Origin of the sequence: Loktanella agnita, from assembly GCF_046640325.1 — a bacterium.
In the GTDB taxonomy this organism is placed as follows: domain Bacteria; phylum Pseudomonadota; class Alphaproteobacteria; order Rhodobacterales; family Rhodobacteraceae; genus Yoonia; species Yoonia agnita.
Genome location: NZ_JBJMBF010000016.1, coordinates 1 through 56,431, shown reverse-complemented (window position 1 = coordinate 56,431; position 56,431 = coordinate 1). Strand labels below are relative to the sequence as shown.

The 56,431-nt window shown below is 57.6% G+C and carries 56 protein-coding genes and 1 pseudogene (1 of these 57 cut by a window edge); 35 read left to right on the top strand and 22 right to left on the bottom strand.

Annotated elements, in window-relative coordinates; all coding sequences use genetic code 11:
• The 3 genes from uppS to pyrH all read right to left on the bottom strand — a co-directional run.
• Positions 1 to 517 carry the 5' portion of a polyprenyl diphosphate synthase gene (gene uppS / locus ACJ5NV_RS16515; protein ID WP_411645460.1) on the bottom strand. The gene continues 209 nt to the left of window position 1, outside the view, so the window shows 517 of its 726 coding nt (coding positions 1–517); the start codon lies at positions 515 to 517; the stop codon falls past the left edge of the window.
• A 31-nt stretch (positions 518 to 548) separates the two neighbouring features.
• A complete protein-coding gene (gene frr, locus ACJ5NV_RS16510) occupies positions 549 to 1,112 on the bottom strand; it encodes a ribosome recycling factor (RefSeq protein WP_411645459.1) in 564 nt (187 codons plus the stop codon).
• A 132-nt stretch (positions 1,113 to 1,244) separates the two neighbouring features.
• Complete coding sequence (pyrH, locus tag ACJ5NV_RS16505; RefSeq protein ID WP_411645458.1) at positions 1,245 to 1,991, bottom strand: UMP kinase; 747 nt, start codon at positions 1,989 to 1,991, stop codon at positions 1,245 to 1,247.
• 104 nt (positions 1,992 to 2,095) lie between these two features.
• Here pyrH and miaA point away from each other — a divergent pair, with 104 nt between their 5' ends.
• From miaA to ACJ5NV_RS16470, 7 genes are all read left to right on the top strand, one after another.
• Positions 2,096 to 2,983 carry a tRNA (adenosine(37)-N6)-dimethylallyltransferase MiaA gene (gene miaA, locus ACJ5NV_RS16500; RefSeq protein WP_411645456.1) on the top strand — a complete coding sequence of 296 codons (888 nt, stop codon included), beginning with the start codon at positions 2,096 to 2,098 and terminating at the stop codon, positions 2,981 to 2,983.
• Positions 2,902 to 3,867, top strand: a complete 966-nt coding sequence (locus ACJ5NV_RS16495) for an AraC family transcriptional regulator (RefSeq protein WP_411645455.1) — start codon at positions 2,902 to 2,904, stop codon at positions 3,865 to 3,867. The genes miaA and ACJ5NV_RS16495 overlap by 82 nt, the downstream gene beginning before the upstream one ends.
• Positions 3,868 to 4,074: 207 nt before the next feature.
• Positions 4,075 to 5,730, top strand: a complete 1,656-nt coding sequence (locus ACJ5NV_RS16490; RefSeq protein WP_411645453.1) for an ABC transporter substrate-binding protein — start codon at positions 4,075 to 4,077, stop codon at positions 5,728 to 5,730.
• Between the two features lie 225 nt (positions 5,731 to 5,955).
• A complete protein-coding gene (locus tag ACJ5NV_RS16485; protein WP_411645451.1) occupies positions 5,956 to 7,002 on the top strand; it encodes an ABC transporter permease in 1,047 nt (348 codons plus the stop codon).
• 11 nt (positions 7,003 to 7,013) lie between these two features.
• Entirely contained in the window at positions 7,014 to 8,459 is a 1,446-nt protein-coding gene (locus ACJ5NV_RS16480; protein ID WP_411645450.1) for an ABC transporter permease, read from the top strand.
• A 210-nt stretch (positions 8,460 to 8,669) separates the two neighbouring features.
• Positions 8,670 to 10,742: a dipeptide ABC transporter ATP-binding protein gene (locus ACJ5NV_RS16475; protein ID WP_411645449.1), complete on the top strand. Its 2,073-nt coding sequence runs from the start codon at positions 8,670 to 8,672 to the stop codon at positions 10,740 to 10,742.
• A 52-nt stretch (positions 10,743 to 10,794) separates the two neighbouring features.
• Complete coding sequence (locus ACJ5NV_RS16470; protein ID WP_411645448.1) at positions 10,795 to 11,625, top strand: DUF1206 domain-containing protein; 831 nt, start codon at positions 10,795 to 10,797, stop codon at positions 11,623 to 11,625.
• Between the two features lie 3 nt (positions 11,626 to 11,628).
• Here ACJ5NV_RS16470 and ACJ5NV_RS16465 read toward each other — a convergent pair whose 3' ends face one another.
• Positions 11,629 to 12,210 carry a lytic transglycosylase domain-containing protein gene (locus tag ACJ5NV_RS16465; RefSeq protein WP_411645447.1) on the bottom strand — a complete coding sequence of 194 codons (582 nt, stop codon included), beginning with the start codon at positions 12,208 to 12,210 and terminating at the stop codon, positions 11,629 to 11,631.
• Between the two features lie 148 nt (positions 12,211 to 12,358).
• On the opposite strand from ACJ5NV_RS16465, the gene ACJ5NV_RS16460 reads away from it, so the two are divergent.
• Both ACJ5NV_RS16460 and ACJ5NV_RS16455 read left to right on the top strand, forming a co-directional pair.
• Complete coding sequence (locus ACJ5NV_RS16460) at positions 12,359 to 12,877, top strand: single-stranded DNA-binding protein (protein WP_411645445.1); 519 nt, start codon at positions 12,359 to 12,361, stop codon at positions 12,875 to 12,877.
• A 5-nt stretch (positions 12,878 to 12,882) separates the two neighbouring features.
• A complete protein-coding gene (locus ACJ5NV_RS16455) occupies positions 12,883 to 13,194 on the top strand; it encodes a hypothetical protein (protein ID WP_411645443.1) in 312 nt (103 codons plus the stop codon).
• Positions 13,195 to 13,271: 77 nt separating this feature from the next.
• Here ACJ5NV_RS16455 and aroB read toward each other — a convergent pair whose 3' ends face one another.
• Positions 13,272 to 14,396 carry a 3-dehydroquinate synthase gene (aroB, locus tag ACJ5NV_RS16450; protein WP_411645441.1) on the bottom strand — a complete coding sequence of 375 codons (1,125 nt, stop codon included), beginning with the start codon at positions 14,394 to 14,396 and terminating at the stop codon, positions 13,272 to 13,274.
• Positions 14,397 to 14,954, bottom strand: coding sequence for a shikimate kinase (locus ACJ5NV_RS16445; RefSeq protein ID WP_411645439.1), 558 nt, complete (start codon positions 14,952 to 14,954; stop codon positions 14,397 to 14,399).
• Between the two features lie 150 nt (positions 14,955 to 15,104).
• On the opposite strand from ACJ5NV_RS16445, the gene ACJ5NV_RS16440 reads away from it, so the two are divergent.
• The 5 genes from ACJ5NV_RS16440 (at position 15,105) to ggt (ending at position 20,916) form a co-directional block, all read left to right on the top strand.
• Positions 15,105 to 15,257, top strand: coding sequence for a hypothetical protein (locus tag ACJ5NV_RS16440; protein ID WP_411645438.1), 153 nt, complete (start codon positions 15,105 to 15,107; stop codon positions 15,255 to 15,257).
• A gap of 22 nt (positions 15,258 to 15,279) precedes the next feature.
• Complete coding sequence (locus tag ACJ5NV_RS16435) at positions 15,280 to 16,761, top strand: hypothetical protein (RefSeq protein WP_411645437.1); 1,482 nt, start codon at positions 15,280 to 15,282, stop codon at positions 16,759 to 16,761.
• A 17-nt stretch (positions 16,762 to 16,778) separates the two neighbouring features.
• Complete coding sequence (locus ACJ5NV_RS16430; RefSeq protein ID WP_411645529.1) at positions 16,779 to 17,699, top strand: site-specific tyrosine recombinase XerD; 921 nt, start codon at positions 16,779 to 16,781, stop codon at positions 17,697 to 17,699.
• A 50-nt stretch (positions 17,700 to 17,749) separates the two neighbouring features.
• A complete protein-coding gene (locus tag ACJ5NV_RS16425; RefSeq protein ID WP_411645435.1) occupies positions 17,750 to 19,045 on the top strand; it encodes an HlyC/CorC family transporter in 1,296 nt (431 codons plus the stop codon).
• Positions 19,046 to 19,110: 65 nt separating this feature from the next.
• Complete coding sequence (gene ggt / locus ACJ5NV_RS16420) at positions 19,111 to 20,916, top strand: gamma-glutamyltransferase (protein ID WP_411645434.1); 1,806 nt, start codon at positions 19,111 to 19,113, stop codon at positions 20,914 to 20,916.
• A gap of 62 nt (positions 20,917 to 20,978) precedes the next feature.
• Here ggt and ACJ5NV_RS16415 read toward each other — a convergent pair whose 3' ends face one another.
• Positions 20,979 to 22,511 carry a helicase HerA-like domain-containing protein gene (locus ACJ5NV_RS16415; protein ID WP_411645433.1) on the bottom strand — a complete coding sequence of 511 codons (1,533 nt, stop codon included), beginning with the start codon at positions 22,509 to 22,511 and terminating at the stop codon, positions 20,979 to 20,981.
• 407 nt (positions 22,512 to 22,918) lie between these two features.
• On the opposite strand from ACJ5NV_RS16415, the gene ACJ5NV_RS16410 reads away from it, so the two are divergent.
• Positions 22,919 to 23,554, top strand: a complete 636-nt coding sequence (locus ACJ5NV_RS16410) for an invasion associated locus B family protein (RefSeq protein ID WP_411645431.1) — start codon at positions 22,919 to 22,921, stop codon at positions 23,552 to 23,554.
• A gap of 34 nt (positions 23,555 to 23,588) precedes the next feature.
• Here ACJ5NV_RS16410 and ACJ5NV_RS16405 read toward each other — a convergent pair whose 3' ends face one another.
• From ACJ5NV_RS16405 to ACJ5NV_RS16390, 4 genes are all read right to left on the bottom strand, one after another.
• On the bottom strand, positions 23,589 to 24,797 hold the full coding sequence (locus tag ACJ5NV_RS16405) for a beta-ketoacyl-[acyl-carrier-protein] synthase family protein (protein ID WP_411645430.1): 1,209 nt from the start codon (positions 24,795 to 24,797) through the stop codon (positions 23,589 to 23,591).
• Positions 24,798 to 25,058 carry an acyl carrier protein gene (locus ACJ5NV_RS16400; protein ID WP_411645428.1) on the bottom strand — a complete coding sequence of 87 codons (261 nt, stop codon included), beginning with the start codon at positions 25,056 to 25,058 and terminating at the stop codon, positions 24,798 to 24,800. It abuts the gene before it with no gap.
• Positions 25,059 to 25,124: 66 nt separating this feature from the next.
• On the bottom strand, positions 25,125 to 26,186 hold the full coding sequence (locus ACJ5NV_RS16395; protein WP_411645426.1) for a UDP-3-O-(3-hydroxymyristoyl)glucosamine N-acyltransferase: 1,062 nt from the start codon (positions 26,184 to 26,186) through the stop codon (positions 25,125 to 25,127).
• A 30-nt stretch (positions 26,187 to 26,216) separates the two neighbouring features.
• The gene (locus ACJ5NV_RS16390) at positions 26,217 to 27,824 is read right to left on the bottom strand and encodes a L,D-transpeptidase family protein (protein ID WP_411645424.1); all 1,608 of its coding nucleotides are present in this window, start codon (positions 27,822 to 27,824) and stop codon (positions 26,217 to 26,219) included.
• A gap of 332 nt (positions 27,825 to 28,156) precedes the next feature.
• Between ACJ5NV_RS16390 and ACJ5NV_RS16385 the strand changes: the two genes are divergently transcribed.
• The 7 genes from ACJ5NV_RS16385 (at position 28,157) to ACJ5NV_RS16355 (ending at position 34,909) form a co-directional block, all read left to right on the top strand.
• Positions 28,157 to 28,726: a YcbK family protein gene (locus ACJ5NV_RS16385; protein WP_411645422.1), complete on the top strand. Its 570-nt coding sequence runs from the start codon at positions 28,157 to 28,159 to the stop codon at positions 28,724 to 28,726.
• 254 nt (positions 28,727 to 28,980) lie between these two features.
• Positions 28,981 to 31,851 (top strand): monovalent cation/H+ antiporter subunit A, encoded by a 2,871-nt coding sequence (locus ACJ5NV_RS16380; RefSeq protein ID WP_411645420.1) that lies wholly within the window; start codon positions 28,981 to 28,983, stop codon positions 31,849 to 31,851.
• Position 31,852: 1 nt separating this feature from the next.
• Positions 31,853 to 32,218, top strand: coding sequence for a Na+/H+ antiporter subunit C (locus ACJ5NV_RS16375; protein WP_411645418.1), 366 nt, complete (start codon positions 31,853 to 31,855; stop codon positions 32,216 to 32,218).
• Positions 32,215 to 33,753, top strand: coding sequence for a monovalent cation/H+ antiporter subunit D (locus ACJ5NV_RS16370; protein ID WP_411645417.1), 1,539 nt, complete (start codon positions 32,215 to 32,217; stop codon positions 33,751 to 33,753). Before ACJ5NV_RS16375 ends, ACJ5NV_RS16370 begins: the two co-directional genes overlap by 4 nt.
• A gap of 3 nt (positions 33,754 to 33,756) precedes the next feature.
• A complete protein-coding gene (locus tag ACJ5NV_RS16365; protein WP_411645415.1) occupies positions 33,757 to 34,248 on the top strand; it encodes a Na+/H+ antiporter subunit E in 492 nt (163 codons plus the stop codon).
• Positions 34,245 to 34,514 (top strand): K+/H+ antiporter subunit F, encoded by a 270-nt coding sequence (locus ACJ5NV_RS16360; RefSeq protein ID WP_411645413.1) that lies wholly within the window; start codon positions 34,245 to 34,247, stop codon positions 34,512 to 34,514. Before ACJ5NV_RS16365 ends, ACJ5NV_RS16360 begins: the two co-directional genes overlap by 4 nt.
• 8 nt (positions 34,515 to 34,522) lie before the next feature.
• Entirely contained in the window at positions 34,523 to 34,909 is a 387-nt protein-coding gene (locus ACJ5NV_RS16355; RefSeq protein ID WP_411645412.1) for a Na+/H+ antiporter subunit G, read from the top strand.
• 26 nt (positions 34,910 to 34,935) lie between these two features.
• Here the strand turns inward: ACJ5NV_RS16355 and ACJ5NV_RS16350 are convergent, their stop codons facing one another.
• The 3 genes from ACJ5NV_RS16350 to ACJ5NV_RS16340 all read right to left on the bottom strand — a co-directional run bounded on the left by ACJ5NV_RS16350 (position 34,936) and on the right by ACJ5NV_RS16340 (position 39,034).
• Positions 34,936 to 35,370 (bottom strand): universal stress protein, encoded by a 435-nt coding sequence (locus tag ACJ5NV_RS16350; protein WP_411645410.1) that lies wholly within the window; start codon positions 35,368 to 35,370, stop codon positions 34,936 to 34,938.
• Positions 35,367 to 37,976: a TRAP transporter permease gene (locus ACJ5NV_RS16345; RefSeq protein WP_411645408.1), complete on the bottom strand. Its 2,610-nt coding sequence runs from the start codon at positions 37,974 to 37,976 to the stop codon at positions 35,367 to 35,369. The genes ACJ5NV_RS16350 and ACJ5NV_RS16345 overlap by 4 nt, the downstream gene beginning before the upstream one ends.
• An 89-nt stretch (positions 37,977 to 38,065) precedes the next feature.
• Positions 38,066 to 39,034 (bottom strand): TAXI family TRAP transporter solute-binding subunit, encoded by a 969-nt coding sequence (locus ACJ5NV_RS16340; RefSeq protein ID WP_411645407.1) that lies wholly within the window; start codon positions 39,032 to 39,034, stop codon positions 38,066 to 38,068.
• A 446-nt stretch (positions 39,035 to 39,480) separates the two neighbouring features.
• Between ACJ5NV_RS16340 and ACJ5NV_RS16335 the strand changes: the two are divergent.
• Positions 39,481 to 39,780, top strand: a pseudogene (locus ACJ5NV_RS16335) (flavin reductase family protein); the annotation flags it as partial.
• 211 nt (positions 39,781 to 39,991) lie between these two features.
• Here the strand turns inward: ACJ5NV_RS16335 and speB are convergent.
• Positions 39,992 to 40,960, bottom strand: a complete 969-nt coding sequence (gene speB, locus ACJ5NV_RS16330) for an agmatinase (RefSeq protein WP_411645406.1) — start codon at positions 40,958 to 40,960, stop codon at positions 39,992 to 39,994.
• Positions 40,961 to 40,981: 21 nt separating this feature from the next.
• The gene (locus tag ACJ5NV_RS16325) at positions 40,982 to 42,139 is read right to left on the bottom strand and encodes a M20 aminoacylase family protein (RefSeq protein ID WP_411645404.1); all 1,158 of its coding nucleotides are present in this window, start codon (positions 42,137 to 42,139) and stop codon (positions 40,982 to 40,984) included.
• Positions 42,140 to 42,375: 236 nt separating this feature from the next.
• Here ACJ5NV_RS16325 and ACJ5NV_RS16320 point away from each other — a divergent pair, with 236 nt between their 5' ends.
• The 9 genes from ACJ5NV_RS16320 to ACJ5NV_RS16280 all read left to right on the top strand — a co-directional run bounded on the left by ACJ5NV_RS16320 (position 42,376) and on the right by ACJ5NV_RS16280 (position 49,480).
• Positions 42,376 to 42,942, top strand: a complete 567-nt coding sequence (locus ACJ5NV_RS16320) for an outer membrane protein (RefSeq protein ID WP_411645402.1) — start codon at positions 42,376 to 42,378, stop codon at positions 42,940 to 42,942.
• 139 nt (positions 42,943 to 43,081) lie between these two features.
• Entirely contained in the window at positions 43,082 to 43,645 is a 564-nt protein-coding gene (locus ACJ5NV_RS16315) for an outer membrane protein (RefSeq protein ID WP_411645401.1), read from the top strand.
• 148 nt (positions 43,646 to 43,793) lie between these two features.
• On the top strand, positions 43,794 to 44,351 hold the full coding sequence (locus tag ACJ5NV_RS16310; RefSeq protein WP_411645399.1) for an outer membrane protein: 558 nt from the start codon (positions 43,794 to 43,796) through the stop codon (positions 44,349 to 44,351).
• 148 nt (positions 44,352 to 44,499) lie between these two features.
• Positions 44,500 to 45,066 carry an outer membrane protein gene (locus tag ACJ5NV_RS16305; protein ID WP_411645397.1) on the top strand — a complete coding sequence of 189 codons (567 nt, stop codon included), beginning with the start codon at positions 44,500 to 44,502 and terminating at the stop codon, positions 45,064 to 45,066.
• A gap of 82 nt (positions 45,067 to 45,148) precedes the next feature.
• Positions 45,149 to 45,961: a nucleoside triphosphate pyrophosphohydrolase gene (mazG, locus tag ACJ5NV_RS16300; protein WP_411645396.1), complete on the top strand. Its 813-nt coding sequence runs from the start codon at positions 45,149 to 45,151 to the stop codon at positions 45,959 to 45,961.
• Between the two features lie 88 nt (positions 45,962 to 46,049).
• Positions 46,050 to 46,718, top strand: a complete 669-nt coding sequence (locus tag ACJ5NV_RS16295) for an RNA polymerase sigma factor (protein WP_411645395.1) — start codon at positions 46,050 to 46,052, stop codon at positions 46,716 to 46,718.
• The gene (locus tag ACJ5NV_RS16290) at positions 46,715 to 47,509 is read left to right on the top strand and encodes an anti-sigma factor family protein (protein WP_411645394.1); all 795 of its coding nucleotides are present in this window, start codon (positions 46,715 to 46,717) and stop codon (positions 47,507 to 47,509) included. The genes ACJ5NV_RS16295 and ACJ5NV_RS16290 overlap by 4 nt, the downstream gene beginning before the upstream one ends.
• Before the next feature lie 197 nt (positions 47,510 to 47,706).
• Positions 47,707 to 48,693: a hypothetical protein gene (locus ACJ5NV_RS16285; protein ID WP_411645393.1), complete on the top strand. Its 987-nt coding sequence runs from the start codon at positions 47,707 to 47,709 to the stop codon at positions 48,691 to 48,693.
• Positions 48,694 to 48,751: 58 nt separating this feature from the next.
• A complete protein-coding gene (locus tag ACJ5NV_RS16280) occupies positions 48,752 to 49,480 on the top strand; it encodes an SDR family NAD(P)-dependent oxidoreductase (RefSeq protein WP_411645392.1) in 729 nt (242 codons plus the stop codon).
• A 48-nt stretch (positions 49,481 to 49,528) separates the two neighbouring features.
• Here ACJ5NV_RS16280 and ACJ5NV_RS16275 read toward each other — a convergent pair whose 3' ends face one another.
• From ACJ5NV_RS16275 to ACJ5NV_RS16265, 3 genes are all read right to left on the bottom strand, one after another.
• A complete protein-coding gene (locus ACJ5NV_RS16275) occupies positions 49,529 to 49,957 on the bottom strand; it encodes a glyoxalase superfamily protein (protein WP_411645391.1) in 429 nt (142 codons plus the stop codon).
• A complete protein-coding gene (locus tag ACJ5NV_RS16270) occupies positions 49,954 to 51,345 on the bottom strand; it encodes an MATE family efflux transporter (protein ID WP_411645390.1) in 1,392 nt (463 codons plus the stop codon). Before ACJ5NV_RS16270 ends, ACJ5NV_RS16275 begins: the two co-directional genes overlap by 4 nt.
• A 197-nt stretch (positions 51,346 to 51,542) precedes the next feature.
• Complete coding sequence (locus ACJ5NV_RS16265) at positions 51,543 to 52,022, bottom strand: TetR/AcrR family transcriptional regulator (protein ID WP_411645388.1); 480 nt, start codon at positions 52,020 to 52,022, stop codon at positions 51,543 to 51,545.
• Positions 52,023 to 52,359: 337 nt separating this feature from the next.
• On the opposite strand from ACJ5NV_RS16265, the gene ACJ5NV_RS16260 reads away from it, so the two are divergent.
• Positions 52,360 to 52,737, top strand: a complete 378-nt coding sequence (locus ACJ5NV_RS16260; RefSeq protein ID WP_411645527.1) for an avidin/streptavidin family protein — start codon at positions 52,360 to 52,362, stop codon at positions 52,735 to 52,737.
• Positions 52,738 to 52,761: 24 nt separating this feature from the next.
• Here the strand turns inward: ACJ5NV_RS16260 and ACJ5NV_RS16255 are convergent, their stop codons facing one another.
• Together ACJ5NV_RS16255 and ACJ5NV_RS16250 are read right to left on the bottom strand one after the other, a co-directional pair.
• Entirely contained in the window at positions 52,762 to 54,570 is a 1,809-nt protein-coding gene (locus ACJ5NV_RS16255) for an ABC-F family ATP-binding cassette domain-containing protein (RefSeq protein WP_411645387.1), read from the bottom strand.
• A 31-nt stretch (positions 54,571 to 54,601) separates the two neighbouring features.
• Positions 54,602 to 55,324: a GNAT family N-acetyltransferase gene (locus ACJ5NV_RS16250; protein WP_411645385.1), complete on the bottom strand. Its 723-nt coding sequence runs from the start codon at positions 55,322 to 55,324 to the stop codon at positions 54,602 to 54,604.
• A 72-nt stretch (positions 55,325 to 55,396) separates the two neighbouring features.
• On the opposite strand from ACJ5NV_RS16250, the gene msrB reads away from it, so the two are divergent.
• Positions 55,397 to 55,789, top strand: a complete 393-nt coding sequence (gene msrB / locus ACJ5NV_RS16245; protein ID WP_411645383.1) for a peptide-methionine (R)-S-oxide reductase MsrB — start codon at positions 55,397 to 55,399, stop codon at positions 55,787 to 55,789.
• Between the two features lie 70 nt (positions 55,790 to 55,859).
• Entirely contained in the window at positions 55,860 to 56,294 is a 435-nt protein-coding gene (locus ACJ5NV_RS16240; RefSeq protein WP_411645381.1) for a hypothetical protein, read from the top strand.
• On the opposite strand, the gene ACJ5NV_RS16235 is transcribed toward ACJ5NV_RS16240, so the two are convergent.
• On the bottom strand, positions 56,291 to 56,431 hold a 141-nt coding region (locus ACJ5NV_RS16235; protein ID WP_411645526.1), incomplete at its 5' end, for an IS3 family transposase. The two genes, ACJ5NV_RS16240 and ACJ5NV_RS16235, sit on opposite strands and share 4 nt — an antisense overlap.

Sequence of the window (56,431 nt, the reverse complement as noted above, 5' to 3'; positions counted from 1 at the left end):
AACGGGACAGGGTTTCAGCATCCACCGCATCATGGGTCAGGCGGCCTTGCTCAATTTCATAGGCAAGGCGCTTGGCTGCGCGGGTCACCTCATCCCGGCCCCCGTAATTCAGCGCGACGGTTAGATTGACGCGGGTATTATCGGCGGTCAGCAGTTCCAACTCATCCATCAGAGACACCAGCTTTTCATCCAGCCGGATCCGGTCGCCGATGAACCGCACGCACACGCCGCTTTCAAACAGCTCGCGCGCCTCGCGTTCCAGATACTTGCGAAACAGGGTCATCAACCCGGCAACTTCGGTCTGGGTGCGTTTCCAGTTTTCGGTCGAGAACGCAAAGATCGTCAGGTATTTCACGCCCAGATCAGGACAGGCTGCCACGATTTCACGCACCCGACGGGCACCGGCATGGTGGCCAAAAAGACGCGGACGCCCCCGTTGCTGGGCCCAACGGCCATTGCCATCCATGATGATCGCAACATGGCCGGGTCCGTTTCTGGGGTCTGCATCCTTGGGCATCAGGGCCACCTTTTCATCGCAAGCTGAGAATTCAGACCTGCATGATTTCCGCTTGTTTGGTTTCAAGCGTATCATCAACAAGTTTAATAAATTTATCCGTCAGCTCTTGCACCTCGGCTTCCCAGAATTTCTGGTCATCCTCAGACATGCCATCAGCCTTGGCCTTTTTGATCTGATCCATCCCGTCACGGCGCAGATTACGGACCGAAACACGCGCGCTTTCGGCATAATGGCCAGCAACCTTGGTCAGCTCACGGCGGCGTTCCTCGTTCAATTCGGGGATCGGCAACATAATGATCGTGCCGTTCAACTGTGGATTGATCCCCAGCCCGCTTTCGCGGATCGCTTTTTCGACCTTACCGACAAGACCTTTGTCCCAGACATTGATCGTCACCATGCGGGGTTCGGGAACGTTGACCGTACCCACTTGGTTGATCGGCGTCATAGAGCCATAAGCATCCACCATCACCGGCTCCAGCATAGAACCAGAGGCCCGGCCGGTCCGCAATGACGCGAGTTCAACGCGCAAATTGGCAATCGCCCCATCCATCCGGCGGGACAGATCGTCAGTATCAAGTTCAAAATCGTCGGACATCTTCTGCTCTTCCTTGCGGGCATCGCCCAGCTTTTCATCGTTCTATGTCATTGCGCTCCGGTTGTATAGCGTGGGGTTAACCAACATTCGTGCAGTTTTTCAGCACGCGCCAAAGACCGGACATGCGTTTGATCAGCCATGCACCAGCGTTGATCGGCCCTCGCCCGCCAATATCCCACGGAACCCGCCGGGTTCATCCAGTGAAAACACCACAATCGGCAGGCCATTGTCGCGGGCCAAAGCAATCGCACTGGCATCCATCACGCCCAGATGCTTTTGCAGCACCTCGTCATAGGTCACCTTTTCGTACCGCACCGCATCGCTGTTTTTGGCAGGGTCCTTATCATAGACACCATCAACCTTGGTGCCCTTAAAGATCGCCTCGCAATTCATTTCATTCGCACGCAGGGTCGCGGCGGTATCAGTGGTGAAATAGGGGTTACCTGTACCTGCGGCAAAGATACAAACCCGTTTCTTTTCTAGGTGGCGCACGGCGCGACGGCGGATATAGGGCTCGGCCACTTCGTTCATCGTGATCGCTGAAATTACCCGCGTGAACACGCCAAGTTCCTCAAGCGCGGATTGCATCGCCAGCGCGTTCATCACCGTGGCCAGCATCCCCATATAATCTGCGGTGGTCCGCTCCATCCCTTGTGCTGATCCTGCCAGCCCCCGAAAGATATTGCCGCCACCGATAACCATGCAGATTTCCACACCCAGATCATGCACCGATTTCACTTCGCGCGCGATCCGCTGCACCGTGGGCGGATGCAGCCCAAATGTGGTATCGCCCATCAGCGCCTCGCCCGAGATCTTCAACATGACCCGTTTATAGGCAGTCTTGTCCGTAGACGCGGCCTCGATTGTGGTATCGGTCATGGCGTTCCTCTGATGCTCTGGTAATTGGCGCGCAAAGTGTCGGAAAAACGCGGCAGGTTCAATGGCACCTTGCCCAGAATTCGCAGAGCAGTCAGTAAAGCCCCATGATAAATATCCCATCCGACATGCCGGTCCTGATCGCTGGGCCTACCGCCTCTGGCAAATCCGCCCTTGCCTTGCATATTGCGACACAGCAAGGCGGGGTCATTGTGAATGCCGATGCACTGCAAGTTTTCGACGGATGGCGCATCCTGACAGCGCGGCCTGATGATCAAGACCTCGCCGCCGCGCCCCATGCGCTTTACGGGCATGTGCCATTTGATGCCGATTATTCGGTCGGTCACTGGCTGCGCGACGTCACGCCCTACCTCAACGGCGATCAACGCCCGATCATCGTCGGCGGAACCGGGCTCAATTTCAACGCTCTGACAAAAGGGCTGGTCGACATTCCCGCCACACCGGATGAATTACGCCAGCAAGCGAATACGATCCCCCTGCCCGATCTTCTGGCGGCGCTCGACACCAAAACCCAAAGCCGGATCGACACCCAAAACCGGATGCGGGTACAGCGCGCGTGGGAGGTGCTGCAAAACACCGGGCGCGGGCTGGCCGACTGGCAGGATGCGACGCCGCCTGCCTCGCTGCCCGTCGATCAGGCGATCTGCCTGACGGTTGACGCGCCCAAAGACTGGCTGAACGACCGGATCACACAGCGTTTTGATCAAATGCTGGCCACAGGTGCCGTGGAAGAGGCCCGCGCGATGCTGCCATACTGGGACCCAGATCACCTGTCCGCCAAAGCCATCGGTGCACCAGAGATGATCGCGCATCTGCAAGGCCAAATGACACTGGACAACGCACGCGCAGCGGCAATCATCGCGTCACGACAATACGCCAAACGGCAGCGCACATGGTTCCGGTCACGGCACAAGGATTGGCACCATTTGCCAGTCTCCGCCGACATATCGGCAACACTACGCTTGATGGGGTGACAGGTGGATTGATCGAAAAAGTCTTTCTGGCCACAGTTGAGGAAATCAACACCGAGGCAAATGTCATGACCATGATGACGCAGCTTAAACCATCGACCCTGAAATTGGCGACAGTCACCTTCGGCGGAAACGGTTCGCGATGGCGCACCGAAGCAATGCGCAGCCACGACACACCGCGCCTGATCCACATCACCAAGGGCCAAGGCCGTATTACGATCAATGGGTTAACAAATGGTTACGGCCCGAACAACCTGATCTTTATTCCACCCAACAGCATGTACGGGACAGAGGTCGGACCCACCGTCTTTGCCCAAATGCTGACGTTGCCGAACACGGGCGACTGGCCTGACGAACCGTTTCATCTGCGTCTGCGCGATGTGGTTTCGCAGAAGGAATTGCAATCCTACTATGATTCCATCGAACGCGAGCTAAAACCAACCGGCGACATGCGCGCAGCGCTTTGCCACTTTGGGTTGTTGACCATCTTCGTCGAACGGCAATTACAAGCTCGCGACCCAAATGCGGTCGATGCCCGCCGGAATTCCGCCGCAGCCAAACTGGTGGCACGCTACACCCACCTGATCGCACGCGACTATCGCAAGGACCGGGATGTCAGCGATTACGCCACCGAAATCGGGGTCACACCAACCCATCTGACGCGCTGCTGCAAGCAAACCTGCGACCGCTCTGCGCTGGATCTGCTGAATGACCGTATCCATTTCGAAGCCTGCAGCATGCTGCGCGACACGCGGACGCCAATTCAGGACATTGCGAAATCGCTGGGCTTTCAGTCCGCCGCGTATTTCACACGCAGTTTTCAGAATAAATCCGGGCAGACACCATCGGATTTTCGCCAAGGACCAGTCGCGCTGAACCGGGTCTAAGCCCCTATCGCGACATGGCCCGGCATCTTCCAAACGTCAGATTGCGACATCGCACATGTCGCAACCTGACACTTTTGGGATGCCCGCTCTGTTGACCTATTCCGAAACTTATGCGGTGATGGCCCGTAACGGGCTATTATTTGATCTGCTGATTGGGTTCATCAACTTCTAGCCTGCAAAACAATACAGTTTGACAGGGAGAAGACCATGACGCGGCCCAAATCGATTCATCCAGCGGCGCTGATGTATGCGGATGAAGTAAAGGCGGGCAAGCTCGACCGCCGCGAATTCCTGACCCGCGCCACCAGCCTCGGCCTCACCGCCGCAGCCGCTTATGGGCTGATCGGGATGACCGCGCCGGCCAATGCCGCAGGGCACGCCCAGCAGGGCGGCACATTGCGAATGCAGATGAATATCTACGCACTCAAAGATCCGCGCACCTACGACTGGACAGAAATTTCTTATATTTCATCGGGTTGGCTGGAATACCTCGTGGAATACAACAGCGACGGGACTTTCACGCCGATGCTGCTCGAAAGTTGGTCGATCAACGATGACGCCACGGAATACACTTTGAACGTGCGTCCGGGCGTGAAATGGAACAACGGCGATGATTTCACCGCCGAAGACGTCGCCCGCAATATCACCGGCTGGTGCGACACCACGCTCGAAGGCAATTCGATGAACGCACGCTTTGCCGCGCTTATCGACAGCGCAAGCGGCCAAGCGATCGACGGCGCGATTGAGGTTGTGGATAACACCACGGTCAAACTGATCCTGCCGATCTCTGATATTTCCCTGATCGCCAATATGTCGGATTATCCTGCAGCGATTACCCACAGCAGCCACGATGCAGATAACATGCTGGGCAACCCCGTGGGCACCGGCCCCTATCTGCCCGAAACCATCGAAGTCGGCATCAAGGCAACGCTCGTGCGCAACGAAAATCACGATTGGTGGGGCTATAGCGCAGACAAAGGCGCCTATCTCGACCGGATCGAATTCATCGATTACAGCACTGATCCATCATCTTGGGTCGCTGCTGCCGCATCCGACGAAATCGATATGCTCTATGAAACGACAGGCGATTTCATCGACGTGCTCGACAGCCTTGGCTGGGAGAAATCCGAAATCGCATCCGGGGCGACCGTGGCGGTCCGACCCAATCAGCAGGCCGAAGTTGACGGGATGACCCCCTATGGCGACAAACGGGTGCGGCAGGCAATCCAGATGGCAGTGAGCAACGAAATCTGCCTTGAGCTGGGCTATGCGGATCGCGGCGCGGTGGCCCGCAACCAGCATGTGGGGCAAATGCACCCCGAATGGGCCGATGTGCCCGGCCCGGATTACGACCCCGAGGCAGCGCTGGCCCTGCTGACAGAGGCAGGCATGGCTGATTACGAATTTGACCTAGTGTCTATTGATGATGATTGGCTACGCAATACCAATGATGCGGTCGCCGCGCAGCTGCGGGATGCCGGGTTCAAGGTCAAACGGACGATCATCCCCGGCTCTACTTTCTGGAACGACTGGACAAAATACCCTTTCAGCTCAACCAATTGGAACCACAGGCCACTGGGCACCCAGATTCTTGCATTAGCCTATCGGTCAGGCGAGGCCTGGAACGAAAGCGGCTTTGCCAACGCCGAATTTGACACGCTGCTGGCCGAAGCTAACGCCATCGCCGATGCTGACGCACGGCGCGAGGTGATGGCCAAACTGCAAGCCATCATGGTCGAAGAAGGCGTGACTATCCAACCCTACTGGCGCTCACTTTACCGGCACGCAAAGCCGGGACTGGTGGGCTGGGACATGCATATTGCCTATCTGCCACGGCTTTATCAGATCGGTTTCGCAACTTAACCCGCAGGGCCGCGCCAACCACCGGCGCGGCCCTTTTCGCGGCAGGCGGCCCCCCGACACAGCGGAGGCGCCCAAAATCATAAGTCAGGCGATGACCTGACATGTCTACAGCGTTTCGATTTTAACTTGGCGCATCAAGCATCACAAATCGCGTTCGACCGATAGGGAGAAGCAGCGAATTGTGATCCAAGGATAAATCGAAACGCTTCAACAACAGGGGCCTGTATGGGACTGTTTATTCTGCGCCGTCTTGGGGTGATGCTCCTGACGGCATTGTGCCTGACATTTATCGTCTTTTGGTTGACCAACCTTGGTCCCAATCTTGAAAAACTCGCCAAAACCCAAGGCAACGCCCGAATGTCCGACGACGCTGTGGTCAGCTGGCTTGAAAACCGGGGCTACGCGCAACCTCTGCCCGTCAAATACGGCCAATGGCTTGGCGTCTTACCCGGCTATATGATCGCAGGAACCGATGGCACCACACGCGCGCGCTGCCAAACGCCCGGCACATCGGTCGAAGACGCGCGCCGCTTTTGCGGCATCCTGCAAGGCGACTGGGGCACCTCGACCGTGTTTCGTGAAGATGTGGCCAGCATAATCGCCACCCGGCTCGCCCTGACCGGCAAACTGATGTTCTGGGTGATGATGGTGATGGTGCCCGGCGCGCTGATCATCGGTGGTCTGGCTGGCATGAACGAAGGGTCGCGCACCGACAGGTCACTTTCCACCGTATCGATCATCTCCACAGCCACGCCGGAATATGTGTCAGGGGTGGTCTTTATCTCGGTCTTCGCGACCGCCACCTTTGGCATGCAATGGTTCAAAGGCACCGCCACATCCGCGATGGATGACGCCAATTTCGAAAACTTCTTTCTGCCGGTCATGACCATCGCGCTTTACGGGCTGGGCTATATCGCGCGGATGACGCGGGCCAGCATGACAGAGGTGATGACCGCGCAATATATCCGCACCGCCCGGCTCAAAGGGGTCAGTTTTCCCAACATCGTGCTGAAACACGCGCTGCGCAACGCGCTGATCGCGCCGTTCACCGTGATCATGCTGCAATTTCCGTGGCTGCTGAACGGGGTCGTGATCGTCGAGACACTGTTCAACTACAAAGGCTTCGGCTGGGTGCTGGTACAGGCCGCCAGCAATAACGACATCGAACTGCTGCTCGGTGTCTCGGTCGTGTCTGTGTTCGTGGTGCTGGTGACACAGCTGATCTCTGACATCGGCTATATATTTCTCAACCCACGTATCCGTATTTCGTAAGGGGCACGCAGATGGACGCACTTTCTTGGACAGGCCCCCTTGGCACATTCCTCAACCCCGCGCTTGGGGTCGGCGGCGCGCTTCTTGCGCTGGGAATTATCACGCAAATCGTGCTTGACTTTTTTGCAGCCCCCGTGACGCTCCAAGCCAATAAAGACGGCACGTTACAAATGCGGGGCGGGCTGCTTGGCACGGTTGAAATCGGCAATAAATACCTGTTCTTCTTCGCGCTGCTGGTCATGCTGGGCTACCTGATCGGCGGGATCGTCACGCCTTATGGCACGGTTGGTATTGTCGGAGAGCTTTCACGACAATTCCTGCCCGTCTGGATCGCGCTGATCGGCACATTCGGCCTGTCGATCACCTATAAGCGCAAGCTGGGGCTTTATGGCAAGCTCTTCGACTCCAACATCGGCATGATCGGCTTTGGGATCGTGATGTTCTGGGTCTATACCGCGCTCTTTGTCGGGGCGTTCGACTGGATCGCCACCCATGATCACCTGAGCCAAGTTTCCGGAATGAAAAACAAACTACCCGGCACAACCGCGCCGGACGGCACCGCAGGGGCGATCCCCCACTACCTGCTGGGCGGCGACAATCTGGCCCGCGATATTTTTAGCCGGGTCGTGGCCGGGTCGGTGATCGTGATCGCCATCGCACCGCTGGCCACGCTTTTTGCATTCATGGTCGGGATCACGCTGGGCCTGCCCGCAGGCTATTATGGCGGGCGGCTGGACACATTTCTGTCCTTTGTCGCCAACCTGATCCTCGCCTTTCCCGTGATCCTGCTGTTCTACCTTCTGGTCACACCAGAGATCGTGGAAACAGGTATCCCGTCTTTCATGGCCGTTGTGCTGTTCATCTTCCCATTGATCTTCGTCGGGGTACTGCTCAACTCGCGCTACCACACGCAACCGGCCAAGCGGAGCGCGATCATGGTGCCGGTTTTAGGTGTTCTGACATGGCTTTACCTGTCGATCATCAACCAGCCCGGCACAGTGATCGACGTCCTGCCCGGCTGGTTTGACCTCTTCGATATCTCGATCCTTGTGGTCTTTGTCTCGGTCGTTTTCGTAAACGCGCCCACTGTCTTCCGGATCGTGCGGGGAATCACGCTGGACCTGCGCACGCGCGATTACGTCGCCGCCGCCCAGACAAGGGGCGAAGGGGCGTGGTACATCATGCTGTGGGAAATCCTACCCAACGCACGCGGGCCGCTGATCGTCGATTTCTGCCTGCGGATCGGCTACACCACGATCCTGCTGGGCACGCTTGGTTTCTTCGGGCTGGGGCTTTCGTCTGAAAGCCCGGACTGGGGGTCAACCATCAACGAAGGGCGCAAGTTGCTGATCATCTATGCACACCCGGCCCTGCCGCCCGCCATCGCGCTTTTGTCGCTGGTGCTGGGGCTGAACCTGCTGGCCGATGGGCTGCGCGAAGAAAGCCTGAAGGACTGACGCCGTCCCGGGCTTGACCCGGGACCTCCACCACGATTGCCACGCAGAGGTCCCGGATCAGGTCCGGGACGGCCCCACCGAAAGAGGATAGCCAGTGCAAAACGTAACAGTGAAAGTCGCGCCACACACACCCGGGTCCGACGTTTGTCCGATACAAATCCGACGCCACTTCGACCGCCAAAACCGGCCTCAAAGGGACAGGTAAATGCAATGACCGACCAACCCATTCTAGAGATCGACAGGCTGTCCATCTCCTTCTTCACCCGTCTGCGCGAAATCCCCGCCGTAATGGATTTCTCGGCCAAGGTCATGCCCGGCGAAGCCCTTGGTTTGGTTGGGGAATCCGGCTGCGGAAAATCTACAGTTGCGCTGGGGGTAATGCAGGATTTGGGCGTCAACGGGCGCATCGTCGGTGGGTCAATCAAGTTCAAGGGCGAAGAGATGAACACGATGTCGCACGAACGGCTGCGCGACATCCGCGGCAGCCAGATTGCCATGATTTATCAAGAGCCTATGGCGTCCCTGAACCCCGCGATGAAGATCGGCAAGCAGCTGATGGAAGTGCCGATGATCCATGAAGGCGTCAGTGAAAAAAAAGCCCACGCCCGCGCCCTCGAAGTCGTGACCGACGTCAAACTGCCAGACCCCGAACGCATGTTGAAAAGCTATCCGCATCAGCTGTCCGGCGGGCAACAGCAGCGCATCGTGATCGCCATGGCGCTGATGTCCAAACCCTCGCTCCTGATCCTTGACGAACCCACCACCGCACTTGATGTCACAGTCGAAGCAGCAGTTGTGGAACTGGTCAAGGATCTGGGCAAGAAATATGGTACCAGCATGCTTTTTATCAGCCATAACTTGGGCTTAGTGCTGGAAACCTGCGACCGTATCTGCGTGATGTATTCCGGCGAAGCGGTGGAACGGGGCAGCATCGAAGACGTATTTGACAAGATGCAGCACCCCTACACACAGGCGCTGTTCCGGTCGATCCCCCTGCCCGGCGCGGATAAAAACACGCGGCCCCTGATCGCCATCCCCGGCAACTTCCCCCTCCCCCATGAACGCCCGCAAGGCTGCAATTTCGGCCCCCGCTGCGACTATTTCGAAGCAGGGCGTTGTGACCAAGGTTTCATCCCGATGGGCTCCGTCGCAGGCAACGACCGGCACCAGACCCGCTGCCTGCGGTTCCGTGAAATCGATTGGAACGCCCCGCCGCAAACCTCTGAAATCAAAGAAAAACCGGAGCCCGGCCCGGTCGTGCTCAAGATGGATAACCTCAAGAAATATTACGAGGTCGCAGCCAATGCACTATTCGGCGGCGGCGACAAGAAAGTCGTCAAAGCCAATGAAACCCTCAGCTTCGAAGCGCGTGAAAGCGAAACGCTCGCCATTGTCGGCGAATCCGGTTGCGGCAAATCCACCTTTGCCAAGGTGCTGATGGGGCTGGAAACCGCAACAGACGGGAAAATCCTGCTGGATAATCAGTCGATTGGCAACGTTCCGATTGAAAACCGCGACACGAATACCATCGCCGATATCCAGATGGTGTTCCAGAACCCATTTGACACGCTCAACCCTTCGATGACCGTCGGACGGCAGATCATGCGCGCGCTGGAAATCTTTGGCGTCGGTGCTAACGACAAAGAGCGGCGGGCGCGGATGCTGCAATTGCTTGACCTCGTCAAACTGCCCCGCGCCTTCGCCGACAGGATGCCCCGGCAGCTCTCTGGTGGGCAAAAACAAAGGGTTGGCATTGCGCGGGCCTTTGCTGGTGACGCGCGGATCGTGGTGGCGGATGAACCTGTTTCAGCGCTGGATGTATCCGTACAGGCCGCCGTGACCGATCTGTTAATGGAAATTCAACGCGCGCAGAAGACAACACTGCTGTTCATCAGCCACGATCTGTCCATCGTGCGCTATCTCAGCGATCGGGTGATGGTAATGTATCTGGGTCATGTGGTGGAATTAGGCACCACCAATCAGGTCTTCGCCCCGCCCTATCACCCCTATACAGAGGCGCTGCTTTCTGCGGTGCCCATTGCGGATACGAATGTCGAAAAGAAACATATTGTGCTGGAGGGCGATATCCCATCCGCCATGAACCCGCCGCCCGGCTGCCCGTTTCAAACGCGCTGCCGCTGGAAATCGCAGGTCCCCGGCGACCTTTGTGATACCCAAGCGCCGCCCATGCGGATGCTGGACGACGATCATCAGATCAAATGCCATCTGAGGGATCACCAACTTGCCACAATGGAACCGGTCATCCAGATCGCCGCAGAATAAGGGAACCAAACGCGCGCCCGATACTTGATCCGGTAACAACCGGGAGAATGACATGCGCGACAACAAGATGGATTGGGCCATGCCCGTCATGCGAATGGGCTACGCAGGCCGCGGAATGACCTATGTGGCGATTGCGGGCCTGTCATTATGGACCATCTGGAAAGGCGGTCAGGCCCAAGGCACGTCCGAGGCGCTGAAATCCATCGAAACCTCGCCTTTCGGGATGTTCATCCTCGTCCTGATCGGGGTCGGCCTGTTGTGCTACACCGCTTGGCGGGTCATCGACGGGATCGCCGATCTGGAAGAAGAAGGAAATGATACCAAGGGCTTGGTCGCCCGCGTCGGCATGGTGGTGACCGGGCTGATCCATGCGGCCATTGGGATTGCTGCAATCTCACTCGTCTTCGGGCGCAATGATGGTGGCGGAGAAGGTTCGCGGATTGCCGAATTCACGCAAATGATCATGTCCGCCCCGCTAGGCGTCTGGCTGGTTGGTGCTGCGGGGCTCGCCACACTGGGTGCTGGGATTTACTATCTTTATAAGGCGTGGCGTCGGACATACCGTCAAAAGCTCGCCGCAAACCGCTTTACAACCGGCTGGGACACGACGCTGCGCTTTGGCGTGGCCGCGCAAGGTGTCGTGGTCAGCATCATCGGCGGCTTCCTGATTTATGCATTCTGGACCCGTGATGCGGATCAGGCCGGCGGCATGGACAAGGCGTTCAGTTGGCTACAGGATCAGGTTTACGGGCAGGTGCTGGTTACGCTGCTATGTTTCGGATTACTCGCATTCGCGTTGTTTCTTTTCGTGAACGCCCGCTACCGGACAGTGCCGCGCTTGTCAGACCCTGACATCCGCTCGCTCGCTGATGAATTCGCGTAACGCTTAGCGGCCCCAGATTACCTGCACATAGTTCTGCGTTTCCGCATAAGGCGGCACCCCGCCATAACGCTGCACCGCTTGCGGTCCGGCGTTATAGGCGGCCAACGCATGGCGCCAATTGCCGAACAGGTCGAATTGCATACGCAGATAGCGCGCGCCACCTGCGAGGTTCTGCACCACGTCATACGGATCAACGCCCAACTCGCGGGCGGTCTGCGGCATCAGCTGCGCCAATCCCAGCGCCCCCATGTTGGATCGCGCTTGCGTGTTCCACCCGCTTTCTTGCTGGATCAAACGCAGAAAAAGATCAGCAGGCACATTGTGGCGCAGTGCCGCACTCCGGGCCATATCCAGATAAGGACCACGATAGCTGCCCGCGTAGCGCGGCACAGAGCCCGGCGCGCCGGGGATCTCGATACGGGGTGGTTGTAACCTGACAGAGTTGGAATATTGCTGCGCCGCCCGCCCATCCAACACCGAAAGCTGGCTTTGAAACAAGGAAGAGCGGGACATGGTCGAAACCTGCTCTTGTGCCTGACTGGCCGTCGCGAAAATCGCGAAGTATAGAATTCCTGAAATACGCATCAATCAATCCCACCGATGTGACCCCGTTAAGATAGGGGGTGTCGTCGCGGATGTCAGCCCCAACGGTGCAATGTTCTGTTAACCTTGTTGCGGCATGTCGGGTCTACTGGCACAACAGCCGGAAAGCAGAATCGCGAGGGGTGGCATCATGGCCGGATCAGTAAACAAAGTTATTCTTATCGGTAATCTGGGCGCCGACCCGGAAATCCGCACTTTCCAAAACGGTGGCAAAGTGTGCAACCTGCGCATCGCCACGTCCGAGACGTGGAAAGACCGCAACACAGGCGAACGGCGTGAAAAGACAGAATGGCACACGGTCGCGATCTTTCAGGAAGGCCTTGTGCGCATTGCCGAGCAATACCTGAAAAAAGGCTCCAAGGTCTATCTTGAAGGCAAATTGCAGACCCGCAAATGGCAGGACCAATCCGGTCAGGATCGTTACTCGACAGAGGTGGTGCTGAACGGTTTTGACGGCACGCTGACTATGCTCGACGGTCGTAGCGAAGGTGGCGGCGGCGGTGGCGGCAACTATAGCGGCGGCGGCGGGAATTACGGCGGTGGCAGCGGCAGCTATGGCGGAAATGATGGCGGCTACGGCGGCGGGTCATCTTCGCAGCAGGGCGGCGGCGGTTCCAACAGCGATCTGGATGACGAAATCCCGTTCTAAACCCCATGCAATTCGCGCCAGAAGCCCAGATACTGATCCTGAACAGTGTCATTCTGGGCATGGCCTACTTGGCTATCTATCCGGGGATGGCGCAGAAAACCCTGCCGCGGATGATCGTCATCGACATGGTGCTATCCGCATTGGCCTTGACCGTGGTCGGCGCGCTGTTCTGGGGCACTGGCGTGCGCTTTAGCCTGATCGTATTCAACAGTCACTGGGTGGTCTTCACAATCGTCACGTTCATGCTGATGGAACTGCCACTGTTCCTGCGCTTTGCGCATAAGCATGGGATCAACCTGTCCGACGATCCCGATTAAGCTGGCGCTGCGGCATGGCACGATGTGCCCCGGACCTGATCCGGGGCCTCTGCCGCAATCCTGTTAAAGGTCCCGGATCAAGACCGGGACGGCGCCACCGCCAGCGCATCCTGCAATACGGCCAGAACCACATCCGAAGGCACATCCGAGGTGATGAATGCATCACCAATCCCCCGCGCCAGAATGAAGCGCAGCTTGCCGTTTTCGACCTTCTTGTCCTGCCCCATCCGCTCCAACAGGGCCTCTGCACCGGGCAGATCGCCGGGGATATCGGCGAGGTCTTTCTTCATGCCCATCGCCGCTAAATGGGCGCGCACGCGGCTGGGGTCTTCCTGACTGCACAGGCCCAACCGTGACGACAGTTCAAATGCCAGCACGCAGCCAATCGCCACGCCTTCGCCATGCAGCAGCCGATCAGAATAGCCTGTCGCTGCCTCAAGCGCGTGACCGAATGTATGGCCAAGGTTCAGCAAAGCACGGTCACCCTGCTCTGTTTCATCCCGGCGCACGATATCGGCTTTCATTTCGCAAGACCGGGTCACGGCACGGATGCGCGCCTCCATGTCACCGGCGGCCAGCGCCGGGCCTTGCTCTTCGAGCCAGCCAAAGAAATTCGCATCCCCCAGCAGCCCATATTTCGCGACCTCGCCGTAGCCTGTCAGAAAATCGCGCGGGGTCAGCGTGCCCAAAAGCGCGGTATCGGCCAGCACAAGCGAAGGCTGGTGAAAGGCCCCGATCAAGTTCTTACCATAAGGGGAGTTGATACCGGTCTTCCCCCCGACAGAGCTGTCGACCTGCGCCAAAAGGCTTGTCGGCAGTTGGACAAAGCGGACACCGCGGCGCAGAATCGCGGCGGCAAAGCCCGCCAGATCCCCGATCACGCCACCACCAAAGGCGATTACGATATCACCCCGCTCGACCTTTTGGGCCAGCAGCCACTCGACGCTGCGCTCAAGCTGCGCCCAGCATTTTGTGCCCTCACCCGGCGGCAACGCCAGCGCAGCGGAGGTCAGCCCCGCCGCCACCAGCCCGGCCTGCAATTGTGCCAGATGCAGCGCGGCCACGTTTTCATCAGTCAGAATGCAGACATGTCGCCGACCGCCCAATTGCGCCACGAACGCGCCCGTCTGATCCAGCAGCCCCGGTCCGATATGGATATCATATTTCCGGCCAGGCAAGCCGACATGCACAGTATTGGTCATTCAAGCAGTCTCCAAAATATCAGGGCGGGTCAAAAGGACGTCGATCACGCCTTGCGTCGTCTCATCAATGCTCGCGTCACCCTTCACATCAAGCTGTAGCCCGGCGCGCGCATAGACCGGGGTGCGCTCTTCATAGATCCGCGCTAACGTTGCCCGCGGATCAAGCGTGCGCAGCAAAGGCCGCGTGTCCTTTTGCCTGACCCGCCGCCACAGCGTTTCAAGATCCACATTCAGCCAAAGTGCCACACCCATCTCTGCAATGGCTGCGCGATTGCTGGGTGCAAGAAAGGCGCCACCCCCGGTGGATACAATGCCCGGCGCGCCTGATAGCAGACGGCGCAGCACTGCGGCCTCGCGTTCACGGAAAAACGCCTCGCCGTCGCGTTCGAAAATTTCGGTAATGGTTGCGGCTGCCGCTTCTTCGATGGCCGCGTCGCTATCCACAAATGGCACCGCCAGCCGCGCCGATAATGCGCGCCCGATCACCGTTTTTCCCGACCCCATCATCCCGACAAGGACGACCGTGCGGTGCAGGTCGTAGACCGGCCCTTCCGTCATCTTTAGATCCTCATTCCTCGGCTTACCCCCGCCGAACGCGAAATTTAATGAATGAATGCCGTGATCTTGCGTAAAAGGCCATATATAATCCCTTTAGAATGTGGCACGTAGACCACATATTGGGGTTGAAGACGAAGGTTAGGGCAGGCAATGTGGCGGCTGATTAAGGCAATACTAATTCTCATCGTTCTTGCAGGCTTGGGTTTGGTCGCCTTTGCCTATGTCGGGCCGATCTTTTTTCCGGCCGATTTCGAAGCGCCATTACAAGAGGTAACGCACCCTGTTACGCTTGACACAGACTAAGCTTTTCACCGCGGCACTGTTGGTGACAGCGACAGGCGTCGCCGCGCAAGAGACCGTCAGCGCGCCCTTGTCGGCGATTGACTGGCTGTCGCAAAGCGTGACTGCGCCGGTGTTCGAACCGCCGGTGACCGCAACAGCCATGCCGCCAGAGGTGACGACAACACCTTTGCAGCATCGTTCCAAGGACCCGGTCGGGCTTTTGCCGCCCGAGGTGACAGATCTGCCCCGCACGATTTGGCAGGGCAGCGAAGAGGCCACGCTGGTCGATCTTGTCCGCGCCGAACGGATCGAAACCCTGCCTGCGATGCAGGAGTTCATGAAAGTGTTGATGCTGGCCGAGGCCGATCCGCCCTTTAATGCAGGCGCGGATGGGGCGCTGTTTCTTGCCCGTGTGGACAAGCTTTTGGACCTTGGCGCGCTGGAACCGGCAAAATCCCTGATCGAAGAGGCAAAGCCAGACACTGCCCCGCTGTTTCGGCGTTGGTTCGATGTCGCGCTGCTGACCGGGACAGAGCAGGAAGTCTGCGATGTGATGGGCCAGAAACCCTCTGTCGCACCCACCTACCCCGCCCGCATTTTCTGCCTTGCGCGCAACGGTGACTGGCCCGCCGCCGCGTTGACGCTGAACACCCATCGGGTACTGGGCGATATTTCAGAGCAGGAAGAAATGCTGCTCGCCCGTTTCCTTGACCCGGATCTTTTCGAGGGCGAACCCCGGCTTGATCCGCCTGCCCGTGTCAGCCCGCTAATGTTTCGAATGCACGAGGCGATCGGCGAAAATCTGGTGACCTCCAACCTGCCCTTGGCGTTTTCGCACGCGGACCTCCGGACAACGACAGCCTGGAAATCGCAATTGGAAGCGGCTGAGCGGCTGGCCCGCCACGGGGCTGTGTCGGAAAACGTGCTGCAAGACATGTATACCGCCCGAACGCCTGCGGCCTCTGGCGGGATCTGGGATCGTGCCGCCGCGGTGCAGCGTTTCGATACGGCGGTCACCGCGGGTGACGCGGGTGCGGTGGCTCGAACATTACCCGCAGCTTGGGCTGCGATGCGCCATGCGCGGACCGAAGTGCAATTTGCCAAGCTCTATGCCCCTGCGCTTCAGGACTTGCCATTGCAGGGTGAAGCCGATGACATCGCGTTCGAAATGGGACTGTTATCACCCGATTACAAATCCGTCGCCATGCGCGCCGAATCCGGGCGTGATCCCTTCCTTGTCGCCCTCGCACGCGGCGTCCCGCAAGAGGTGCGTGTGACCTCACCACGCGAGCTGGCGATCCAATCCGCCTTTAACGGTGCCGCCCCGCCCGCGGCCTTGCAAGAGCTGATTGATCAGCGAAAGCTGGGCGAGACGTTATTGCGCGCGGTCAGCTTGTTTCACGAAGGCTATGTCGGCGACGCAGGCTCCCTAACAGAGGCGCTGGCCGTTTTCCGGGCCGTCGGGCTGGAAGACGTCGCGCGCCGTGCCGCATTGCAACTGATGCTGCTGGAGCGGGCGACGTGACCATCGCAGACGCACCGATGGCACGCTGGGTCCAGACCTTCCTAGAAGCACAAGCCGCTGAACTGGATGCAGCGATAAATACGCAGCTGGGCTATGCGCGTGATTTGCAGAATTTCGGTGACTGGCTGGCGGATAAGGCTTTGCACTATGCGACCGCGACGCAGGACGATATCGAATCCTATCTGATTAACTGCGAGGCCGAAGGTCTGGCGAAATCAACGCGGGCGCGAAGGCTTTCGGCGATCAAGCAGCTGTACCGCTTTGCGTTTGAAGAAGGCTGGCGCGCGGAAAATCCGGCCATCCAGATCAAAGGACCGGGCCGCGCGCAGCGCCTCCCCAAGACATTGGACATCGCCGAAGTTGACCGGCTGCTAGAGGCTGCGCGCAACACCAAACGCGATGCCCTGCGCAATACCTGCCTGATGGAATTGCTCTATGCCACGGGCATGCGGGTGACAGAACTGGTCAGCCTGCCTGTCTCTGCCGCGCGGGGCGATCCACGCATGCTGCTGGTGCGCGGCAAAGGCGGCAAGGAACGGCTAGTGCCGCTGTCCCCGCCCGCACGCGCAGCATTGGCGGCTTATCTGACCGCATGGGATACCGCGCAAGAAGCGGCGCGCGCCAAAGGCAAACCTGCGACGAAATTTCTGTTTCCTTCGCACGGAAAAGCGGGCCACCTGACCCGGCACCGTTTCTTCGGGCTCATCAAAGAATTCGCCGTCGCCGGTGGTGTCTCTCCGGCCAAGGTCACGCCGCATACGCTGCGCCATGCCTTTGCAACCCATCTGTTGGCTGGCGGTGCGGATCTGCGTTCGATCCAAACGATGCTTGGTCATGCAGATGTTGCAACGACCGAAATATACACACATGTGCTGGACGAACGGCTGAAAGAGCTGGTGCATGAACATCACCCGCTGGCCCGAACCAACAAGTCTTGAACCGGGCCAATACAGTATACATAATGTGATCTCTTTGTTGAAAGCACCTGATGGAAACGACGACCACTGACGCCGCATTTTGGCTTACGGCAGGCGCAATCCTTGTTCTGCTGATCCTGTCTGGATTTTTCTCTGGCTCGGAAACAGCCCTTACAGCAGCCTCGCGGGGCAAGCTGCGTGCGGCGGCGGACAAAGGATCCAAGGGCGCAGAGCGCGCATTGCACATCACCGAAGACAATGAGCGGCTCATCGGGTCGGTCCTGCTGGGCAATAACGTGGTCAACATTCTGGCCACATCATTGGCCACGGCGGTGCTGACACGGATATTCGGACAGAACGGTGTAGCGGCAGCCACGCTGATCATGACGCTACTGGTGCTGATCTTTGCAGAGGTGCTGCCCAAAACCTTTGCCATCACCTATCCCGAAGCCTTCGCCGCGCGCGTGGCGCGCCCGATCGCGCTGGTCATTCGCATCTTTTCGCCCATGGTCACCGCCGTGCGCTATCTGGTGCGGGGCGTGCTGTATATCTTTGGCGTGCGGACCGACCCGGATAGCAAGATCCTTGCCGTGCGCGAAGAAATCGCGGGTGCGCTATCCCTCGGCCAGTCCGAAGGCGTGGTCGAAAAAGAAGACCGTGACCGAATATTGGGCGCGCTCGATCTGAACGACCGCGCAGTGGAAGAGGTGATGTTGCACCGGTCGGGCATTGAAATGATCGACGCCGACCTGCCCCCGCGCGATATCCTTGAACAAATTCTAACCAGCCAGCACACGCGGCTGCCGCTCTACCGCAATGATCAGGAAAACATCGTTGGCGTTCTTCACGCCAAGGACCTGCTGCGCGCGGTTCACAAGCTATTCGAAAGCAAGGACGCCAAGGGGCTGGATGCATTTGACGTGACCAAAGTCGCGATGCAGCCTTACTTCATCCCCGAAACCACGACGCTGGGCGACCAGATGCGCAACTTTCTCAAGCGCAAAACGCATTTTGCGCTGGTGGTGGATGAATATGGTGGGCTGCAAGGGCTGATCACGCTGGAAGACATCCTTGAAGAAATCGTTGGTGAGATCGCCGATGAATTCGACGAGCATGAAGAAGAACAGATCGCCGCCACCGCCGACGGCGCATATATCGTCGATGGTGCGATGACGATCCGCGACCTGAACCGCGCCCATGACTGGAGCCTGCCCGACGAAGAGGCGAACACCGTCGCGGGTCTTGTCATTCACGAAGCACAGATGATTCCCGTCGAAGGTCAGGTCTTTTCCTTCCACGGCTTCCGGTTTGAGGTGGTCAGCAAAGAAGAAAACCGTATCGCGACGCTGAAAATCCTGCAACTTTAGCCGGACTTGCAATTCTGTGTGACGGCGTCAATGCTGCCTCATCTGCATGAATAATGAGGTTCGCCATGACGTTTCGTCATCTGTTCCCGTCGTGTTTACTGACCCTGTTTCTGGTTTCCCCCGCCCTTGCCCAACAAGCTGCCGACGCTGTCGCCCCTGAGAACGACACCACAGTCGGCGCATTCACAGGGCTTTCCGACGACGCCCAAGCCGCGCTCGCCACCAAAGAAGCCGGTCAGCCTGTCGTGGCCGAAGACTGGATGGTCGTCGCAGCCAACCCGCTGGCGGTCGAAGCGGGGGCAGAGGTGCTGGCAAATGGTGGCACCGCAGCGGACGCGATGATCGCGGTCCAGACCGTGCTGGGTCTGGTCGAACCGCAATCCTCTGGTCTTGGCGGCGGCGCGTTTCTTGTCTGGTATGATGCCGCCAGTGGCGAAATCACAACGCTGGACGGGCGCGAAACCGCACCTATTGCTGCGACACCGCAGCTGTTTCAAGATGAAAACGGCGAACCATTGGGCTTCTTTGATGCGGTTGTCGGCGGCTTGTCAGTCGGGACCCCCGGCACCCCGAAACTGATGGAAGAGGCGCATCGCCGCTGGGGCCGGGCCAATTGGGCCAGCCTTTTGCAGCCTGCGATCACATTGGCCGACGACGGTTTCGCCGTCTCACCCCGCATGGCGCAATCCATTGCCAACGATGCTGAACGGTTGCAACGCTTCCCGGCCACCGCGGCTTATTTTGTGCCTGATGGCACCCCGCTTGCCGCAGGCACGCTGCTGCAAAACCCCGATTACGCCGATACGCTGCGCCAGATCGCCGAGCGCGGAACGGATGCATTCTATACCGGCCCCATTGCCGAGGATATCGTCGCAACCGTGCGCAATGCCGCCGGTAATCCGGGCGTGCTATCGACGCTTGACCTTGCGCTTTATGATGTGGCGGAACGCGATCCTGTCTGCGTCCCCTATCGCACCTATGAGGTTTGCGGCATGGGGCCGCCGTCATCCGGTGCGCTGACGGTAGGGCAGATTTTGGGTATCGTGAATAATTTCGTGCTCGAAGACCCGCAGGATGCCGATGAATGGCGGTTGATCGGCGACGCCTCCCGGCTCGCCTTTGCGGACCGGGGCCGTTACATGGCCGACAGCGATTTTGTTCCGGTGCCGTCGCAGGGGCTGGTGGATTCGGACTATCTGATGGAGCGCGCCGCATTGATCGAAGGCGACCGGACCGACGGGTTTGACGCGCTGGAAAGCGTAGCACCCGGCGACCCCACATGGGATCATGCGCAACTTTGGGGGGACGATGTCAGTCTCGAATTCCCCTCTACCTCGCATATCTCCATCGTGGATGGTGACGGCAATGCGCTGTCGATGACCACAACCATCGAAAACGGGTTCGGGTCGCGGCTGTTCGTGCGGGGGTTCCTGCTGAACAACGAGCTGACGGATTTCTCTTTTGCGACCCATAATGGCGGCTATCCCATTGCCAACCGGGTTGAGCCGGGCAAACGCCCCCGGTCGTCAATGGCCCCGACGATTGTCACGCAGGATGGTGCGCCGGTGTTGGTGATCGGCAGCCCGGGCGGCAGCCGGATCATTGGCTATGTGGCGCAGGCGATCATCGCGCATCTGGACTGGGGCATGGATGTGCAACAGGCCATCGCCATGCCGCATCTGGTCAACCGCTTTGGCACCTATGATATCGAAGAAGGCAGCGAGTTGGTTACGCTCGAGGCTCCGCTGACCGAACTGGGGTATGAGGTAAACCTGCGCGACCTGAATTCAGGGCTGCATGCCATTGCCATCGGTGAAACCCTGCACGGTGGAGCTGATCCCCGGCGTGAAGGCATCGCGCTCGGCCAGTGATCGTTCAAGTAAGGTGGGTCAAGACCCACCTTACAATGCGGCAAAAGTTGCGTGACAAACACTCAGCGCCCTTTAAACAGCCCGCCCAGAATACCCCGCACGATCCGGCGGCCAGTTGTGCCTTTCAATTCCTTGACGACGACAGATGCTATCGCATCGCCAAATCCACTGCCACCTGACTTGCTTGCGGATCCACCCGTGGATCGCCCCCCGCCATAGCGGCGTGCGGATTTGAATTCGCGCTCTTTTTCTTCCAGTATTGCTTCTGCTTTCTCTGCGTCTTCCGCCTCTTTCGCAGCGGCCTCCGCCCGTTTTTGCAGCATCTCGAACGCGCTGTCGCGGTCCAGCGCCGTATTGTATTTCGCGGCCATATCCGACTCCTGCATAATCTGCGCCCGCGTCGCGCTATCAATTGGGCCCAGCTGCGAAGACGGCGGGCGGATCAACGTCCGTTCCACCACCATCGGAATGCCCTTGGGGTCAAGGAACGACGTCACCGCCTCGCCTGTGCCCACCTCTTGAATGGCCCGTGCAGTGTCAAAGGATGGATTGTCGCGATAGGTCTCAGCGGCTGTTTTCAGTTCCTTGCGGTCCTTGGCGGTAAAGGCCCGCAGCGCGTGTTGCACCCGGTTGCCCAACTGCCCCAACACGTCGTCCGGGATGTCACCCGGATTCTGCGTCACGAAATAGACCCCAACCCCTTTGGACCGGATCAGCCGCGCCACTTGTTCGACCTTGTCCACCAGCGCCTTGGGGGCGTCATCAAACAGCAAATGTGCTTCATCAAAGAAAAAGACAAGTTTGGGTTTGTCCGGATTGCCCACCTCTGGCAGTTCCTCAAACAGCTCTGACAGCAGCCACAGCAGGAAGGTCGCGTATAAACGTGGCGATCCCATCAACTGATCAGCTGCAAGGATGTTGATTTCGCCCCGCCCGTCGCGCAATCGCATCATGTCAGAGAGATCAAGCGCAGGTTCACCAAACAGCGCGGCCCCCCCTTGGTTTTCCAGCACCAGCAATTGCCGCTGGATGGCCCCGACTGATGACGCTGCCACATTGCCGTAGCGCAGCGATAATTCCTTGGCATTCTGGCCGACCCAGACCAGCAGCGCCTGTAGGTCCTTGAGGTCCAACAGCGGCAGCCCGTCTTCATCAGCGACCCGGAAAGCGACGTTCAATACGCCCTCTTGCACCTCGGTCAGTTCCATCAGGCGCGACAACAAAAGCGGCCCCATTTCGGCCACTGTGGCCCGGATCGGGTGGCCCTGTTGGCCAAATAGGTCCCAAAAGGTAACGGGGAAGTGGTCATATTGCAGATCAAGCCCAATGGTCCTTGCCCGTTTGGTGAACGCATCGTGCAGTTTGAAATCGGCAGACCCTGTCGCCGCCAGCCCGGACAGGTCGCCTTTGACGTCCGACAGAAACACTGGCACCCCCGCGGCAGAAAAACCTTCGGCCATAATTTGCAGTGTAACTGTCTTACCGGTCCCTGTCGCGCCCGCGATCAACCCGTGCCGGTTGGCCTTTTCTAGCAACAAATGCTGCGGCTCAGCGTAATCCGCACCGCCGCCACCCACGAAGATTTTTTCTGCCATTTACCCGATTTCCTCATATTTTGTCCGCTTCAACATACATCCTTAACCATTTCCTGCCAGAGTTAAGCATGTTGATTGGTTTATGATGAAGCTGATTGGCATACTTCCTCCCTGTTAGACTTGCCGTGCCTTCGGGCACGGTTTTTTTGTCGGTGCCGCCGGTTTTATCCTGATATTACTGTCAGCTATTTCCTGTTGACGGGCGCATCTGCTTTGCGTAGCTTCCCGCGCAATTAGTCGGCCAAGTCCGACAGGGAGAAAGATGAAGAAGGGTCCGTTCGGACCCTTTTTCTATGCCTGCAGACCAACAAAAAATTGAGCGGATCGCTGCCAGAACAAAAGGGTTTCCGCCTGACACTCCGGTCAGGTCGTGCTAAGGCGCGAGACGAGGAAAAAGGACTTATCACATGCGCAATACGCTCAAATCACTTTTTGTCGTGACCCTACTGGCACAGGCGTCGACCGGTTTTGCCCAAGAGACCGAAGAAACACCGGTAGAGGACACAGCGACCGAAAACACGCCCGCTGAAGACACAGCAGCGGAAGACGGCAACGACGATCTGTCACTGGGTGAACCTGTCGGCCCGCAGGTCGGTCAGCCTTACATCCTGCAGGAATTTGGCGACTGGGCCATGCGCTGCGTCAAAGCCCCCGAAGGTCAGGCTGATCCCTGCAACCTGTACCAGCTGCTGACCGATGAAAACGGCGACGCTGTGGCCGAATTCAACTTCTTCCGCCTGCCTGAAGGGTCCCGCGCTGCCGCAGGTGCCACTGTTGTGGTCCCGCTGGAAACCCTGCTGACCCAGCAGTTGACCCTTGCGGTTGATGGCGCGAACGCACGGCGCTACCCGTTCACCTTCTGCAATACGGCTGGCTGCGTTGCCCGCATTGGCTTTACCCAGGAAGATATCGACCAGTTCAAACGCGGTGTTGTCGCGCAGCTGCGCCTTGTCCCAGCCGCCGCCCCGACAGAGGAAGTCGTGCTTGATCTGTCGCTGAGCGGTTTTACCGCCGGTTATGATGGTGCTGTTATCACCGAATGATAGAAAAATTGCGGTCGCCCGGTTGGCGGCCGCTTTATACCCGCTTCAGCGCCAATACGGCGTTTAGCCCTCCGAACGCAAAGGCGTTCGATAACGTCACATCCACATCAGCATCGCGCGCCACATTTGGCACGACATCCAGCGCACATTCCGGGTCCGGTTCTTCGTAACCGATCGTTGGGGCAATCACCCGCTCGCGCAGCGCCATGATGCAGGCCAACAGCTCTACCGCGCCGGTCCCGCCGATCAGATGCCCATGCATGGATTTGGTCGAGGAAATCATCAGCTGGTCCGCATGCGCCCCGAACACATCCGCCACTGCCGCGCATTCTGTCTTGTCATTGGCCGCCGTGCCGGTGCCATGCGCGTTAATATAGCCCACGCTGTCACGCGACAGCCGCGCATCTTTCAGTGCTCCTGCAATGGCCCGCGCCGCCCCCTGTTTAGATGGCATTACAATATCAGAGGCATCCGATGTCATGGCAAAGCCCATAACCTCGCATAGGATATCTGCGCCGCGCGCGACTGCGTGGTCGTAGTCTTCGAACACAAAGACACCGGCCCCTTCACCTTGCACCATCCCATTGCGCGTCGCGCAAAACGGACGGCAGGCGTCCTTGGACATCACGCGCAGCCCTTCCCACGCCTTGATGCCACCGAAACACAACATCGCCTCGGACCCGCCGGTGATCATCACCGTCGCCATGCCGCAGCGTACCATGTTAAAGGCTTGCCCCATCGCATGATTGGACGACGCACAAGCTGTCGCCACTGTAAAGGAGGGGCCGCGCAGGTTCCATTCCATCGACACATGGCTGGCAGCGGCGTTGTTCATCAGCTTGGGCACGATAAACGGATGAACCCGGTTCTTGCCCGCTTCATAAACCGCCCGATAGTTTTCATCCTGCGTGTTAAGACCGCCGCCTGACGTCCCCAGCACCACGCCGGCCTGATCAGCAAGATCACCCGAAAAGCCCAAGCCGGATTGGCTGATCGCTTCACGCGCAGCGAGCAAGGTAAACTGTGTAAACCGATCATAAAGCGCGACCTGCTGGCGATTAAAATGGGTCGCTTCGTCATATCCCTTGACCTGACCGCCAATCTGGATCGACAGCCGGTCGGCGTCCATGATATCCAGAGGACCAATACCGCAAGTGCCCGCCTGCATGGCGGCATATGTCTCGGCAACGTTAGATCCCAGCGGGTTGATTGTGCCCGCCCCTGTAATCGCGACGCGACGCATTTATTTTCCCTGCTCTGCCTTCAGCTTTTCGACCGCGGCGATGATACTGGCAATCGAAGAAATATCGAAATCGCTGTCGCTTGGGTCATTTGCGTTGAACGGCACCGAAATATCGAAGGTTTCTTCGATTGCAAAAATGCATTCGACCAGCCCAAGACTGTCAATCCCGACGTCATCCAACGAATGGCTCATTTGCACATCCGACGGTTTGATCATCGCCTGTTCGGCAATAATTGTGATCACTTGGTCTTTTGTGCTCATCTCATCGCTGCCCAAATTTTGTTCAAATTTGATTTAGTCATTCTGCGCTCGGTTTGAAACAGGTTTCTAACGGCTATCAAATCGGCGCAAGAGACGTGGCAACCGCCGCAACGCTTTGTAGCTTTCGATATGAGTCTGCATCTTTGTTGCCGGGTATCCCATCATGACCCGCCCCGCAGGCACGTTGGATAACACAACACTTGCGCCCCCAAGCACAACATCATTCCCGATCTTCAAATTATCCGCGACACCTGCCTGTCCACCGATGACGACCCTGTCACCGACCACTGTCGATCCGGCAACGCCCGATTGCGCACAAAGCAGACAATGCTCCCCCACAACCGCATTGTGCCCAACCTGTACGAGGTTATCAATTTTCGTTCCTCTTCCGACGCGTGTCGCCCGGATCGTTCCCGCATCCACCGTCGCATTCGCGCCGACCTCGACATCGTCACCAATCACAACCCCGCCAAGCGAGTGTATCCGATGCCAAGTCGGATCATCAGGTGCCGCCAGTGGGCTGTCACCTAGGGTTTCGCGGGCCCGTTCAACATTGGCGGGTGCTTCGCTTACAAAAGAAAATCCATCACCACCAATCGCCACATTCGGCTGCAAAATCACCCGATCCCCCAGTGTGACATTGCGCTGTAAACGCACCCCCGCATGCAGCTGGCACTGCACACCGATTTGTACCCCATCAGCAATACTGACATGGGTCCCGATCCAACTGCCCGCGCCAATCATCGCACCGGCCCCGATGACAGCGAACGGCCCAATGACCACATCCACACCGATTTGTGCGCTGGGATCAATCAGCGCATGGGGGCTGATGCCATCACCGCCCAGTGGTTGATCCAGTGTCTGCGTCAGCCGCGCCATAGCCAGACGCGCGCGGGGAGCGATGATCGCCGCGTCCAGACCCAGCGCCTGCCAATCCGCACCGGGCCAGACAACGGCGGCCCTCGCCTGCCCCTGCGCCAGCGCATCGCCATAGGCGGGTGTCATCGCCAGCGCCAGATCACGCGGTCCGGCGGCGGCAGGCTCTGACGCACCAGCGATCAAAATATCAACGGCGCCGAAAGCTTCTGCCCCCAGCGCCGCTGCAATCTCTTTGACTGTATGTGTCATCTGACCCCCGGCATCATTCCGGGGACCGATTTACCCTTGAACAGCGCGCACCGCCACCCCTTCGCGACCCAGTGCACGCCAGATGCGCGCATCTCGGCCGTAGATGTCACGGCGATACTGCATCGGACCGTCTTCTTTAGTGAAGGCCGTACGATAAACCAGATGCACTGGCACCGGGTCATTCAGATTGACGCGACGCTCGCGACCAGCGCGCAATTCGGACTGGAAAAACGCCTGCGGGTTGCCCACCTGCCGCGCCAAAAGCGCATAGGCAAAGTCGAACGGATCGGCCAGACGGATACACCCATGGCTGAACGCGCGGACCTCACGGCCAAAGAGGCTCTTTGACGGTGTGTCATGCAGATAGATGTTATAGCGGTTAGGGAACATGAATTTCACCAGACCCAGCGCGTTGCCCTGGCTTGGCGGCTCACGCATGGAGAACGGAAAATTTGTTTCCGTATATTCGCTGAAGTCGATTGCATTACGGTCAACGACACGGCCACTGGCATCTGTGATCAGCAGGTTATTCGCCGCATTTGAGTCTTCTTGGAGTTGCGGCAAATATTCCTTTGTGATGATCGAACGCGGCACATACCAGCTGGGATTAATAACCATGAATTCCATGACGTCAGAAAATTCAGGGCTGTAGCGATCCTCGTGAACTGCGCCAACGACTGTGCGCGTTTCAAACGTCACAGAGTCATTGTCGATGATCTTTGCCGTGAAGTCCGTCAGGTTCACCCAAACATGGCGCTGACCGCGCGGACGATTGATCCAGCGTTCACGCTCCATCGCTACGATAACCGATTGCAGGCGAGCTTCTGGCGCGATGTTAATTTCGCGTAATGTCCCGGCCCCGGCAACACCATCAATGGCAAGCCCATGGGCCTGCTGAAAACGCTGCACTGCGTTCACCATCGCCGCATCAAAGCTTTGGGAATTTGTCCGGGCGAGAAAACCCATCGCGATCAGCCGGTCACGCAGGGCAACAACCTGCGGGCCGCTCTGCCCCGGTTCAATCTTTCTGCCGGGCACGGTTGGGCCCCAACCGCCACGGGCCAGCAGACGCTCCATCTCAAGCTTCTGGCGCAGCAGGCGGGCATATTCAGGGGAACCGGGCGGCAGCGAGCGCAGGAAACCGGACGGGCTGGACTGCACAAATGCCTGAATCGTGCCCAAACGCGAACGTAGCGGGACCTGCCGTTTGATATTGCTGTCGATCCGCGACGGGGTCAGCATACCGGTCTGGATGTCGCGCGCATACTGTAGAAACAGGCGGCTCAACTCGACCTCTGCCTGCGCCTGTGCGGCGGCTGTGCTGCCCGATTGCAACTGTGCGACCAGCGCATCTGCTTCGTACCGTGCAGCAGGCAGACCGTGATCAGCGGCAGAGGCAAAAGCAGTCAGCAATGCATTGCGGCGGCGGCGATCATCGCCCCAGATGCCTTCAAAATTGCGCGCGCGATAAAATGTCGCAAGATCCGCGTCACGCGCGGCGGCTTGCGCAACGGCCTGGCGGAATTCTGTACTTTGCGCCTGTGTTTGCGGCGCAGATGCGAAAAATACAAATATCGCTGCAAGAACAACCGCTAACCGACCTATCAACGCGCGTTCACGCCAACACCGAAAACCCATAAATTCTGGTCCCTTTTTATTCGTTACATCGTCTTAGCAAACAAACTCTGCCAAAGTAGAGTATCAATAACCTTACTTTCACCCTGTCCATTCACAAATGAGCGAGACAAGAACGCAAGGCAAAGCTGTTGCCATAGTGTCGCCATAAAGCCGGGGGTTCGCGCGGCCAATGTCGACAGTCTGCGCAACAGACCGCTGATTGACCCAAAATACACGAAAGACCCCTTGGTCACCGAATCGAAATATGTCATAACTAAAGTGCATCTGGGGGCATGAATGCAAAATCCGCAAAAATGCGGAAAAAAATGAGCGACGGGACAGGCGCTACACACATGACGAAACAAAAATCCTCGGGTATCACCCGCCGTGGTTTATTAGGTGCTTTCGCCGCAACAGCAGTTTCTGCGGCACCAACGTTTTCAAACGCCGCCGGGTTCCTTCGCGGGGCCGGCGATATCAGAAAAATCGCAATGCACTCCGGCCGAACCGGTGAGCGGGTCGAAACGATCTACTGGATTGAAGGCGAATATATCTCAGAAGCCGTGCGTGAGATTAACGTCTTCATGCGCGACTGGCGCACCAGCGAAGCGATCCAGATGGATTTGCGGACAATCGACATCATGTCGGCCTCGCTGAACCTTATGGACACGTCAGAGCCTTATCTGCTCTTGTCCGGCTACCGGTCACCACAAACGAACGCGATGCTGCGCCGCCAATCCAGTGCGGTGGCGAGCAACTCGCTCCATATACGTGGTCAAGCAGCTGATCTGCGGTTGCAAAGCCGCTCTACCACGCAGATGGCAAATGCCGCGCAGGCCTGCCGTGCAGGCGGTGTCGGAAAATATTCGGGCTCAAACTTCGTCCACATGGACTGTGGCCCTGTGCGGACGTGGCGCGGCTAAACTGACAAAGGTGCCTCTGGGCGCCTTTTTTTGTCGATCGTGGCGTCTGCGATCATAGCGTGATCTGTACTTAATTGTAACGCGACACTAAAATCTGCGTCGCGGCAGGTATTGCGCGCATATGCCTGCCTGCATCGCTGGATAAATCACCACAAACTGCGTTCTTTGGCCGCCTGTCGAAAGTTCACATTTTACAACATGATCTTCCCCCGATATCCACACGTCAAAGAACTAGGGTTACCGGGGACAGTCACATGAGCGCAGGCGGCAACTTTCTCTTCGTGATCGCGATACTGCCGTTCATCGGAGCATTGCTGCCGGGGGTCATGATTCGCGCCGGACGGACGGCCTGCGCCAGTTTCACCGCCATCCCCACCGCACTTGCCCTGATCATGCTGCTGACCCTCGCCCCCCGCGTGCTGTCGGGCGAGGTGATCCAGGCAGAGATCGCCTGGCTGCCGCAATTGGGCCTGTCGGTATCTTTCTTCCTTGATGGGCTTGGTCTGCTTTTTGCCTGTATGATCACAGGCGTCGGCCTACTGATCACGCTCTACGCACGCTTTTACCTGTCGGGCGATGACCCGATGGGGCAATTCTTTACCTATCTGCTGCTGTTTCAGGGCGCGATGCTGGGCATCGTGATTTCTGACAACATTCTGCTTTTGCTGATTTTCTGGGAGCTAACCTCGCTCTCTTCCTTCCTGCTGATCGGTTATTGGAAGCACCTGCCAGAGGGGCGGCAGGGCGCGCGCATGGCGCTGGCTGTTACCGGCTCCGGCGGGCTGGCGATGATTGGCGGCATGCTGATTCTTGGCAATATCGTTGGCAGCTATAATCTGACTGATATCCTGCAAGCAGGTGATCTGATCAAGGCGAACAACTGGTATCTGCCCGCGCTGATCCTGATTTTGCTAGGCGCCTTCACCAAATCGGCACAGTTTCCGTTTCACTTCTGGCTGCCGCACGCGATGGCCGCCCCCACACCGGTTTCGGCCTATCTGCACTCTGCCACTATGGTAAAAGCCGGTATCTTCCTGATGGCGCGGATGTGGCCTGCATTGGCGGGCACAGATGCGTGGTTCTATATCGTTGCCACCACCGGGCTGATCACAATGGTGCTGGGTGCGCTGATCGCATTGTTCAAAGATGACTTGAAAGCGCTGCTCGCCTTTTCGACTGTCAGCCATCTGGGTCTGCTGACTATGCTGCTGGGCTTCGGGACAGAGGCCGCAACGATTGCGGCAGTGTTCCACATCATCAACCATCTGACCTTCAAGGCCACGCTCTTTATGACCGCAGGCATCATCGACCACGAAGCCCATACGCGCGATATCAAGCAGTTGGGCGGGTTGCGCAAACTGATGCCTGTGACCTTTGTCATTGGCACAATCTCGGCGCTGTCGATGGCTGGCATCCCACTGTTCAACGGGTTCCTGTCCAAAGAGTTGATGCTGGAAGAAGCCGCCCATACCGAATGGTGGCACAACCACTGGTTGGTGCCCGTCTTTGCCACCATTGGCGCGCTGCTGTCCGTCGCTTATTCCTTCCGCTTCATCTCGCATGTGTTCTTTGGGCCGGTGCGCGACGATTACCCGGCCAAACCACATGACCCGCCGTTCGGCATGTGGGCCGCCCCTGCCCTGCTAGCGGTGCTGGTGGTTCTGATCGGGATAATGCCGTTTCTGGCCGAAGGCATCGTAACCGCCGCGGCTAACGCCGTCACCGGCGGCGACCTACATCCGCATCTGAAAATCTGGCACGGGCTGACACCCGCCTTGTATATGTCTGTGATCGCGATAATCGGTGGTGCGATCCTGCTATTGCTCCATGCGCCGCTTGACCGGGCGTGGATCGCGGCCCCAAGACCCGAAGCAAAGCGGATCTTTGACAAGCTGATGGCCGCCATGGTCGCCTTGTCCGGTTGGATCACCACAGTAACCCATTCAGGATCAATCAGCCGCTATCTGGCGATCTTTGTCACCACCTCTGTACTGTTCGGCGCAATCGCGTTTTCTGGCAGCGGACTGGGCGCGCCAACCCGCGAGCTCCTGCCGGTGCCGCCCGTTATCGGCGTGGGCTGGTTCATGCTTGTTGTGGCCACACTGGCCTTGGTTTTCAGCCATCGTGATCGCTTTCGGGCACTGATCATCATCGGGATCATCGGGCTGACCATGTCGGCTGGGTTTGTCTACCTCTCTGCGCCTGACCTCGCGCTGACGCAGATTTCTGTTGAGACGGTCACGATCATGCTGCTGCTGCTTGCACTTCATTTCCTGCCCAAGACCACACCAACGGAAAGCCCGCTCTGGCTGCGGATGCGTGACGGGGTGATTGCGATTACGGCAGGTCTGGGCGTGGGTGGGCTGGCCTATGCGTTTCTGCTGCGTGATGTGGATACGATTTCCGCCTACCATCTGGCCAACAGCTACGAAGGCGGCGGCGGCACCAATGTGGTCAACGTGATCCTCGTCGATTTCCGAGGCTATGACACCTATGGGGAAATTATCGTGCTGGGGATCGCCGGTCTGGTGATCTACGCGCTGATGCACGCCTTGCTGGACGGGCCTGCCGCGCGGCGGTTGCGCAACACAGACTATTCACAAGACCGGTCCCGCGACCGGCACCCGCTGATGATGGTGGTGGTCACACGGCTGCTGCTGCCAATCGCTGCAGTGGTCGGGATCTACATCTTCCTGCGGGGGCATAACCAGCCGGGCGGCGGCTTTGTCGCGGGGCTGATCATCGCCATCGGCTTGTTGATGCAATATATGGCCTCTGGCTTTGCATGGACACAGGCGCGACAGCGGATCGAATACCACACGATGATCGGTATCGGCATCATCATTGCCGGGATGACCGGTCTGGGCGCCTGGCTGATGGGGCTCCCATTCCTGACCAGCGGCTTCACCTATATCCATCTGCCCCCGATCGAGGAATTCGAGCTTGCCACCGCAATGGCCTTTGATCTTGGTGTGTTCCTGACCGTGCTGGGGGCCGTCATGCTGATGCTTTACAGCCTGTCACGGATCGCACGCTATGCCGGTGAGACGGTGAATATGGAACCGATGGATTACGACCCCGCCAACCGGGTCACGGATAATAACAATAAAACGGTGGAGGGCTGATATGGAATTGATCGTCGCAAGCGCGGTCGGCGTGCTGACAGCAGGCGGGGTCTACCTGATGCTGCGGCTCAGAACATTTCCGGTCATCCTTGGTCTGGCCTTATTGTCTTACGCCGTGAATGTCTTTTTGTTCGCAAGTGGTCGGCTGGCAATCAACATGGCCCCGATCCTGTCGAAATATGGCGAGGCAAGCTATACCGACCCGCTCCCGCAGGCATTGGTCCTGACCGCCATCGTGATCTCTTTCGGGATGACGGCCGTGTTGGTGATGATCGGGCTTGCCGCGTTTCTGGAAGCCGAGGACGACAGTATCAACATCACCGAAACACATGATGATGTCGACACGCCAAAGGATGCTGCATCATGATGCACTGGATTATTGCTCCCGTCATCCTGCCCGCGATATTGGCGCCGATCATCAGCTTTGTGATGCGCCATGATATCACCCTTGCGCGCATTGCCTCTGTCTTCGGCACGGTGGCCCTGTTGGCGGTTGCCATCGGGCTTGCCGCGCTGACCACAGACGGCGATATTCATACCTACCGGCTGGGCGACTGGTCCGCGCCGTTTGGGATTGTGCTTGTGCTGGACCGTCTGTCGGCGCTGATGGTACTGCTGACCGCTGTGCTGGCGTTGATCGTGCTGAGCCACGCCATCGCCACCGGCTGGGACGCACGCGGGCGGCATTTCCACGCGCTGTTCCAGTTCCAGCTGATGGGCATCTGCGGCGCGTTCCTGACCGGCGACATCTTCAACCTTTTCGTCTTTTTCGAAGTGCTGCTGATCGCCTCTTACGGGCTGATGATCCACGCTGGCGGGCGCGAGCGGATACAGGCCGGGCTGCAATATGTGGTGATGAACCTTGCCGGATCGACCTTGTTCCTTTTCGCGCTTGGCACGCTTTATGCCAGCACAGGCACTCTGAACATCGCCGATCTGGGCGCACGCTTGACCGAAATTCCAGCGGAAGAGGCCGCATTGGTTCGCGTCGCTGCCATGCTGCTGATGATCGTCTTTGCACTCAAGGCGGCGCTGTTTCCGGTGCAATTCTGGCTGCCCATCACCTATGCGAACGCCCCTGCCCCGGTGGCCGCGCTGTTTGCGATCATGACCAAGGTCGGAGCCTACGCCATCATCCGGGTGCATACTATCGCCTTCGGGCCGGGCATACCCAGCACCCAGGGGCTGCCTGAGACATGGCTCTTTCCTGCCGCCATCGTGACCATCGCCATCGGGGCTTTTGGTGTGCTGGGGGCCAAGCGCCTGATGCCGCTGATTGCCTTTTCGGTGGTCGGGTCGATGGGGACACTGTTTGTCGCCGTCGCGGCCTTTTCACCGCTGGCGACGTCGGCTGCGCTTTACTATCTGGTGCATTCCACCTTCGCCGCCGCCACCCTGTTCCTGATCGCCGATCTGGTGCAGCAACGCCGGGGCGATGATCGGCTGGTCGCGATGCAGGCGACCGGACAGAACGGATTGTTTGCCGCAGTTTTCTTCGGTGCGGCCATTGCCATGGCGGGAATGCCACCGCTCAGCGGGTTTCTGGGCAAACTGCTGGTCCTGAACGCTCTACGCGATCCCGCACTCATCGGCTGGGCCTGGACCGCAATTCTGCTGGGGTCACTTCTGACCATCGTCGGCTTTGCCCGCGCCGGCAGTATCCTGTTCTGGAAATCCACCGCCATTGCCCCCGCCGAGGTCCCGGAAGAGGCCGACCCCGAACCGGCACACCCACCCGCCAGCTTTGGCCAGATCGCGCCCGCGATGATCGGGCTTGCGACCCTTGCCGCATTGGCGATCTTTGCCGGGCCGGTCTCTTCTTACTTACAGGCGACGTCGGACCAACTGTTTGACCGGGCGGGATATATCGCAGCCGTCCTCACCCCAGATCAGGAGGGCTGATAGATGCTTCTGCGCCTCATCCCCCACCCGCTGCTTAGCCTGACGCTCACCGTGTTCTGGCTGGGGCTGGTGAATACATTCACGCTTGGCAACCTGCTGCTCGGGCTTGTGATCGGAATCACCGTGCCGATGATCACCGCCCCCTATTGGCCGGACAGACCCACAATAAAACGCCCGCTCAAGCTGGTCAGCTACACGGTGATCGTCCTATGGGATATCATCGTCGCCAATATTCAGGTCGCGCTGATCATCCTGTTCAAACGAAACGCGGATATCCGGTCCCGCTGGGTCGCCATCCCGCTGGAACTGACCTCTGCCGAAGCCATCACTGTGCTGGCAGGTACGATCACATTGACCCCCGGCACCGTATCCGCGTCCCTTGCCGCAGATGCCAGCTGTATCCTGGTGCATTGCCTGCACACGGATGATCCCGACGCCGTGCGGGACGAGATCAAGTCACGCTACGAAACGCGACTGAAGGAGATTTTCCAATGATCGAAGCCGCGCTCATGTTCACCGCAACATGCTACGGGCTTGGCCTGCTGCTCAATCTCTGGCGGATGGCCACAGGGCCCGACACGGCAGACCGCATCCTTGCGCTTGATACGATGGTGATCAACATGATCGCTCTGCTGGTGCTCTACGGGGTCTGGCAAGGCACGGCGATCTATTTTGAGGCCGCGATGCTGGTCGCCATGGTCGGTTTCGTCTCAACCGTCGCCTATTGCCGCTTTGTGCTGCGCGGCGACATCATTGAATGAGGTAAGCGATGCATGTGATCTTTGAAATTCTCATCGCCTTAGCCCTAATTATCAGCGGCGTCTTCGGGCTGGTCGGCTCCTATGGGCTGGTCAAACTGCAAGACAGCATGCAGCGGCTTCACGCACCGACCAAAGCCACGACACTGGGTGTAGGCGGTGTGCTGATCGCGTCGATGCTGTATTTTCTGGCGAAAACCGGGCACCTATCCGTACACGAACCGCTGATCGCACTGTTCTTGTTCCTGACTGCCCCGCTGACGGCGAATTTCATCGCCAAAGCTTACATGGTGCGCAACATCAAACAAAACGATCTGCCAAAAACCGCAGGTGAATTCGGCTGGTCGCCTTATGATGATCCGCCAGAGCAAGCACAGCAAACGCCGCATGAGGAATGATTGGGCGCTTAGTGCCCGGTCAAAGGTTACTGCCTAACGACATAGACCGAACAGCTCGCATGGCGGACCACGCGGGCCGCGTTCGGGCCAAGCAGGTAATCACTCAAGTCAGGTGTTTTGGCACCCAGAACGATCAGATCCGCCTCTGACAGACGAGCGGTCTTCAGCACCTCTTCATAGATGCGACCGACCGCGATAATGTGCCGGGCTGTCTTGTTCATCTCTGTACCCAGCACCGATTTCGCAAAGGACAGCAGCGTGGCCGATGCGGTATCCTTGGCGGTCTGGACATGATGGTCCTTGAAGTAAGCGCCTACCACCGTTGCCCCGAAGTCCGGAACAACTGTAATCACATCCAGCTGCGCGCCGTCCAGTTCGGCCAGAGCTTTGGCACGTTCCAGCACATAACGCTCTTCCTCGGGGCGGTTGATATCAACGGCACATAGGATCGTTTTGCTCATGCCAATTCTCCTTCCAGGATAGGTTCAGCGCGACGGTGCTGCAGGAACGCAATCAGCGCCAGCAACAGCAATGCCGGGATAAAGACCAGCTCCTTAGGTAGCTGATCTGCCGCTGTCTGCACCGCGGATATCTGGACAGCGTCATCCGCGTAAAAATCAAACGATGACAGCGTATCGCCCAAATCAGTGCCAAACATCGGCTCATCCAGACGCATCACATCGCCATCTGGCATCAGGATAAAGCCCAGCTCGTCCAGCCGGGCTGTTGCTCCCTCTGCATCCGGTACATTCACTTGTACCGTCACATCCTTCATTTCAAGCGTGTCTAAATCAGGGCCAGAAACGATCACACGCAGGTTGCTGCCCGGGGCGGCATCACCAACCGCCTCGCTGAATGCAGCGGGTGCGATGTCATTGAAGGGCGGCTGGATCTGGTTCATGAAAAATCCGGGCCGGAACAGCGCAAAGGCGATCAGCAACAGGGCGGCTGTTTCCCAAATACGGCTGCGGGTCAGAAACCAGCCCATCGTGCCTGCGGTAAAGACCAGTATCCCGATGGTCGAGACGATGAACACAATAATCCCCTGCGTTAGCGTCACATCAATCAGCAAAAGATCGGTGTTAAAGATGAACACAAACGGCAGGGCCACCGTGCGCAGGCTATAGAAAAACGCGATAAAGCCGGTACGGATCGCGTCACCACCCGACACCGCCGCCGCCGCAAAGCTCGCCAGCCCAACAGGGGGCGTCACATCGGCCATGATCCCGAAGTAGAACACAAACAGATGCACCGCGATCAGTGGCACGATCAGCCCCGATTGCGCACCCAGCTCCACGACAACCGACACCATCAATGACGACACCACGATATAATTCGCCGTGGTGGGCAGCCCCATCCCAAGGATCAGCGACAGGATGGCCACAAAAATCAGCATCAAGATCAGGTTGCCGCCCGACAGGAATTCCACGAAGGCCGCCATCACCTGTCCGATCCCAGTCAGGGAAACAGTACCGACGATGATCCCCGCCGTTGCGGTGGCAAGGCCAATACCGATCATATTACGCGCCCCGTCGATCATACCCGCAATCAGATCAATCAGCCCGTCACGCAAACGCCCCATCGGGTTTTGCTCACCCCGGAAAATCGCCTTCAGCGTCTTTTGGGTCAGCAGGATACCAAACAGCAGAAAGGACGCCCAAAAGGCCGACAACCCCGGCGATTTCCGCTCGATCATCAAAAAGTAGACCAACACGATGATCGGCAGCAGGTAATATAGGCCGGATTTGTAGATCTTGGAAATATCAGGCAGTTCGACCACATCGGCGTTGGGATCGTCAGGCTCCAGATCCGGCGCTTGAGCAGCAAGATAGACCAGCCCGACATAAACCACTGCCAGCAGCGCCGATAGAATCCAGCCAGAGCCTTCCGGGAACAATCCGGTAATCCAGCCCACCGGATATTGGGTGGCATAGCACAGGATCGCGAAGCCCGCGAAAAACCCAAACATGCCCAGCACCGTGTTCAGCAGGTTCACCGTCCTGTTCCCGATTGTCGGCATACGGGTTTTCACCGCTTCAAGGTGCACGATGTAAACCAGCGCGATGTAGGAAATAATCGCCGGCAGAAAGGCGTGGGTGATAACCTCAACATAGGAAATGCCGACATATTCAACCATCAAAAAGGCCGCGGCACCCATCACTGGCGGCATGATCTGCCCGTTAACCGATGACGCGACCTCGACAGCACCCGCCTTTTCGGCGCTGAACCCGACGCGCTTCATCAAGGGGATCGTAAACGTGCCGGTTGTAACGACATTCGCGATAGAAGACCCCGAAATCAGGCCTGTAGCAGCCGATCCAACAACAGCCGCCTTGGCCGGGCCGCCCCGCAAGTGTCCCAGTGCGCCAAAGGCCATCTTGATGAAATAATTGCCCGCGCCTGCCTTGTCCAACAACGCACCGAATAGCACGAAAAGAAAGACAAATCGGGTCGATACACCCAAGGCAATGCCGAACACACCCTCGGAGGTGATCCACATGTGGCTCATCGCCTTGCGCAACGATGCCCCAGCCCAACGGATCTGATCCGGCACCAATTCGGACGCGCCAAAAAAGACATACGCCATGAACACAATGGCCAGCGCCACCATAACAGGGCCAAGTGTGCGATATGCCGCGATAAACAAAAAGATCAAACCGGCGAGCGCGAAATAAGCGTCAGTCGCATCAGCCAACCCGCCATTGCTCACGATTTTTTCGTAGAAAAAATAACCATATAGCGCGAGGAAAGCACCACCGATCCCCAAAACCCAATCATACCACGGCACCCAATCACGGGGGCTGGATTTGAACAGCGGGTAGGCCATCGCTGACAGGAATATCGCAAAGGCGAGGTGAATTTGACGAGAGTTGTTAATCAAGTCGCCGGGCAGAACATAAGGGGCGATGGGCGACGCCAAAAGCACCTGAAACACCGACCAAATCAGCGCCGTCGCCGCAATTGCAAGCCCCACCATACCGGTCGGGCTACGGGCACCGCTATCACTCGCCGCAACCAGCTCTTGCAGCTCTTGCTCGCTTAACGCGCGCTTTTCCAGATCGGCCATTCTGTCCCCCTGTCACCGGTTCCCGGCAGGTTTTCTTATCGTCTCCGGGGGCAGCGCACCGCCCCCGGACATCGCATCTTGCAACGAGCTTATTCGATCAGGCCGGCTTCGCGGAAATACTTTTCCGCACCCGCATGAAGCGGTGCAGACAACCCGGCAGAGGCCATCTCTGATGGGTCAAGGTTGGCAAAGGCAGGATGCAAGCCCGTGAAATCACCGAAGTTTTCGAACACGCCTTTGACCAGCGTATAAACCACGTCCTCAGACACCGCGTCAGAGCTGACAAAAGTCGCACCGACACCAAATGTCAGCGTGTCTTCGTCATTGCCGCGATACATGCCGCCCGGGATGGTGGCTGTCCGATAGAACGGGTTGTCTGCGACCAGCTGATCAACCACATCGCCGGATACTTCAACCAGCACAGAATCACAGGCGGTTGTGGCCTCTTGGATCGACCCGGACGGGTGACCCACTGTATAGACCATCGCATCAATCTGATTATCGCAAAGCGCTGCGGATTGTTCCGCCGCTTTCAGCTCTGTGGCCAAGGCGAAATCATCCGTGGTCCAGCCCATAGCTTCCATCAGCACTTCCATTGTGCCGCGCTGTCCGGAACCGGGGTTGCCGATATTTACCCGCTTACCTTGCAGGTCCGCAAAAGTGGCAATGCCTGAATCGGCGCGGGCCACAACCGTAAACGGCTCCGCATGCACCGAGAAGACAGCGCGCAGACCTTCAAAAGGACCCGCCTCTTCGAACTGCGATGTGCCGTTATAAGCATGGTACTGCCAGTCGGACTGGGCCACACCAAATTCCAGCTCGCCCTCGCGGATGGTGTTGATGTTATAGACTGAACCACCTGTGGACTCGACCGAACAGCGTACACCGTGGTCACGGCGACCTTTGTTCACCAGACGGCAGATCGCGCCACCTGTTGGATAATAAACCCCGGTTACACCGCCTGTGCCGATAGTAATGAATTCCTCGGCCATCGCCGCAGGTGCCATCATCGTGGCGGCAACCGCCCCCGCTGCGGCAAATTTCAGTTTAGCGAACATCACATTCTCCCTCGTGATTAGAAACGTTGAGTTTTATGTCAGGACAGACCCGCCACGGTGGGGATCACCTCCCGTTCCTGCAGAGCAGGACGTCATATCAGATGTGGTAGACCACGCCCCCCGGTTTTGGTCTCTTGGTCGATCCTGCCGACAAAGATCGTCTGGTCACCATAACCGCGATCCGGCGATGATCAATACCTGTGCTGCGTGCAATCCAGCATCAGGTTGCCCCAAAGAGCAGCACAAAGCGTCAGAGCCGCCGCCGCTGCGGCCATATCTCGCGAAAAACCGCATCCAGCCAATGTTATGCCAGTTATGGGCGCCAATAACCTCAATAGAATTAGCCTATTGTTCGACACATTCAAAGTCGACATAGACCGGCAAACATGGTTCGAACTTTATACTGCTACACTGGGCCACGGTGTCCCATTATTGATGCAGGCACCATCGCCAGTTTTGACCCCGAAACGGATGCCGACAGCTTTCGCGGCGCGCTTACGGCTTTCGTGACGGGTGTCACCGTCGTGACGGCCCAATCCGACACTGGGCCTGTGGCCATCGTCGCCAACAGCTTTGCCAGTGTCTTGCTCGACCCGCCGCTTGTGCTCTGGTCCCCTGCAAAGTCATCAAATCGGTTTGATGATTTCGTAAATGCACCCCGCTTTGTGATCAGCGTGCTCAGCGCCGCAGTGATCAAATCCAAAACGGCAATCAGCCAGATCGCGACCGAACAAAGCCATGATGGCAGCAAATACGACGTTTTCAAAGAAGACTGATCTTCTTCTGGCTAACAATATCCCGGGGGAATTGCCCGGAACGGGCAAGGGGGCAGCGCCCCCCAATCCCCGCCCTAGCGATAAGGGGGCCCCGGCAGGATCGTCAGCATTTCGCACATCAGATTGGCCCCTGCGATGTCTACGGCCCCGAATACTGCGCCAAATTACGGCTGGTTTGGCATCATTTTTTTCTTTTATTCCAGAGCGCAAGACAGCACAGCTCCATCGCGACATGTGCCCCGGCAATCGCTGTGGCACCGGTCGTGTCATAAGGCGGTGACACCTCGACCACATCACCGCCAACCATATTGATCCCGGCCAGATCACGCAGGATCGCCGCCGCCTGCCAAGACGCCAAGCCCCCCCATACCGGCGTGCCGGTGCCGGGGGCAAAGGCCGGGTCCAGCGCATCAATATCAAAGGTGAGATAGGCGGGATGATCACCCACGATCTCTTTCACCCGGGCGGCTACATGGGCTGCACCCTGTTCATGACAGCTGCGCGCGTCGATATAAGGCATGCCTAGATAATCATCACATTCAGTGCGGATACCGACCTGAACCGACCGGGTCACATCCACCAGCCCCAGCTTCACGGCCTTATACATGAATGTGCCATGGTCGATCCGCTCCATGTCATCATCAGCCCAAAGGTCTGAATGGGCATCAAACTGGATCACCGACAGCGGGCCAAATTTTTCCGCATAGGCGCGCAGGATCGGCAGGGTGATGAAATGATCGCCGCCCAGCGTCACCGTGCCCGGCCCGGCGGCCAGAATACCCGCGATATGCGCCTGCACCGCCGCAGGGACACCGGGTACATGGGCATAATCGAAAGGCACATCGCCATAGTCGACAATCGCAAATTCCGACAATGGATCGAACCCGTCCCAGCCATAAGGCGGATCATAGGGTTGCAGGGCAGAGGCTTCGCGGATCGCACGCGGACCGAACCGGGTGCCGGGGCGATGGGTGACCGCCTGATCAAAGGGCACACCGGTAACCACCAGATCAACGCCCGTCAGATCTTTGGTATAGCAGCGGCGCAAAAAAGACACCGCCCCGCCAAAGGCATTTTCATAAGCCAGACCACGCCGATCATTGCGGGTAAAGGCCAGATCCGACTGCCCCTTTGCATCTTCAAGCGCCATCGGTAGGCTCCTTTCATGTGATCAACCTGCGGGCAGCGCCCGTTCGACCAGCCGGGCAAAGAACGACGCGCCGTAAGGGGCGACCGTATCATCGAAATCATATTCCGGATGGTGCAGACCAGCGGTGTCGCCATTGCCGACAAACAAATACGCACCGGGACGCTTTTCCAGCATATAGGCAAAATCCTCTGCCCCCATTTCCCGGTTGGCATTGTCTTCGACATTCGGCGACACCTCACGCGCGACGGATGCGGCAAAGACTGTTTTATCGGGGTTATTGACCGTGGCGGGATAACCAACCTCATAATCCAACTCGGCGGTGACACCATATGCCGCCGCCTGCCCGTCCACGATTGCCTTCATCCGGGCCATGACCATTTCTTGAACCTCAGGCTTAAAGGTGCGGACAGTGCCGTTGATATAGGCGGTTTCCGGGATCACATTATCAGCCGACCCGGTATGAATCTGGGTGACAGAGACAACCAGATCATCCTGCGCATAATGGTTCCGGCTGACAATTGTCTGAATGGCATTCACCATCCCCACAGCCGCGACAATCGGATCAGCCGTATCATGCGGCATCGCCCCGTGACCGCCCTGCCCTTTGATATGAATATGGAACGTATCGACGGCGGCCATGATCGGGCCCGGCGTGGTATAAAACGCACCCACAGGCCGACCGGGCGTGTTGTGCAGCGCATAGACCTCGTCAATATTGAACCGGTCAAGCACGCCCTCTTGCACCATCACACCGGCGCCACCGCCACCCTCTTCCGCAGGCTGAAAGATCAGCGCGACACGGCCCGCAAAATTGCGGGTCTCGGCCAGATATTTCGCGGCACCCAACAGCATGGTTGTATGGCCATCATGACCGCAAGCATGCATACGGCCCGGCGTGGCAGAGGCATGCTCCAGCCCCGTCATTTCGTCCATCGCCAGCGCATCCATATCAGCGCGCAAGCCAATCGTAGGCCCCGCGCCGCGGCCATTGATCAGCGCTACAACACCGCTCGTCGCGATGCCGTCATAGATCTCATCCACCCCGAATTCACGCAGGCGCTCCGCTACAAAAGCAGCGGTCTGATGGCAGTCGAACTGCAATTCGGGATGCGTATGCAAATGCTTGCGCCAGCCAGTCATATCGGTGGCATAATCGGCAATACGGTTGATAACGGGCATGGGTGTTCCTTTAGACCAAAATAGCGGCCCGGCACATCCCGACCTGTGGCGCAGAATGCAGGTGCGGATGACGCAAAGCAAGCGGATTACCCCTGCGCAATCCAGCAACATGCTGATGCCTTTGTGACGTGCACGACACATCTAAGAAAAGCCACATTCTGCTTGTCGCCTGACACATCAGCGGACCGTAAATGCATGTTGTCCTTAACCACTCATAAAGACAGGATTAACTTAGAATGGCACGCATCGATCTTCTCACACTCACCTGCGCCGCATTGCTACCCACCGCATCCCTTGCCGACTGGAACGGCTTGTATGCTGGTGGTTCATTTGGACAAGCCTCCAATATGACTTTTGAAAGCACGGGAGCTCTTGAAGGCAGTGCTGATTTGGATGACAGCGATGCACTTGGCGCTTTCATCGGCTTTCACGCTCAACGAAACAATTTCCTATTTGGCTTAGAAGCGAATTTCCTCGTAACGCCAGACGCACAATTTGGCGACGACGAGGTTACAGTTGAACATCTGTTCGATCTCAAGTTCTCCGCTGGGTATGCAACCAACAATCTCGCAGTCTATGGGTTGCTCAGCCTTTCAAGCGAAACGAGCGAGATCAACATTATCGGCTTCAATGATGTCAATGCGTCGGGCTTTGGTATCGGTGCCGGGCTTGGGTATAAAATCGCTGACAACTTTGCGATTAGCGGCGAGTATCTGACACGCACAATGTCAGAAGCTTTCAGCGATGCTGACGTGGACGTCGACGCAGATACGATGACCCTGCGTGCAGCGTACAACTTCTGACAGCGCTTCAAAGCCGCGCCAATACTGGCGCGGCTATAAAAATACTAATTCCCAGAATAATTTAGCTCACTCATCCGTATGCCCTTCGAGAGCAGCGAACAGCGCGCTTTAGATATCGAAAAAACAGGAAGCCCGAAACATGCCCCTACCACTGAAATCACTGCTGATCTGCGCAATCGTCATCGCACCTGGCACCGCCTTCGCCGATTGGACAGGCGGCTACGTGGGTCTGAGCGCAGTCGTATCGACCGAAGCCGAAATCCGTCAAAAAGCAGCGTCGGACGTGGAAACTTTCCCGCTCGAAAGAGACGAAGCTTTTTCCGTATTTGGCGGCTATCAAGTGCAACAGGGAAACTACGTTTTCGGTGGTGAAATCGCATTGTCACAAGCCGATGATTTTAGAACTGAGGGTATCGGCAAGCCCGATCTTGAATTTCTGGATTTCAAAGCGCGCGCTGGTTATGCGATCAACGATTTTCTGCTCTATGGTGTCGCAGGACCAACACAAATAGATATGAGAGCCTCTGGCGCGATATTGGCCCTCAATGGTTTCAATGTCGGCATCGGAGCCGAATACATGTTCTACGATCAGTTTCTGATCGGGGCAGAATACCTCGCGCGCCGCACCGGTAATAAAGTTCAGGATCAAGAGCTAGAGATCGATCTAGACACAATAACCCTGCGCGCTGCCTATAAATTCTGAAGGTAAGGAGCGTTGATAAACGGCAACCGTTTGGCGTGGCTGTGGCACCGGACGCCAAACCTCCCAAAAAGTTAGCTCCCTAATCCGCACCTCCCAGATAATCGCAAACAACGCGCTTTGAAAATCGACAAGACAGGAAATCTGAAAGATGACCCCATCACTGAAATCACTGCTGATCTACGCAATCGTCACCGCACCCGGCACCGCCTTCGCCGATTGGTCCGGCGGCTATGTGGGTCTGGGCGTCGGCACCGCGACCGACAGCGAAGTAGCACCAGGATCAAACACAGAATCGTTTGAGCTTGAAGGGGATGAAGCTTTTTCCATGTTTGGCGGCTATCAGGTCCAATATGGAAACTACGTTTTCGGCGGTGAAATCACCTTCTCGCGAGCCGACAACTTTGGAAATGAAAACCTCGACCGCATCAATCTTGAACCTCTCGATTTCAAGGGACGCGCTGGCTATGCGATCAACAATTTTATGCTGTATGGCGCCGCAGGGCCGACAAAACTGGATGCTACATTCAGCGGTCTGCCACTTGCCTTCACCGGCATTAACTTCGGCGTCGGGGCTGATTATAAATTCACCCAGCAGTTTCTGATCGGGGCCGAGTATATCGCGCGCCGCACCAGCGGTAAATTTGAAGGTGAAGAGGTAGAAATTAACCTGGACACAGTAACCCTGCGCGCTGCGTACAAATTCTGACCGTGCAAAGTATCGACAAAGCCGGGCCATTGGGGCGCGGCTTTGTCAAAAAAATTCAAACACCAGAATAATTTAGCCTCCTCATCCGTATCCCTCCGAAAGCCGCACACAGCGCGCTTTGAAAATCGACAAACAGGAGATACAGAATATGATCCCGACACTGAAATCACTGCTGATCTGCGCAACTGCCGTGGCACCCGGCGCCGCCTTCGCCGATTGGACCGGCGGCTATGCCGGGCTGTCGCTGGGTACATTAACAAACGGAGAGTCGGTCAATGGCGACTTCGTTGCAACAATTGAAAGCGACGCCATTTTTGAAGGTCTCGCGGGCTATCAGATCCAGCAGGGCGATTTTGTCTTTGGCGGAGAGGTCGCATTTTCGCCCGCAGCGCAACTCGAGTCCCAAGCAGGGTCCGAGACCCAAACCGCTGACGCAACTTTTTCCGACATCAAGGCCCGCGCAGGTTATAATTTAGGCCCTGCGCTGGTCTACGGCACTGCAGGCCTGTCGCAGGTCGAACTGCGCCCAGATGGCACCGATTTAACTTTAACCACAGACGGATTCAGTCTTGGTTTTGGTGCGGATTACCTGATCAACGATCAGTTTTCTGTGGGTGCTGAATATCTGGCACGTCGGCTTGAAATCGAACAAGACGGCGAAACTGCAGAGGTCACGCTTGACACAATCGCAGTCCGCGCATCGTTTCGTTTTTGAAATGAAGCCGCGCCAAGCGTGATGCACCCTTGGCGCGGCCGCGTTGTTTACATAGCGTGGACCCAGCAACACCGGGGGCCAAATGCCAGATGACAAACTGATCCACGACCCAAAAGGCGGCATGCCGCGCCTATTGGAAATTATGCGCCGCTTGCGTGACCCGGACACCGGCTGCCCGTGGGACATCGAACAAGATTTCGACAGCATCGCCCCCTACACTATCGAAGAAGCCTATGAGGTCGCCGATGCCATCGCCCGCAACGACTGGGCCGAGCTAGAGGGCGAGTTAGGCGATCTGCTGTTGCAAACCGTTTACCACACCCAAATGGGGTCAGAGGCCGGGTATTTCACCTTTGACAGCGTGGTCCGCAACATATCCGACAAAATGGTCGCCCGGCACCCGCATGTGTTTGGCGATGAATCCCGCGACAAATCAGCCGAACAGCAAACCGCCGACTGGGAAAAAATCAAGGCAGCGGAACGAGCAGGCAAGAAACAGACCCGAACACTGGACGGGGTCGCCATCGGCCTGCCCGCGCTGATGCGGGCGGTCAAATTACAAAACCGTGCCGCCAGAGTCGGTTTTGACTGGCCAGACACGACGCAAGTGCTCAACAAGATCGTCGAAGAGGCGGCCGAGCTGGTCGAAGCCCGTGACACGCTGACGCAAACCGAAGTGAATGAAGAATTCGGCGATCTGCTCTTCGTGATGGCTAATCTGGGGCGGCATCTGAACATTGACCCGGAAGAGGCATTGCGCGCCGCAAACGCAAAATTCACCCGCCGTTTTTCAGCGGTCGAAGATGCCCTGCAAGATATAGGCAAGTCCCCCGCACAAAGCGACCTCGCCGAAATGGACGCGCTCTGGGATCAGGTCAAGGCAGCCAAAAATTAGCGAACATCGAATAAACTGCATTCCCTGCGCGTAAACCTGATAAGCGCGGTGACCATCGTGACCGCGACACTCATGTCGGGAAAATGTTATGATCGCTTTTTCATCCAACACAGTGCTGCATCACACAAGCAGCACACTTGAGCCACACAGCGGATTTACGCCGTTATTTTCAGCAACCTGCGTTGCGCCCACTGTCAAAAAAGTACATGGTTACGCGGGGTCACAATTTAGAATAGTGTTAAGCATGACCATCACTCCGGACCAATTTAAAACCGATATGATCGGGCTATTGCCGCGACTGCGGCGCTTTGCGATCAGTCTTACGCGGTCAGGCCCCGATGCTGACGATCTACTACAGGATGCCTGCACGACCGCGCTGCAAAAATGGCACCACTACGATCCCGCCCAACCGCTTGACCGCTGGATGTTCCGGGTCATCCGCAATCTCTGGATCAGCGAAATACGCAAGCGCAAAGTGCGCCAGGGCGAAGGTCAGATCCCCGCTGAAGAGGCAACTGAGCTTCAGACCGAAAGCAACGTCGATGACGCGATGACAGCCAAGCAGGTGCGCGGCCAAGTCAGCGCCCTGCCCGACGATTTATCACAACCTCTCTTGCTTGTTTGCGCAGAGGGTTACAGTTACAAGGAAGCAGCAGAACTGCTCGGCATTCCGATTGGCACAATAATGAGTCGCATTCACAGGGCACGCAAAATTCTTGTTGCACGTCTGACCGAAGCGGAGGCTGTAACTCCATGAATGAATTGTCGATGAAGTTAAGTGCCTATCTGGACGGAGAGCTTGACGCCACAGAGGCGCAGGCAATCGAAGAACGGCTGGCCAATGAACCCGAAATGCAGGCAGAGCTCGACGCACTGATGGAAGCAGACGCACTGGCGTTGGAACAGTTCGATCTTGAACTTGCCGACCCCGTGCCGTTTTCGCTCGCCCAGCAGATCCGGAACACACCGCTTGACGCGCATCCCAGCGCTGCCGCGGCCCCGCCCGCCCCTGCGAATTCACCATCCCGGCCCCTATGGGGCACATTGGCAGCCAGCCTTGTCATCTTTGCCATGGGTGGCGCCGGTGGTTATCTGGTCAAAGACCAGACCGCACCAACCGTGGTGGCGCGCAGCTGGCTGACCGATATCGCCGACTATCATGCGATCTATGCCAGCCAAGGGCGGCACCTGGTCGAGGTTGGTGCAAGTGAGTCTGACCATATTGAAACCTGGCTTGGGAACACCGTTGGAGCGAATTTCACCATTCCCGATCTGACGGCCTATGACTTGACTTTCGAAGGCGGACGGCTTGTCGTGGCGGCGGGCAAACCCGTCGCACAGCTGATGTATCGCGATCCGACAGGGGCAGTTATTGCGCTTTGCCTGATCAGCAGCGACCAGCCCGCAACGCAGGATTTCAAGGCGCAGTCGCTCAACGGCTTTGATTTCGTGTCATGGCGGTCGGACGATGCAGCCTTTGTTGTGATCGGGCCGGACGGTCAACCCAATCTGGGCGATATCGCACAGGCCGCTGCACAAGAAATCTGATCACTGCGCGGGCGCTTGATTGCGGCCGCGACAAGCGAATGATCGCTGTTCACAGAAGCTGCGCGCGAAAAATTTGCTTTTTTGCAATTTCAGGCCAAGAATGCCGATAGCGAAAGCCGAGTGATGGCTTTCTCAGGCGTGTGCCGCGTAACACGCTGACCGGATTTACGACGCAGTTTTTCAGTATTGGGGGCACCATGACATATCTTATCAAACGCATTCTCTGCACCACCTTCATTATACTTCTTACACAACAAGCAGCCGCACAATGTAGCGACGAAGTCGAACCCAATAGAGAGGACCCGCTGCTGCCCGACTCCACCCAGTGTTTCCTTGGGGCACAGGCCGCATCGCTCGGCGCGGGACAATCAGAGATACTTAACCGGCGGACCGCCGCAAGCGGATCATTGCAGGCCACGCAAGGCACAGGCGCCGGTGATACAGCCGGATTTTCAGGCCCGCTCTGGATTTCGCTTGGGGTACGGAACTCTGAATTCGAAGATGCGGATCTTGAGCTGGGGATCATGACCATCGGTACGGATCTCTATGCAAGCGACACCGGCGCGTTCGGCTTCATGCTGCAAGCGGATCTCAGCAACCAGGACGGCATCTATGGCAACAGCTTTGACAGCTCCGGCTACATGGCAGGCTTCTATGGGATCAAGGCGGGTCAAAGTGTGACACTCGACGGGCGGCTCATGGCGGGGCAATCCAGCACAGATGTGGCTGGCGGCGGCGACCGAGCGGACGATGTTGACGGGTCGCGCTGGCTCGCTGCGATGCGGGTGTCCGGTGAACATTACCTCGAAAACGAAACGCTGATCATCCCGCATCTGGCCGTTAGCTGGCTGGAAGAACAACTCGACAGCTATACGCTCGGATCGAACACCGCCGATGACAGCACGGTGTCCTATGGGCAGGCCAACATCGGCACCACGGTGTTGATCCCGATCACCGTCAATGAAACGGCGGGCAGCATCGTCGTCGGCACAAGCGGCATTTTGGGCTTTGGTGATGCAGCAGGCAACGAAGTGCCAGATGATCTGCGTGGACGGCTTGATCTGGGCTTCGAATTCTTCCGGGCCAACACATGGGCGACCTCTGGCAAATTCTACGTGGATGGGCTCGGCCACAGCGATTACGAAGCGCGCGGCGTCGATCTGGGCATCACGCTCTGGTTCTGAAACGGCTTCCCTTTGCGGCGTAGCTGCGGCAGGCTACGCGCAAAAGGGAAGACATATTATGGACATCAGCAAAACCCGCGCCATCGTCACCGGTGGCGCCTCTGGCCTTGGGGCCGCCACCGCTGCCAGCCTGATAAAGGCCGGGGCACTGGTGACAATCTTCGACCAGAACCCACAAGGCGCAGACTATGCAGCAGAGATCGGCGCCTATTTCGCGCAGGTCGATGTGACAGATGAAGACAGCGTTGCCAAAGGGTTAGACAACGCAATTGACGCAATGGGTGGGCTGAATGCCGCGATCAACTGCGCCGGGATCGCCACCGCCGAAAAAACGCTGGGGCGCGACGGGCCACATACGCAGGCAAGCTTTACCCGGACAATCGGCATCAACCTGAATGGCACCTTCAACGTGGCACGGCTCGCGGCGGCACGGATGAAGGACGGCGGGGTGATCATCAACACCGCCTCTGTGGCGGCCTTTGACGGGCAAAAGGGACAAAGCGCCTATGCGGCCTCAAAGGCCGGCATCGCCGGGCTGTCATTGCCCATGGCGCGCGACCTCGCCCGCAACGGCATTCGGGTGATGGCCATCGCCCCCGGCATCTTTCGGACCCCGATGCTGGAAAGCCTCGGGCAAGAGGTCATGGACGGGCTCGCCGCCGATGTCATCTACCCTGCCCGTCTGGGCGAACCCGCCGAATTCGCCGCATTGGCGCAGTTCATCATCACATGCGACTATCTGAACGGCACAACCATTCGGCTGGATGGGGCGCTGCGCATGCCCTAGCAATCACGGCTTTGGCTGCGCAAATCGCCCCATTCAGAACGATTAACTTCACATATCAATCCGAAGATGCGGCTGACCATCGCTGGTGCGCTCGCTGGAATGCCCCTTGGGGCCTATAACCCCACGAATGCGCCTGCGCAGATTTGAAAACTCCGATGATGTGACCACATCAATAGCCGCGTCCAACTGTATTTCCAGTCGGACCCATCCGGGTTTCAGCGTCTCACACAAAACGACCTGACCCGCGAAGGGCTGCGAAAGATAGCTGCCACTGATTTTATCATCAGGTGTCCAATCAACAGGCGGACCGTTTCCAATGACCGCCAGCAGCGCATTCCAATCCCGAAACCCATACTGATGCGACACCCGTTCCAATGATTGCGCATGACCAATTGCAGTGCCCTCCCCCGTCAGTGTCGCCCTCAAATTCTTTGCTTGCTCTTTGGCTTGTACGGCTGTCGGCAATGGCGCAGTCATGATACTTCTCCCTGCTGATCGTGGAAGACGCCCCACCGCAACGGCGTTCTCTGCGCAGCCTGCCAAAGGATCACCCCCGTCAGCCCAAGCAACATGATTTCCGCCAGCGGCCCGGCATACCAAACGCCCGCCTCTCCGAACCACAGGGGCAAGACAAAGGTCATGGGGATCGCAAAAAGATAAGTTTTAGACAACCCAAGGATCGCCGCTTTCAGCGCCGCGCCAATAGCTTGGAAATAGGCTGCAATCATCATGAGCGGCCCCATCAGAAAGAAAACAGAGGTCATTATTGGCAATATCCGGACCACCTCTGCAATAACCGATTTGTCATCAACAAACGCACCTGCGATCTGGCCGGGCATGCTCAGCACGATCATCTGCACCACCGTGCAATAAAGAAACGCAACCCAAAGCGCGATCCGCAGACTTCTATCCGATCTTTGCCACAGGGCCGCACCATAGTTGTTACCTGTGATCGTCTGCATCGCAAAGGACAGCCCCAACAGCGGCAGAAATGCAAAGGTAATGACACGTGTAATAATACCATAAGCGGACACCGTGTCCCCATAATGAGGGCTGCCAACCCATTGTAACGCTGTGATAATCGCCGCCGACCCAAGCGCCAGACCGATGAAGTTCAGGCTTTGCGGTGCACCTAACGCAAGGATACGGCCCCAGTTGTCCCACAATGAATGCTGGCGCAATGTCGATGGGCGCAGTGACGTTGTCCCGATTAAGCGAAAGGCCAGAATGATCCCAAACGCCAGCGCTTGCGCCGCTGCGGTGCCATAGGCCGACCCTGCAACACCCATATCTAACAGTGCAATCAGGACATAGTTGAACCCGATATTTGCGACCGAGACCAGCAGGCTCATCGCGGCCATAAACCCCACGCGCCCTTCATTGCGCAGCGCGTCGGAATTGACGGACAAGATGAACAACAACGGTGAAAAGAACACGGTGATCCGCAGATAGATCAGCCCCATATTCGCCAGCGCATCTGATCCACCAGCAGCCAGCAACGCAACCTGATGGCCCATGATGACAAAAAACATGATAAGAAGCGCGCCCAGTGCCGCGGCTAGCCCATGCGCCCCTGCAAAAACAGCGCCAGCACCATGTTGGTCCCCTGCCCCAAGCGCACGCGCCAGAAGGCTGGACATGCCATTCGACACAAGCGTCGAAAGGGCCACGATCAACATGTAAATCGGAAACATAAGTGTGACGGCAGCCAATGCCTCTGGGCCAACATAGATGCCCAGAAATAGCGCATCAGCGACAGACAATAACCCGTTCATAGCCATAACAAATATGATCGGCAAAGCCGTTTTCAGATAGATGGCGCCAAGTGGTCCATCGGTGAATGTATTTTGGGGTGTGTCGGACATATCCCATCTTTCTCAAGCCAAATCGCGCCGTTTGAAGATGGGACCCGCATTACCATCCGCACGAAATGCGTCAGAGAGATGAAATCGTATTTCGTCGTAGAACTTCACCAAGACAAAGCGTCAGCGGGCGGCGGGCGTCTACAGCCCTTGCGCCCAACTAGGGCTTAAAGTCACCGTGGTCAAGTGGTTTGGCTATGTCACTCTTCTTGGTCGGACGGAGCGCATAATTCCAGAAATTCCCGGATCGGGGCCAGCAGTTTCTCACGCGTGGGCGTTATGCTGGCAGGTTTGGGATAAATTGGATCGGTCGCAATTATCGCCGTGCCAACGGTCAACGCCGTCAAGTGTAAGAACAGGTCTTCAGGATCATCGCCGCTACGCCAATGCGCCTTCTGCGCCCGCAGGATTTCAGTCCGCTGCCCCTGCCCGAAATCCCCCAGTATTTCAGCCAACTGATCGGGCGCATATCGCATGACATCAGGGTTGCGCATCACCTGATAATAAGCCGGATGCTGAATGGCCCAATCCACATAGGCTGTTGAAATCGCCAATAATAGTGACGTGCCTTCAGGCAGCGCCTGCGTCTGCGCGACATCATGCATCAGGCTTTGCGCGCCCTCAATCGCAATCGCCGCAAGCAGATCTGCCTTGGTTTTAAAAGCGCTATTCTTCATCATATGCGACTATCTGAACGGAGCGATCATCCGAGTGGATGGGGCGCTCAGGATGCCTTAGACGCGATTCATGGGCGGCGTGCGCCAACGCCGATCAACTGCTTTTAAAGCCAAAGACCGTCTCTAGCCAAGTCAGAAATTACTCGTTTAAGTTGTTTTATATTGCCACTTAATCATTCGAGGATAGAATTGACACATAGCCTCACATCTAAAAGGGGATAACGATGCGCTTTTTAACTGTCTCAACATTGTCGCTCATTTCCGTCCTCAGCCCAGTCACGATCTTGGCTGACGATGCATCTGCCACGGAAGAAATGCAGATGCTTGCAACCACCTCTAGCTGGACCAATCAGTCCGGTCGGTTGCAAGTATCGGATTTACACTCTCGCCATCACAGCCAGCAACTTATATTGTATCAGGATATTATGTAAACAACACTCAAGGGTACAATTGTCAGGGAACAGCTTATCCAATCACTGGCATTTACTATGCAAATACTCAGACGCTGTCGTTTTCTGTCGCTTGGTCAAATAGTAGCGAGGATTGCCAATCTGTAACTGGCTGGACCGGTTATGTCGATTACGGTGCAACGCCACTACAGATGGTGACCAACTGGAACCTTGCCTATGAAAGCACGGGTGGGTCCCAAATCATGCAGGGACAGGATACTTTCACCAGAAACCAAACCCGAACGCAGAATGATCTCATCGCCGACTAACAAGGATAGGTGTGCCCAACCATCCTACTCCGCCGCCTTGTCCTCCAGCGTCAGCCACTCTTCTTCAGCATCCGACAAGGCGATCTGGCGGGCCACCAGCGCGTCAGAGGCTTTTTGGAATTTCACCGGCTGCTTGGTGAACAGCTCCGGATCGGCCAGCAATTCCTCCAGTTTGGCAATCTCAGCCGTCAGCGTATCAATCAGGCCGGGCAGTTCTTCCAGCCGGTGCTTCTCGGTGAACGACAGACCAGAGGCAGATTTCTTCTCTGCCGCCCTCTCTTTCTTCGGCGCAGGCTTTGGCGCGACCGAGGCCTCGTAGAAATCGCCTCCGCGCTGTGTGCGGTAGTCCGTCCAACCGCCCGCATAAACAACCGCCTGCCCGTTGCCTTCCATTGCAATCGTCGTGGTCGCCACCCGGTCAAGAAAATCCCGGTCGTGGCTCACCAACAATACGGTGCCGTCATAGTCACCCAGAATATCCTGCAACAAATCCAGCGTTTCAATATCCAGATCATTGGTCGGTTCGTCCAGGATCAGCAGATTGCTTTCGCGGGCCATCAAACGGGCCAGTAGCAACCGGGCTTTCTCGCCCCCCGACAAAGAACGAACCGGCGCGCGGGCCTGCGCCTCGTCAAACAGGAATTCCTTCAGATAGCCCACAACATGTTTTGGTTGGCCCCGAACCATCACCTGATCGGATTTGCCCGACACACCTAATTCAGGATCATTGGCCAAATTTTCCCACAGCGACATTTCCGGATTCAGCGCCGCGCGGGTCTGATCAAAAACCGCGATATCCAGCTTGGTGCCTAGTTTCACAGTACCCGCGTCGGGTTCGACCTGCCCCAACAGCATTTTGATCAGCGTCGTCTTACCCACGCCGTTCGGCCCGACGAAGGCGATCCTATCGCCACGCTGAACGGTCAATTCAAAGTTCTCGACGATCTGTTTGCCATCAAAGGCCTTGGTCAGACCTGTCGCCTCGACCACCTTTTTGCCCGAGACAGAGCCGCCTTCGAATGCCATGGCCGCAGTGCCCTGACGCCGGATTTGGCCCGCCCTTTCGGCGCGCAAATCCGCAAGGGCGCGCAAACGACCCTGGTTCCGGGTCCGGCGCGCGCTGATGCCTTCCACAGCCCAACGCGCCTCTGCCTTGATCTTGCGGTTCAGCTTGTGGCGCTGTTGGTCTTCTTCTTCCCAGATTTTGTCACGCCATTCCTCGAACCCATCAAACCCTTGCTCGGCGCGGCGGACCTGACCGCGGTCAATCCACAGCGTGGCACGGGTCAGCGCGCGCAGAAACGCCCGGTCGTGCGAGATCAGCACAAAGGCAGCACGAGTCGTCTTCAGCTCATTTTCAAGCCAGGCAATCGCCTCGATATCCAAATGGTTGGTCGGCTCATCCAGCAACATCAGTTCGGGGGCTTCCGCCATCAACTTGGCCAGTGCCGCACGACGACGCTCACCGCCCGATGCCGTGGATACCGCGCCTGCGGGATCAAACTTCAGCCCTTCGGCAACCATATCAACCTTATATGCCTCTTCCGGCTCCAACCCGCTCGACGCATAATCGCCCAGTGTGGCAAAACCCGCCATCGTCGCGTCCTGCTCCATGTAGCCAGCGCGTACGCCCGGCGACAAAACGCGGGTCCCGCTATCGCCTTCGACCAAGCCGGCCATGACCTTCATCAAGGTGGATTTGCCCGACCCGTTGCGGCCTACAAGGGCCACCCGGTCGCCCGGCTGGACCACCAGCGACAGGTCAGAAAATACGGGATCGCCGCCAAATGTCAGGGCGATGTCGGAAAGCTGTAAGAGAGGTGCACGTGCCATAGCCGCCTGCTACGGTGCGATGCCGCCGGGGTCAACTGGCCACAGCACGCAAGGCACGCACACGCCCCGCCGGAATGGCGGCGACTGGCACGCAGGTGAACACATGTAAGGTCTGTAAATCACGATCCACCACCGCATGATCGCTGACCCAGCCGCCCATGCTCAGATAGCTGCGCAGCAAGGACGGCATCTGGCGCAGGGCGTCCCTGCTGTCGTGCGCGGCCACATCAAAACGGACCGTCTCCAGCGCCTTCACCACAGGGCGCTGCCCCTCTGGGCCGCAATGGCGGGCGGACAGCATCGCAAACGCCGCACCGTAGGGGGCCGGGTCGGTGCCAGTAAAGCTTGTGCAACCAAATAGAAATTGCGCTCCTGCCTCATCCACCAGCCGGGCCAGCGCCCCCCACAGCACGCGCAGTACATCTGCATCCAGCACTGTCGGATCAACGCAGAACCGGCCCAACTCAACCATCGGGCCCGGCGCGCACGCCAACCCGGACAGATTATAAAACTGCGCGGCATATCCTTCAACGATGGCCGCCGGATCACGCCACAGGGCAATGCGGACCGTGGCCAGCAACCGGCCCGCAACATCCGCAACCATCAAATGTTGGCAAAGCGGATCAAACCGATCCGCATCTATTCCGGTGCCACCGAAAAAGCAGCGATAGCGCAGACGCTGACAGGCCGCCAATTCGGCAGGCCCGTCCGCTTGGCCGACTACATAGCACCCTTTCCGCAACGCAAATGTCATCGCACCCCATCTTGGCGAAAGCTCAGCCGCAGCCTAGGTTAAGTGCAAGAAATGTAAAAGGACCTCAAGCCGATGGATAAAGTCATCAAATCAGACGCGGAATGGCGCGTACAGCTCAGCGATCTGGCCTATAAAGTCACACGCAAACACGGAACCGAACGGGCCGGCACGCACGAGGACTTTCCCAAAGACCCCGGCACCTACCGCTGCGTCTGCTGCGGCGCGCCGGTGTTCGATCAGGCACATAAATTCGAAAGCGGCAGCGGTTGGCCTTCATTCTACCAACCTGTAGATTCAGAAATGGTCGGCGAAAAAACCGACCGCAGCTTTTTCATGAAACGGACCGAAGTGCATTGCAACCGATGCGAAGCCCACCTGGGCCACGTCTTCCCCGATGGACCACACCCCACCGGGTTGCGCTACTGCATCAACGGGGTGGCGCTGGAATTTGAACCCGAGGAATAGCTGCACAACGCGATAAGGGAACAGCAGGTCAAAAATAGCCGCTTTGCGGACATCCAGCGATGGCAATCGAATGTCGACTGCTCTCTGCGACTCATCGAATGCGTTTACAATCTCACCGGACCTGCGTTTCCACCTATCACCAGAATTTCCACCACGCACGTTTAATAAGGTGCCTATACCCACAGATGCCTTGGCAGGCGTGGATTTCGATGCGGCTTTTACCCGTTTCCAAGATCTCCTGACCCGCTTCGACGAACCCTTTACGCGGTTTGATGAGGGCCTCATCGAGGCTTGGGAAAGTTACAAGCCTCGCGTCCGTCGCGTAGCTCTCGACCGCATGATTGCGGAGGATTGGACGCCAGAGCAAATCGGTTTGGGCGCGATTGTCGCGCGCGTCATCAGCGCCATCGAAATACAGGCCATCCACGGTGACCTGACGAACAACATGGTATTCTGGCAGAAATGGACCTGTCACGCTTTAGTGCCGCCCCAGATGCTCGTTTAAGCCACCTTTCGTTCGAAGGCGACCGGACTTTTCCAGCCCAGTGCTGAGTGACGGCGGCGTGGATTGTAGAAGCCGTTTATGTATTCGAAGATCGCCATCTCAGCTTGCCGCCGTGTTTCCCATGATCGCCGCCAGAT

Excerpts from the sequence above, each read along its gene's own strand:
- ACJ5NV_RS16430 (WP_411645529.1), top strand. The coding sequence starts at position 16,779 with ATGGCACGCTGGGTCCAGACCTTCCTAGAAGCACAAGCCGCTGAACTG.
- ggt (WP_411645434.1), top strand. The coding sequence starts at position 19,111 with ATGACGTTTCGTCATCTGTTCCCGTCGTGTTTACTGACCCTGTTTCTG.
- ACJ5NV_RS16395 (WP_411645426.1), bottom strand. The coding sequence starts at position 26,186 with ATGACACATACAGTCAAAGAGATTGCAGCGGCGCTGGGGGCAGAAGCT.
- ACJ5NV_RS16250 (WP_411645385.1), bottom strand. The coding sequence starts at position 55,324 with ATGACATTTGCGTTGCGGAAAGGGTGCTATGTAGTCGGCCAAGCGGAC.
- ACJ5NV_RS16345 (WP_411645408.1), bottom strand. The coding sequence starts at position 37,976 with ATGGCCGATCTGGAAAAGCGCGCGTTAAGCGAGCAAGAGCTGCAAGAG.
- ACJ5NV_RS16410 (WP_411645431.1), top strand. The coding sequence starts at position 22,919 with ATGCGCAATACGCTCAAATCACTTTTTGTCGTGACCCTACTGGCACAG.
- speB (WP_411645406.1), bottom strand. The coding sequence starts at position 40,960 with ATGGCGCTTGAAGATGCAAAGGGGCAGTCGGATCTGGCCTTTACCCGC.
- ACJ5NV_RS16320 (WP_411645402.1), top strand. The coding sequence starts at position 42,376 with ATGGCACGCATCGATCTTCTCACACTCACCTGCGCCGCATTGCTACCC.
- ACJ5NV_RS16385 (WP_411645422.1), top strand. The coding sequence starts at position 28,157 with ATGACGAAACAAAAATCCTCGGGTATCACCCGCCGTGGTTTATTAGGT.
- ACJ5NV_RS16400 (WP_411645428.1), bottom strand. The coding sequence starts at position 25,058 with ATGAGCACAAAAGACCAAGTGATCACAATTATTGCCGAACAGGCGATG.
- ACJ5NV_RS16445 (WP_411645439.1), bottom strand. The coding sequence starts at position 14,954 with ATGACGGAAGGGCCGGTCTACGACCTGCACCGCACGGTCGTCCTTGTC.
- ACJ5NV_RS16285 (WP_411645393.1), top strand. The coding sequence starts at position 47,707 with ATGACATATCTTATCAAACGCATTCTCTGCACCACCTTCATTATACTT.
- ACJ5NV_RS16485 (WP_411645451.1), top strand. The coding sequence starts at position 5,956 with ATGGGACTGTTTATTCTGCGCCGTCTTGGGGTGATGCTCCTGACGGCA.
- ACJ5NV_RS16465 (WP_411645447.1), bottom strand. The coding sequence starts at position 12,210 with ATGCGTATTTCAGGAATTCTATACTTCGCGATTTTCGCGACGGCCAGT.
- ACJ5NV_RS16340 (WP_411645407.1), bottom strand. The coding sequence starts at position 39,034 with ATGTTCGCTAAACTGAAATTTGCCGCAGCGGGGGCGGTTGCCGCCACG.
- ACJ5NV_RS16490 (WP_411645453.1), top strand. The coding sequence starts at position 4,075 with ATGACGCGGCCCAAATCGATTCATCCAGCGGCGCTGATGTATGCGGAT.
- ACJ5NV_RS16240 (WP_411645381.1), top strand. The coding sequence starts at position 55,860 with ATGTCGACTGCTCTCTGCGACTCATCGAATGCGTTTACAATCTCACCG.
- ACJ5NV_RS16280 (WP_411645392.1), top strand. The coding sequence starts at position 48,752 with ATGGACATCAGCAAAACCCGCGCCATCGTCACCGGTGGCGCCTCTGGC.
- ACJ5NV_RS16355 (WP_411645412.1), top strand. The coding sequence starts at position 34,523 with ATGCATGTGATCTTTGAAATTCTCATCGCCTTAGCCCTAATTATCAGC.
- ACJ5NV_RS16360 (WP_411645413.1), top strand. The coding sequence starts at position 34,245 with ATGATCGAAGCCGCGCTCATGTTCACCGCAACATGCTACGGGCTTGGC.
- ACJ5NV_RS16270 (WP_411645390.1), bottom strand. The coding sequence starts at position 51,345 with ATGTCCGACACACCCCAAAATACATTCACCGATGGACCACTTGGCGCC.
- ACJ5NV_RS16365 (WP_411645415.1), top strand. The coding sequence starts at position 33,757 with ATGCTTCTGCGCCTCATCCCCCACCCGCTGCTTAGCCTGACGCTCACC.
- ACJ5NV_RS16350 (WP_411645410.1), bottom strand. The coding sequence starts at position 35,370 with ATGAGCAAAACGATCCTATGTGCCGTTGATATCAACCGCCCCGAGGAA.
- ACJ5NV_RS16405 (WP_411645430.1), bottom strand. The coding sequence starts at position 24,797 with ATGCGTCGCGTCGCGATTACAGGGGCGGGCACAATCAACCCGCTGGGA.
- ACJ5NV_RS16305 (WP_411645397.1), top strand. The coding sequence starts at position 44,500 with ATGATCCCGACACTGAAATCACTGCTGATCTGCGCAACTGCCGTGGCA.
- pyrH (WP_411645458.1), bottom strand. The coding sequence starts at position 1,991 with ATGACCGATACCACAATCGAGGCCGCGTCTACGGACAAGACTGCCTAT.
- ACJ5NV_RS16415 (WP_411645433.1), bottom strand. The coding sequence starts at position 22,511 with ATGGCAGAAAAAATCTTCGTGGGTGGCGGCGGTGCGGATTACGCTGAG.
- ACJ5NV_RS16325 (WP_411645404.1), bottom strand. The coding sequence starts at position 42,139 with ATGCCCGTTATCAACCGTATTGCCGATTATGCCACCGATATGACTGGC.
- ACJ5NV_RS16470 (WP_411645448.1), top strand. The coding sequence starts at position 10,795 with ATGCGCGACAACAAGATGGATTGGGCCATGCCCGTCATGCGAATGGGC.
- ACJ5NV_RS16460 (WP_411645445.1), top strand. The coding sequence starts at position 12,359 with ATGGCCGGATCAGTAAACAAAGTTATTCTTATCGGTAATCTGGGCGCC.
- msrB (WP_411645383.1), top strand. The coding sequence starts at position 55,397 with ATGGATAAAGTCATCAAATCAGACGCGGAATGGCGCGTACAGCTCAGC.
- ACJ5NV_RS16315 (WP_411645401.1), top strand. The coding sequence starts at position 43,082 with ATGCCCCTACCACTGAAATCACTGCTGATCTGCGCAATCGTCATCGCA.
- ACJ5NV_RS16475 (WP_411645449.1), top strand. The coding sequence starts at position 8,670 with ATGACCGACCAACCCATTCTAGAGATCGACAGGCTGTCCATCTCCTTC.
- miaA (WP_411645456.1), top strand. The coding sequence starts at position 2,096 with ATGATAAATATCCCATCCGACATGCCGGTCCTGATCGCTGGGCCTACC.
- ACJ5NV_RS16290 (WP_411645394.1), top strand. The coding sequence starts at position 46,715 with ATGAATGAATTGTCGATGAAGTTAAGTGCCTATCTGGACGGAGAGCTT.
- ACJ5NV_RS16495 (WP_411645455.1), top strand. The coding sequence starts at position 2,902 with ATGGTTCCGGTCACGGCACAAGGATTGGCACCATTTGCCAGTCTCCGC.
- ACJ5NV_RS16425 (WP_411645435.1), top strand. The coding sequence starts at position 17,750 with ATGGAAACGACGACCACTGACGCCGCATTTTGGCTTACGGCAGGCGCA.
- frr (WP_411645459.1), bottom strand. The coding sequence starts at position 1,112 with ATGTCCGACGATTTTGAACTTGATACTGACGATCTGTCCCGCCGGATG.
- ACJ5NV_RS16455 (WP_411645443.1), top strand. The coding sequence starts at position 12,883 with ATGCAATTCGCGCCAGAAGCCCAGATACTGATCCTGAACAGTGTCATT.
- ACJ5NV_RS16480 (WP_411645450.1), top strand. The coding sequence starts at position 7,014 with ATGGACGCACTTTCTTGGACAGGCCCCCTTGGCACATTCCTCAACCCC.
- aroB (WP_411645441.1), bottom strand. The coding sequence starts at position 14,396 with ATGACCAATACTGTGCATGTCGGCTTGCCTGGCCGGAAATATGATATC.
- mazG (WP_411645396.1), top strand. The coding sequence starts at position 45,149 with ATGCCAGATGACAAACTGATCCACGACCCAAAAGGCGGCATGCCGCGC.
- ACJ5NV_RS16275 (WP_411645391.1), bottom strand. The coding sequence starts at position 49,957 with ATGACTGCGCCATTGCCGACAGCCGTACAAGCCAAAGAGCAAGCAAAG.
- ACJ5NV_RS16390 (WP_411645424.1), bottom strand. The coding sequence starts at position 27,824 with ATGGGTTTTCGGTGTTGGCGTGAACGCGCGTTGATAGGTCGGTTAGCG.
- ACJ5NV_RS16370 (WP_411645417.1), top strand. The coding sequence starts at position 32,215 with ATGATGCACTGGATTATTGCTCCCGTCATCCTGCCCGCGATATTGGCG.
- ACJ5NV_RS16380 (WP_411645420.1), top strand. The coding sequence starts at position 28,981 with ATGAGCGCAGGCGGCAACTTTCTCTTCGTGATCGCGATACTGCCGTTC.
- ACJ5NV_RS16310 (WP_411645399.1), top strand. The coding sequence starts at position 43,794 with ATGACCCCATCACTGAAATCACTGCTGATCTACGCAATCGTCACCGCA.
- ACJ5NV_RS16295 (WP_411645395.1), top strand. The coding sequence starts at position 46,050 with ATGATCGCTTTTTCATCCAACACAGTGCTGCATCACACAAGCAGCACA.
- ACJ5NV_RS16375 (WP_411645418.1), top strand. The coding sequence starts at position 31,853 with ATGGAATTGATCGTCGCAAGCGCGGTCGGCGTGCTGACAGCAGGCGGG.
- ACJ5NV_RS16255 (WP_411645387.1), bottom strand. The coding sequence starts at position 54,570 with ATGGCACGTGCACCTCTCTTACAGCTTTCCGACATCGCCCTGACATTT.
- ACJ5NV_RS16440 (WP_411645438.1), top strand. The coding sequence starts at position 15,105 with ATGTGGCGGCTGATTAAGGCAATACTAATTCTCATCGTTCTTGCAGGC.
- ACJ5NV_RS16265 (WP_411645388.1), bottom strand. The coding sequence starts at position 52,022 with ATGATGAAGAATAGCGCTTTTAAAACCAAGGCAGATCTGCTTGCGGCG.